Annotated in this window: 53 protein-coding genes (2 of these 53 running past the window's edge); 13 read left to right on the forward strand and 40 right to left on the reverse strand. The window is 38.4% G+C overall.

Going from position 1 to position 57,671, the window contains the following annotated elements; all coding sequences use genetic code 11:
• Nucleotides 1–523, reverse strand: the 5' portion of a protein-coding gene (locus NSS70_RS18555; RefSeq protein WP_339197754.1) for a V4R domain-containing protein. 20 nt of this gene lie to the left of the window's left edge; 523 of the gene's 543 nt are visible here — the first part of the coding sequence; it begins with the start codon at nt 521–523; its stop codon lies beyond the left edge, outside the window.
• 222 nt (nt 524–745) lie between these two features.
• On the opposite strand from NSS70_RS18555, the gene NSS70_RS18560 reads away from it, so the two are divergent.
• The gene (locus NSS70_RS18560) at nt 746–1,381 is read left to right on the forward strand and encodes a hypothetical protein (protein ID WP_340882232.1); all 636 of its coding nucleotides are present in this window, start codon (nt 746–748) and stop codon (nt 1,379–1,381) included.
• A 380-nt stretch (nt 1,382–1,761) separates the two neighbouring features.
• Here NSS70_RS18560 and NSS70_RS18565 read toward each other — a convergent pair whose 3' ends face one another.
• The 18 genes from NSS70_RS18565 to hpaB form a co-directional block, all read right to left on the reverse strand.
• Entirely contained in the window at nt 1,762–2,262 is a 501-nt protein-coding gene (locus NSS70_RS18565) for a 3-phenylpropionate/cinnamic acid dioxygenase subunit beta (protein WP_063388839.1), read from the reverse strand.
• Nucleotides 2,255–3,589, reverse strand: coding sequence for an aromatic ring-hydroxylating oxygenase subunit alpha (locus NSS70_RS18570; protein ID WP_094244350.1), 1,335 nt, complete (start codon nt 3,587–3,589; stop codon nt 2,255–2,257). Before NSS70_RS18570 ends, NSS70_RS18565 begins: the two co-directional genes overlap by 8 nt.
• 102 nt (nt 3,590–3,691) lie before the next feature.
• On the reverse strand, nt 3,692–4,429 hold the full coding sequence (locus tag NSS70_RS18575; protein ID WP_066252126.1) for an ABC transporter ATP-binding protein: 738 nt from the start codon (nt 4,427–4,429) through the stop codon (nt 3,692–3,694).
• Nucleotides 4,429–5,205 carry an ABC transporter ATP-binding protein gene (locus NSS70_RS18580; protein WP_094244349.1) on the reverse strand — a complete coding sequence of 259 codons (777 nt, stop codon included), beginning with the start codon at nt 5,203–5,205 and terminating at the stop codon, nt 4,429–4,431. The genes NSS70_RS18575 and NSS70_RS18580 overlap by 1 nt, the downstream gene beginning before the upstream one ends.
• Nucleotides 5,198–6,250 (reverse strand): branched-chain amino acid ABC transporter permease, encoded by a 1,053-nt coding sequence (locus tag NSS70_RS18585; RefSeq protein ID WP_066252130.1) that lies wholly within the window; start codon nt 6,248–6,250, stop codon nt 5,198–5,200. The genes NSS70_RS18580 and NSS70_RS18585 overlap by 8 nt, the downstream gene beginning before the upstream one ends.
• A 13-nt stretch (nt 6,251–6,263) precedes the next feature.
• A complete protein-coding gene (locus NSS70_RS18590) occupies nt 6,264–7,145 on the reverse strand; it encodes a branched-chain amino acid ABC transporter permease (protein ID WP_063388844.1) in 882 nt (293 codons plus the stop codon).
• A 76-nt stretch (nt 7,146–7,221) separates the two neighbouring features.
• Nucleotides 7,222–8,409, reverse strand: a complete 1,188-nt coding sequence (locus tag NSS70_RS18595) for an ABC transporter substrate-binding protein (protein WP_340882234.1) — start codon at nt 8,407–8,409, stop codon at nt 7,222–7,224.
• Nucleotides 8,410–8,788: 379 nt separating this feature from the next.
• Nucleotides 8,789–9,445 carry a GntR family transcriptional regulator gene (locus NSS70_RS18600; protein ID WP_063388846.1) on the reverse strand — a complete coding sequence of 219 codons (657 nt, stop codon included), beginning with the start codon at nt 9,443–9,445 and terminating at the stop codon, nt 8,789–8,791.
• 56 nt (nt 9,446–9,501) lie between these two features.
• Entirely contained in the window at nt 9,502–11,016 is a 1,515-nt protein-coding gene (gene hpaE, locus NSS70_RS18605; RefSeq protein ID WP_339197764.1) for a 5-carboxymethyl-2-hydroxymuconate semialdehyde dehydrogenase, read from the reverse strand.
• 22 nt (nt 11,017–11,038) lie between these two features.
• Entirely contained in the window at nt 11,039–11,425 is a 387-nt protein-coding gene (locus NSS70_RS18610; protein WP_339210506.1) for a 5-carboxymethyl-2-hydroxymuconate Delta-isomerase, read from the reverse strand.
• A 56-nt stretch (nt 11,426–11,481) separates the two neighbouring features.
• On the reverse strand, nt 11,482–12,216 hold the full coding sequence (locus tag NSS70_RS18615) for a fumarylacetoacetate hydrolase family protein (RefSeq protein WP_340882237.1): 735 nt from the start codon (nt 12,214–12,216) through the stop codon (nt 11,482–11,484).
• Nucleotides 12,213–13,004 carry a fumarylacetoacetate hydrolase family protein gene (locus NSS70_RS18620; RefSeq protein WP_339193468.1) on the reverse strand — a complete coding sequence of 264 codons (792 nt, stop codon included), beginning with the start codon at nt 13,002–13,004 and terminating at the stop codon, nt 12,213–12,215. Before NSS70_RS18620 ends, NSS70_RS18615 begins: the two co-directional genes overlap by 4 nt.
• 49 nt (nt 13,005–13,053) lie before the next feature.
• Nucleotides 13,054–13,971, reverse strand: coding sequence for a 2,4-dihydroxyhept-2-ene-1,7-dioic acid aldolase (gene hpaI, locus NSS70_RS18625; RefSeq protein ID WP_130156668.1), 918 nt, complete (start codon nt 13,969–13,971; stop codon nt 13,054–13,056).
• A 105-nt stretch (nt 13,972–14,076) separates the two neighbouring features.
• Nucleotides 14,077–14,961, reverse strand: a complete 885-nt coding sequence (locus tag NSS70_RS18630) for an FAD synthetase family protein (RefSeq protein ID WP_340882241.1) — start codon at nt 14,959–14,961, stop codon at nt 14,077–14,079.
• A 4-nt stretch (nt 14,962–14,965) separates the two neighbouring features.
• The gene (locus tag NSS70_RS18635) at nt 14,966–15,442 is read right to left on the reverse strand and encodes a flavin reductase family protein (RefSeq protein ID WP_327862877.1); all 477 of its coding nucleotides are present in this window, start codon (nt 15,440–15,442) and stop codon (nt 14,966–14,968) included.
• A 25-nt stretch (nt 15,443–15,467) separates the two neighbouring features.
• On the reverse strand, nt 15,468–16,892 hold the full coding sequence (locus NSS70_RS18640; protein ID WP_340882243.1) for an aldehyde dehydrogenase family protein: 1,425 nt from the start codon (nt 16,890–16,892) through the stop codon (nt 15,468–15,470).
• A gap of 26 nt (nt 16,893–16,918) precedes the next feature.
• Nucleotides 16,919–17,899, reverse strand: coding sequence for a 3,4-dihydroxyphenylacetate 2,3-dioxygenase (gene hpaD, locus NSS70_RS18645; RefSeq protein WP_063388855.1), 981 nt, complete (start codon nt 17,897–17,899; stop codon nt 16,919–16,921).
• Between the two features lie 153 nt (nt 17,900–18,052).
• Nucleotides 18,053–19,513 carry a 4-hydroxyphenylacetate 3-monooxygenase, oxygenase component gene (gene hpaB / locus NSS70_RS18650; protein WP_130156676.1) on the reverse strand — a complete coding sequence of 487 codons (1,461 nt, stop codon included), beginning with the start codon at nt 19,511–19,513 and terminating at the stop codon, nt 18,053–18,055.
• A gap of 156 nt (nt 19,514–19,669) precedes the next feature.
• Here hpaB and NSS70_RS18655 point away from each other — a divergent pair, with 156 nt between their 5' ends.
• Together NSS70_RS18655 and NSS70_RS18660 are read left to right on the forward strand one after the other, a co-directional pair.
• Nucleotides 19,670–20,590, forward strand: a complete 921-nt coding sequence (locus NSS70_RS18655; protein WP_063388857.1) for a LysR family transcriptional regulator — start codon at nt 19,670–19,672, stop codon at nt 20,588–20,590.
• A gap of 119 nt (nt 20,591–20,709) precedes the next feature.
• Nucleotides 20,710–21,891: an IS701 family transposase gene (locus NSS70_RS18660; RefSeq protein WP_063388773.1), complete on the forward strand. Its 1,182-nt coding sequence runs from the start codon at nt 20,710–20,712 to the stop codon at nt 21,889–21,891.
• 277 nt (nt 21,892–22,168) lie between these two features.
• Here NSS70_RS18660 and NSS70_RS18665 read toward each other — a convergent pair whose 3' ends face one another.
• A complete protein-coding gene (locus tag NSS70_RS18665) occupies nt 22,169–22,609 on the reverse strand; it encodes a hypothetical protein (protein WP_340882246.1) in 441 nt (146 codons plus the stop codon).
• Between the two features lie 691 nt (nt 22,610–23,300).
• Here NSS70_RS18665 and NSS70_RS18670 point away from each other — a divergent pair.
• Both NSS70_RS18670 and NSS70_RS18675 read left to right on the forward strand, forming a co-directional pair.
• Nucleotides 23,301–24,272: a 2-hydroxyacid dehydrogenase gene (locus NSS70_RS18670; RefSeq protein WP_340882248.1), complete on the forward strand. Its 972-nt coding sequence runs from the start codon at nt 23,301–23,303 to the stop codon at nt 24,270–24,272.
• Between the two features lie 1,250 nt (nt 24,273–25,522).
• Nucleotides 25,523–26,815 (forward strand): MFS transporter, encoded by a 1,293-nt coding sequence (locus NSS70_RS18675; protein ID WP_063388860.1) that lies wholly within the window; start codon nt 25,523–25,525, stop codon nt 26,813–26,815.
• Between the two features lie 422 nt (nt 26,816–27,237).
• On the opposite strand, the gene NSS70_RS18680 is transcribed toward NSS70_RS18675, so the two are convergent.
• From NSS70_RS18680 to NSS70_RS18720, 9 genes are all read right to left on the reverse strand, one after another.
• Nucleotides 27,238–28,179, reverse strand: a complete 942-nt coding sequence (locus NSS70_RS18680) for an MTP-1 family protein (RefSeq protein WP_063388861.1) — start codon at nt 28,177–28,179, stop codon at nt 27,238–27,240.
• Nucleotides 28,180–28,435: 256 nt separating this feature from the next.
• On the reverse strand, nt 28,436–29,494 hold the full coding sequence (locus NSS70_RS18685; RefSeq protein ID WP_327848109.1) for a BtaManbiosPhlase: 1,059 nt from the start codon (nt 29,492–29,494) through the stop codon (nt 28,436–28,438).
• Between the two features lie 1,114 nt (nt 29,495–30,608).
• Nucleotides 30,609–31,664, reverse strand: a complete 1,056-nt coding sequence (locus tag NSS70_RS18690) for a galactitol-1-phosphate 5-dehydrogenase (RefSeq protein WP_066251196.1) — start codon at nt 31,662–31,664, stop codon at nt 30,609–30,611.
• A 24-nt stretch (nt 31,665–31,688) separates the two neighbouring features.
• Nucleotides 31,689–31,871 (reverse strand): hypothetical protein, encoded by a 183-nt coding sequence (locus tag NSS70_RS18695; RefSeq protein ID WP_066251194.1) that lies wholly within the window; start codon nt 31,869–31,871, stop codon nt 31,689–31,691.
• Between the two features lie 105 nt (nt 31,872–31,976).
• A complete protein-coding gene (locus NSS70_RS18700) occupies nt 31,977–33,011 on the reverse strand; it encodes a zinc-binding dehydrogenase (RefSeq protein ID WP_063388865.1) in 1,035 nt (344 codons plus the stop codon).
• A 38-nt stretch (nt 33,012–33,049) separates the two neighbouring features.
• Nucleotides 33,050–34,312 (reverse strand): PTS galactitol transporter subunit IIC, encoded by a 1,263-nt coding sequence (locus tag NSS70_RS18705; RefSeq protein ID WP_063388866.1) that lies wholly within the window; start codon nt 34,310–34,312, stop codon nt 33,050–33,052.
• 45 nt (nt 34,313–34,357) lie between these two features.
• Nucleotides 34,358–34,642, reverse strand: coding sequence for a PTS sugar transporter subunit IIB (locus NSS70_RS18710; RefSeq protein ID WP_063388867.1), 285 nt, complete (start codon nt 34,640–34,642; stop codon nt 34,358–34,360).
• 1 nt (nt 34,643) lies between these two features.
• The gene (locus NSS70_RS18715) at nt 34,644–35,123 is read right to left on the reverse strand and encodes a PTS sugar transporter subunit IIA (protein WP_082829602.1); all 480 of its coding nucleotides are present in this window, start codon (nt 35,121–35,123) and stop codon (nt 34,644–34,646) included.
• 34 nt (nt 35,124–35,157) lie between these two features.
• Complete coding sequence (locus tag NSS70_RS18720) at nt 35,158–37,209, reverse strand: BglG family transcription antiterminator (RefSeq protein ID WP_339197781.1); 2,052 nt, start codon at nt 37,207–37,209, stop codon at nt 35,158–35,160.
• A 715-nt stretch (nt 37,210–37,924) separates the two neighbouring features.
• Between NSS70_RS18720 and NSS70_RS18725 the strand changes: the two genes are divergently transcribed.
• Nucleotides 37,925–39,061 carry a carbon-nitrogen hydrolase family protein gene (locus NSS70_RS18725; RefSeq protein ID WP_094244334.1) on the forward strand — a complete coding sequence of 379 codons (1,137 nt, stop codon included), beginning with the start codon at nt 37,925–37,927 and terminating at the stop codon, nt 39,059–39,061.
• A gap of 2 nt (nt 39,062–39,063) precedes the next feature.
• Nucleotides 39,064–39,231, forward strand: a complete 168-nt coding sequence (locus tag NSS70_RS18730) for a hypothetical protein (RefSeq protein ID WP_157727840.1) — start codon at nt 39,064–39,066, stop codon at nt 39,229–39,231.
• A gap of 356 nt (nt 39,232–39,587) precedes the next feature.
• On the opposite strand, the gene NSS70_RS18735 is transcribed toward NSS70_RS18730, so the two are convergent.
• The 9 genes from NSS70_RS18735 to NSS70_RS18775 all read right to left on the reverse strand — a co-directional run bounded on the left by NSS70_RS18735 (nt 39,588) and on the right by NSS70_RS18775 (nt 49,074).
• On the reverse strand, nt 39,588–40,571 hold the full coding sequence (locus NSS70_RS18735) for an endonuclease I family protein (protein WP_327856623.1): 984 nt from the start codon (nt 40,569–40,571) through the stop codon (nt 39,588–39,590).
• Nucleotides 40,572–40,687: 116 nt separating this feature from the next.
• Entirely contained in the window at nt 40,688–41,659 is a 972-nt protein-coding gene (locus NSS70_RS18740; RefSeq protein WP_063388871.1) for an MBL fold metallo-hydrolase, read from the reverse strand.
• A 574-nt stretch (nt 41,660–42,233) separates the two neighbouring features.
• Nucleotides 42,234–42,785 (reverse strand): glutathione peroxidase, encoded by a 552-nt coding sequence (locus NSS70_RS18745; RefSeq protein WP_339197787.1) that lies wholly within the window; start codon nt 42,783–42,785, stop codon nt 42,234–42,236.
• A 916-nt stretch (nt 42,786–43,701) separates the two neighbouring features.
• A complete protein-coding gene (locus NSS70_RS18750; RefSeq protein ID WP_117017161.1) occupies nt 43,702–44,067 on the reverse strand; it encodes a PTS glucitol/sorbitol transporter subunit IIA in 366 nt (121 codons plus the stop codon).
• Nucleotides 44,068–44,151: 84 nt separating this feature from the next.
• On the reverse strand, nt 44,152–45,171 hold the full coding sequence (srlE, locus tag NSS70_RS18755; RefSeq protein WP_339197790.1) for a PTS glucitol/sorbitol transporter subunit IIB: 1,020 nt from the start codon (nt 45,169–45,171) through the stop codon (nt 44,152–44,154).
• A gap of 20 nt (nt 45,172–45,191) precedes the next feature.
• The gene (gene srlA, locus NSS70_RS18760; protein WP_339197793.1) at nt 45,192–45,746 is read right to left on the reverse strand and encodes a PTS glucitol/sorbitol transporter subunit IIC; all 555 of its coding nucleotides are present in this window, start codon (nt 45,744–45,746) and stop codon (nt 45,192–45,194) included.
• A gap of 13 nt (nt 45,747–45,759) precedes the next feature.
• Nucleotides 45,760–46,212: a transcriptional regulator GutM gene (locus NSS70_RS18765; RefSeq protein ID WP_186439333.1), complete on the reverse strand. Its 453-nt coding sequence runs from the start codon at nt 46,210–46,212 to the stop codon at nt 45,760–45,762.
• Nucleotides 46,213–46,216: 4 nt separating this feature from the next.
• Nucleotides 46,217–48,157: a BglG family transcription antiterminator gene (locus NSS70_RS18770; RefSeq protein ID WP_311066598.1), complete on the reverse strand. Its 1,941-nt coding sequence runs from the start codon at nt 48,155–48,157 to the stop codon at nt 46,217–46,219.
• 116 nt (nt 48,158–48,273) lie between these two features.
• The gene (locus NSS70_RS18775; protein WP_063388884.1) at nt 48,274–49,074 is read right to left on the reverse strand and encodes an SDR family oxidoreductase; all 801 of its coding nucleotides are present in this window, start codon (nt 49,072–49,074) and stop codon (nt 48,274–48,276) included.
• 906 nt (nt 49,075–49,980) lie between these two features.
• On the opposite strand from NSS70_RS18775, the gene NSS70_RS18780 reads away from it, so the two are divergent.
• Entirely contained in the window at nt 49,981–50,184 is a 204-nt protein-coding gene (locus NSS70_RS18780) for a hypothetical protein (protein WP_339197797.1), read from the forward strand.
• 835 nt (nt 50,185–51,019) lie between these two features.
• On the opposite strand, the gene NSS70_RS18785 is transcribed toward NSS70_RS18780, so the two are convergent.
• Both NSS70_RS18785 and NSS70_RS18790 read right to left on the reverse strand, forming a co-directional pair.
• Nucleotides 51,020–52,423, reverse strand: a complete 1,404-nt coding sequence (locus NSS70_RS18785; RefSeq protein WP_066251154.1) for a sensor histidine kinase — start codon at nt 52,421–52,423, stop codon at nt 51,020–51,022.
• Nucleotides 52,420–53,103, reverse strand: a complete 684-nt coding sequence (locus tag NSS70_RS18790; protein WP_339197801.1) for a response regulator transcription factor — start codon at nt 53,101–53,103, stop codon at nt 52,420–52,422. Before NSS70_RS18790 ends, NSS70_RS18785 begins: the two co-directional genes overlap by 4 nt.
• A gap of 334 nt (nt 53,104–53,437) precedes the next feature.
• On the opposite strand from NSS70_RS18790, the gene NSS70_RS18795 reads away from it, so the two are divergent.
• The 5 genes in view from NSS70_RS18795 to NSS70_RS18815 are tightly spaced (at most 43 nt apart) and all read left to right on the forward strand, a layout consistent with a single transcriptional unit that may run on beyond the window.
• Nucleotides 53,438–54,715 carry a right-handed parallel beta-helix repeat-containing protein gene (locus NSS70_RS18795; RefSeq protein WP_340882256.1) on the forward strand — a complete coding sequence of 426 codons (1,278 nt, stop codon included), beginning with the start codon at nt 53,438–53,440 and terminating at the stop codon, nt 54,713–54,715.
• Complete coding sequence (locus NSS70_RS18800; protein ID WP_340882257.1) at nt 54,708–55,253, forward strand: nitrous oxide reductase accessory protein NosL; 546 nt, start codon at nt 54,708–54,710, stop codon at nt 55,251–55,253. The genes NSS70_RS18795 and NSS70_RS18800 overlap by 8 nt, the downstream gene beginning before the upstream one ends.
• A 43-nt stretch (nt 55,254–55,296) precedes the next feature.
• Nucleotides 55,297–56,109 carry an ABC transporter permease gene (locus NSS70_RS18805; protein WP_063388922.1) on the forward strand — a complete coding sequence of 271 codons (813 nt, stop codon included), beginning with the start codon at nt 55,297–55,299 and terminating at the stop codon, nt 56,107–56,109.
• On the forward strand, nt 56,106–56,807 hold the full coding sequence (locus NSS70_RS18810) for an ABC transporter ATP-binding protein (RefSeq protein ID WP_340882259.1): 702 nt from the start codon (nt 56,106–56,108) through the stop codon (nt 56,805–56,807). Before NSS70_RS18805 ends, NSS70_RS18810 begins: the two co-directional genes overlap by 4 nt.
• A 35-nt stretch (nt 56,808–56,842) precedes the next feature.
• Nucleotides 56,843–57,671 carry the 5' portion of a PepSY-associated TM helix domain-containing protein gene (locus NSS70_RS18815; RefSeq protein ID WP_340882261.1) on the forward strand. It continues 584 nt past the right edge of the window, so only the first 829 of its 1,413 coding nucleotides appear in the window; it begins with the start codon at nt 56,843–56,845; its stop codon lies beyond the right edge, outside the window.

Here is a 57,671-nt window from a genome sequence, read left to right on the forward strand (position 1 = left end):
TTCTATCCTTATAAAAGCTTTGTCTAGCTCTTGTCCTAAATTTTCCTAATAAGGCAGCTCTTTTTCGATTTCTTCTCCCCAATCCTAAAACCGGTTTGGCAATCCAATGACAATGCGGATCACCCTTTCCTTCACACTCAACTTCTTTAAAAATTACTTTTCTACCCAAATGATTGCTCACATATCCGCCTGCAAATCCTATTAGTGTAAAACATACTGGATCAGAAGATAATCCAAAGGTGGCAATATGGTGTTCAGCTTCTTGTGAATGCTTCCAATAGCCTTCTGAATAATAATCTTTTGTTACAGGGTCGATATACAGCTCTTTAACTGAAATGCCTAAATCAGCCGTTATGCCGTGCATATGCGAACAAGCGATAAACAGTTCTTTCAATGTCAGCGTATGATAAGCATCTTTCCTTCTTAAATGATTTGAAAAATTATTGCCACAATCCCAGCCATACCGTAATAAAAAACCTTTAGCTCTGTCGAGACCTAAAGCTGAAATTAAATGATTTCGCAAAGTATTTAAGATTGCCCAGATTCAGGCAAAAATTTCATCATTTCGTTGGAGTCTAAAACTTCCCCCATTTCCGTCCCCCCTCACCACAAACTATTAGCATTTTTTATCAAAATTATCATAATATTTAATAAATTTTCAGGAAATTTTATATAAGATATCAGTAATGAACAGAATTGATTCTGTTAAAAATGTAAGCGTTAACAAAAAGAGGGGGAGAATAATATGAATAAATTTGAAGAACAAATTTATAATTGCATGAAACCCGTTGAAGAATTGCTGGCTAAAACAACCAATCCACTGCATATTGCGATTCTTGAAAACTTCCGCCGACACGTGCATCTGGAAGGCGCCGGCATGTTCAATGAAATTGTTTCTTCCGATATGATGGTCTATCACCCCGTTTATCGTGTTACTTGGGGAAGCGAGCCTGCTGTTATTGAAGGAAAGGAAGGAGTCCTCAACTTCTATCATATTGCATCAAAATCAGTACTTTGGCATTCTGATGACTTGCTGGCTGTGGCTGATTGGGGAATTGCAGATGAACTGACTTTCCACCAATTAATTAAAGGCCAAGGATTGCTTGATTTAGGATTTGAAGTAGATGATCCGGACAAAATTTATCATTACTCAAGCCGTCAAGTATTTTTATGGCCGTATGATGAAACGGGGAGACTTAAGGGAGAGCATCTTTACGAAGATAAAAGTACAGTAAAAATTATAGAAGTGGATCCTGCTGACGTCATCACACCAGAACGAGTTGCCGAAATCCACCGGGAATGCTTGACAAAATTAGAAGCAGAAAAACCGCCGAAATATTGGACGCTGGAAGTTATAAAACAACAGCTGGAAGGCAAATGATAAAATGAGCTTTCATGAAGACGAACACACGATCATTCATTTTTTAAGTCTAGTACATCATGAATGAATGCCCGACGCGAGGGAGCTAATATAACTCTCTCGCGTTTTATGCATCTAAACATGGCAAGCTGGCAAATTTATGCCCAATTGTAATCAAAGCAAAAAAAGCCGTTAAACATTTCGAATCATAAACTAAACGATTGGAATATCAGCAAATCTATCATTTCCTTTAAGCTATTTCCGCCTTTACAGAAAATATAGAAGCTTCATAAATCCTTTCCAATCATTTTCTTCTGCACAGAAATCAAGCAGCAAACAGCCTAAATATGTTGATAATTCGGGAAATGGGCAAAAAAAATATATTGGCACATACACGTTTTTTATAAAAACATACTGACATTCATGACAGATAATACGGACTGATCTGGATACACAGTTCGTTTTGCTATTTTCCATTTTCCATTCACTTTCCGAATAATATCTTCTCTTTCTCCGAACAATTCCTCGGTTTTTGCTTCTGAACTTCGGCTGCGCTTAAATAGAAAATAACTTCTAACCTTATATTCATTAGAGCTAAAGCCAGGCTCAACGACCACATTGCTTATAAAATGCCTCTGCCTTGTAGGCGGGTTTTCAACCCAGGCTGATTTCGTATAAAGTCTTTCGACCTTTATCTCTATGTCCTTTTTCGAATCTGCAAAATAAGTCATTTCAGTATTCAAATTGCTTCCCATTTTGTTATCAACAGTTACCCGCAGGGGCATCGTGTATTGAATATCATCATCAAGCAATTCAAGCCATTCCCGATATTTTCGGTGGTCAAGCAAATAGGCCTCATAATATAAAAATTGAGAAATTTCATATTGAATATCACTATTCATGAGATTTCACCTCTGGCTCTTTCGTAATCAGCTCCAGCCAGTATTTATGCATACTTCTTGCAATATGATCTGTATAGCAAGTTGGGTACGCTTTTCCCGGTCCCGGAAAATTCTCATCCGGATCTAAGTGATCTAATCCCATTAAGTAGTTGAGCATATTGTTGTAGCTGAGATTTCGATCTCTTGCCATTAACCCTTGGCTGGCCTCAACAATGCGAGCCCAATTTTCCGTATCATCCTGTTCAAGAGTACCTGCCGCGCCAAACGTTGCAATAAAGCCTTTGTACGATTTTTCCTTATAATCTTCCGGCAGCGCCTTATCAATCATATACCAAATCCAAATTTCAACTTGATCGGGCCCTAACGGCCGCCATACTCTAAATTGAAGATGATTATACTTTGTTCCTTCTGTTCCGCTGCAAGAGCTTAAGAATGATAGATTTGGAAAAACTCCGCCAACAAAATTTTGAACTCTAGAAAAAATGTCCAATTGTTCTTTATTTAAATTTTTCTCAAACATCGACCACATCGATTCAGGCATACCTTGGTATATGTTATTCGATCTTCCAGTAGCAGATGTAATTACATTAATTCCATGTCCGTTTGACAAAACAACTTGATGTCCATATGATGCATACAAAGGATCGCTCGGTGTAAGCTTCAATTCCACGGCGGATCTATGAGTCGTTTGAACATGGTAAGGATCTGCCGCGAAATTTTCACTTGTCATTTTCCAATTTGCTTTTGCCACCCATCGTTGAGGGACTCCCCTCACTTCCATCCCTCCGTCGCTCCGGCCAAGCATTATATCAAAATACCATTTCATTTCGCCTAAATAATCTTCTAAAGACATAGCGTCAGGATCAAGATTTCCAAAAATCATTCCTTGATAGCTTTCAACACGAGGAACTGGGCGCAGTCCCCACTCGCTTTTATCCATCGATTCCCCAAATACTTTATTCCCTGCAACAACCCCGATCAGTTCACCGTTTAAATTATAAGTCCAGCCATGATAAGGGCATGAAAATGCTTTTTTATTTCCATAATCTTCTGTACACAAACGAACACCCCTATGAGAACAAGAGTTCAAAAATGCGTTGATTTCTCCATTTTTATTTTTCACTAAAATAATCGGGTCATCGACCATCATCCTCGTAACAAAGCTTCCTGGTTCTTTTAATTCCGATTCGTGCGCCAGAAACTGCCATGTTCTGCCGAAAATTCTTTCTTTTTCTAGTTCGTATATTTCCGGATCTGTAACTAACCATTGAGGAAATCGGCCGTTTTCTATATTTTTCTCAACTTCCTTCCAATCTATCGTTCTCATATCCGTTCCCTTCCTCCTTTGGTTATTGGAATATTCGGAATTCTATGCCGCCAAACTCCCGGCTTTTGGGCAAGTTAGGTTAGTACAGACCTGTTGTTTATACTAAAGCTTTAGTCTTTCTTTTTTGCTTATACCTAAATACGTATCTTTTATTTTTTCATCTTCCAGCAAATCGCTCGCTTTTCCTTGAATGACAATTTCTCCGCGATCCAATACACAAGCGTGATCTGCAATTTGCAAAGCTGCTTTGACGTTTTGTTCAATTAACAAAATGGTCGTTCCAAATGTTTTTTTCATTTGCTTTAAAATATTCATAATGTCTTTGACAATAAGCGGAGCCAATCCTAAAGACGGTTCATCCAGCATCATTAGTTTTGGCTTCGCCATCAGCCCGCGGCCTATGGCAACCATTTGCTGCTCGCCGCCGCTCAACAATCCGCCCGGTCGATCCAACATTGTTTTTAATTTAGGGAAAAAGTCTAGAACTTGCTCGAAATCCTCCATAACACTTTTTTTGTCATTTTTATATCGGTGATAAGATCCTAACAGCAAATTATCCTTAACAGAAAGATCATCAAAAATTTGTCTTCTTTCCGGGACAAGACAAATGCCTTTTTCAACGATCTTTTCTACTTTACCATAAGAAATTTCTTCATTTTCAAATACAATGGTTCCTGATCTCGGTTTATAAATGCCTGCTATTGTTCCAAGAAGGGTGCTTTTCCCGGCGCCATTTGACCCTACCATCGCAAAGATTTCGCCTTGTTTTATTTCAAAGTGAATCCCTTTCAAAACGTGCAAATATCCGTGGTACGTATGAAGGTTGTCTACTACTAACATTAGATTGCTTCCTCCTCTCCCAAATAGGCTGCAATAACTTTAGGATTGCTGGCAATTTCTTCAGGCGTTCCTTCTGCAATTTTTTTCCCATAGTCAAGAACTACAATTTTATCTGCAATCGACATCACCGTTTCCATATCATGTTCAACAAATAAAAATGTCATCCCTTGTTTTCTCATATTTTTCAGTACATTCACTAGATTGCGGGATTCCTGCGGATTCAGCCCGGCCATCGGTTCATCTAGTAAAATAAATGAAGGCTCTGCAGCTACTGCCCTGGCAATCTCTAATAATCTTTGATTTCCATAAGGCAATGTTTCAGCTCGTTCAAAAGCTAAATCAGCAATACCGACCTGTTCAAGGCATTGCAATGCTTTTTGCATTACCTCTTTTTCTTCTTTATAAACGTTCGGCAATCGCAGGCCTGAGCTTAAAATTCCAGTTTTTAATCTTATATGGCTTCCTGTCATCACATTTTCGATGACGGTCATATTATTAAATACTTGCAAATTTTGAAATGTTCTTGTCATCCCTAGACTTGCAATTTGATAAGGTCTTTTCCCGATGATGGAAACGCCTTTAAAGGTTATTTTTCCACTTGTTGCAGGGATGACACCTGTCACTAAATTAAAAAGGGTTGTTTTGCCGGCGCCATTTGGACCTATTACAGCAACAATTTCCCCTTTTTTCACTTCAAACGAAACATTTTCAACGGCATTTACACCGCCGAATGATTTTGAAAGATTTTCGACTTTTAATAATGTTTCCTCAGTCATGAATATCACTTCCCGTTGACTTCTTTGAAAATGCTGAAACTGGTTTATTTTTAAAGCTTGAAGTGATTCTTTTGATAAAATGAAAGATCGCTTTTGAAATTCCATTTGGCATGTATATTAAAATAACTACAAGCAGCACGCCGAAAAATACAATTTCGAATTCCCCGCTAGCATTGGGAATAATTTTCGGTACAATATCTTTCAACAATTCTCCTAAAAATACATATATCGCTGCTCCGATCAATCCGCCCCAAATATTCCCTATCCCACCGATGACAACCATTATTAAAAAGTAGATAGATGTCATCATTTCAAACAATTGAGGATTTATAAAGGTGACATAGTGTGCGTATAAGCTTCCAGCAATTGAAGCATAAACGGCGCTTAATACAAAAATTTGCAATTTATATTTATTAATATTTATACCAATTGCTTCCGAAGCAATTTCGCTGCCATGGATAGACATTAAAGCTCTTCCGACTCTTGATTGAACAATATTGCGCGCAAAGAAAATTCCTAAAAAGACAAAGATCCAAATTAAGAAGTAAAATTGAAAATCTGTTGAAAATGAAATGCCGAATAAGCTTAAAGGAGGTATGCCAAAAAACCCGTTTAATCCTCCAGTTATTGTTTTCCACTCTTTAAAAAATGTAAATATGATCACTCCAAATCCAAGAGTGGCTAAGGCTAAATAATGCCCTTTTAGTTTAAATACTGGAATACCAATGATTAAAGAAACGAGTGATGCAATAATCGCCCCAACTAAAATTCCTATCCAGGAAGGCATCTGCAATGTAGCCGTAAAATATGCAGAGGTATAGGCACCAATACCGTAAAAAGCTGCATGCCCGAGGGAAATTTGCCCTGCATATCCGATTAATAGCGTCAGTCCAGTCGTAACCAATGAGTAAAAACCGATCATAATGAAAGTACTTAAAATATAATTATTTGATTGAAAAATAAAAGGAAGAAGCATAATAACGACAAAAAAGATAAGAGGACCTTTCAAACTCCTGTTGTATATTTTCGTTAAATTGTTATCCATTTTTTCCTCTCCTCTAAACACGTTTTCCTGATACTTTCGAGAACAATCCATTTGGCATGAAGAATAATACGATTAAAAGAAGAGTGAAGCTAATGGCATCTTTATATCCTGAAGATAAATATCCTTCCGTAAAAGATTCTAATATTCCGATTAAAAATGCTCCGGCAATAGCAGCAGGTGCATTTGACAACCCTCCAATTACTGCAGCAATAAATGCTTTTAAGCCAATCATGATTCCCATATCATACGAAGCACCCGAAATGGGGGCAATCACTATTCCTGCGAGCGCTCCAAGACCAGCACTAATGGATACTGCCCAAAACGACATTTTTTGGGGGCTGATTCCCATTAGCCTTGCTGCAAAACGATTGACAACACAAGCTGTTACCGCTTTTCCTAAGTAGGTTTTATTAAAAAAGTAGTAAAGGACAGCTAAACTTAATAAGGAAATGCCGATAGCCCATAAGCTTTGCGGCTGAATGGTAGCATCCAAAAAATTGATATTCTGATTTCCAGAGAAAGGACGCAGCGCCAAAGGCTGAGTTCCCCAAATTAAAATGCTAATTCCCCGAAATACAAAAGCTGCACCTATCGTAATAATAAGAAGTGTTGCGGTTGATGAATTTCTTGCAGGATAAATTGCCAACCTTTCGAACAAACCACCGATAATCGTGACTATGACAACACTTACTGCTATTGCAATAATTAATGGAAAGCCCATATTGACAAACGAAATACAAGTAAGTGCACCCAGCATGGCAAAATCGCCTTGTGCTAAATTTAAAAGGCCGGTTATGTTGTAAATAATGACAAATCCAATAGCAATCAGTGCATAGATGCTTCCAATGGTCAGTCCAGAAAAAATTAACTGAATAAATTGGCTGGTCAGTTCCATTCCCACACTTCCCTTCTATTTTTGGTCTTTAGGGATCTTCCCCGTACTTTTAATCGTTGAAGATCCCTTTACAGCATTATTCTGCAATGACAAATTTGCCGTCTTTGATTTGAACCATAACTAAGCTGCTTTCATCAAGGCCAGTATGATTATCTTTCGAAAAATTGAATATTCCGGAAATTCCAACAAAATTTTTCGTATTTTCGAGCTGTTCTCTAATTTTTTCTTTGTCAGTTCCGGCTTTTTCAATTGCATTCACTAATAAATAGAATGCGTCCCAAGTATGGCCTCCAAACGTATTTGCGTCGTAGTTGAATTTTGCTTTAAAATCCTCTTTATACTTAATAAGTGTTTCTTTTTGCGGATCATTATCCGGCAATTGTTCAGCGACAATTAAACGCCCTGCAGGAAAAATAACTCCTTCCGCTGCTTCTCCGGTTAACTCAATAAACTCTTTAGTACCAATTCCCTGACTTTCAATAATGGGAAGTTTCATTCCTAATTGATGGAGATCTTTCGTAATAACTGAAGACTCCTGAGCAGTTCCCCAAACGATAATTGCCTGTGGATTTGATTTCTTTACGCGAGTCAGCATCGCTTTCGCATCATCAACAGTTGCTTCAAATTCCTCTTCAATAACAGCTTCAATGCCGTATTCACCTTTCAGGCGATTAAATTCTTCATGAGCACTTGTGCCGTATTGGTTGGCAACATTCAGCCAGGCAATTTTCGTTAAATTTTTTTCTTTCAAATAGGCTAAAATTTTAGGAATTACTACATCATCACTTTGTGTCGTTTTGAAGATCCAGTCCCGTGAAGAATTATCATCAGGTTTTACAATTTGTTTACTTGTAGCTGATGCAATGAATGGAGTTTTTGACTTTTCCGCAAGCGGCACCATTGCTAAAGCATTTCCGCTTAGCGTACCCCCAACAACAGCCAATACTTTATCCTGCTCAATTAATTTTTTCATAGACAGCACGGCTTCATTTTGATCGGACTTATCATCATAGGCAATCAGCTCTATTTTCTTTCCATCTATTCCATCGTTTTCATTTACTTGCTCCACCAGCATTTTTACCGTTTCCATCTGTGATTTTCCTAAAGGAGCACCGCCGCCCGAAGCTGAATAAATAGCACCAATTTTAATGACATCGGAACCACCGGAATCATTATTTTTTCCACCGGCGCTTTCAGAATTTCCGCATGCTGCCAGCATAGAGAGAAATAACATCAAAATGATCAACGAAACAAATTTTTTCAACGTAACCCCCTCCTTTATTTTTGGCAAAATTCCTTAAAAGCTTTATCTTTCTTAGTGACAACGCTTTCACATTAGTGAAATCAGAGGACCACCCCTTTCCTTTGACCAACAAATCATCAATAATATTATATATGATTTAAGATATGGTTTCAAATATTTAAAAAATTCTATCTTTTCTTCCTCCTAGCATTTTCTACTCATTCAAAATCCACTTGTAGAGAAAGAAGCTTCATCTATTGATTTTCTTCACAACAAGGGTTTAGAATTTGATCTTGTTATCTATTAATATATATAAAATAATATATGATATTAGCCAAAAAAATTTCCTTGAACAAATCCAACTGAGTTTGATCAGTTGAATTTGTTCGAAATTGTTTTATTATGAAAATTTTTGCCGATTTCTGAATGCTTCTGCTGTATTTAATTTGTGTTGGCGGACAAATTCCTCAATTTGGTTGGGCGGAGCCTTTTCTCGAAGCAATCGAATAATTTCTTCGTGCTCTTTAATGGACTCTTTAGAGCGCTTCGGAACGAGTGTGAAACCATAAGTCCGTATCCGCTTCATCCTCTGCCAAATTTGCTTAATCTGCTCCTCTAAAAAGTTATTGCCGCAGTTTTCATATATTAAGGTGTGGAACTGATAATTTAATTCACTGAATTGCTCTAATTCAAAATCTTGCAGCGACTGTTTCATCTTTTCGTTTAATTCTTCTAATTTTTTGATCGTCTCCTCCTTTATAATATTAGAACTTAAAACAGTCGCGTAGCCTTCTAGCACCGCCAAAACCGAAATGGTTTGCAAATACTCTTTTTCGTTGATATTGCTTACAACTGCTCCGCTATACGGCTTATATTGAATTAAGCCTTCTGCTTCCAATTGGCGGATCGCTTCTCTGACAGGGATGCTGCTTAAATTCAGCTCTTTTGCAATTTGATCGATTACTATTCGATATCCAGGCCCGTAAGCACCATTTTCAATTCGTGAAAGAATATAATCATATGCAATTTGTGTTTTATTTTTTACCTTCTGTTCCATACTTATATCATATATTAAAGAATATATACTAACAAGCAAAACGAGTTAGCTTTCTATTATTGCTGAGCCGAAATCGTTTCGGCTTTTTTTGATTTACCAAACTGAGGAATGTGATGATCTCCAATCGCCACATGAATTACTTGAACCTCTGTATAAAAATCAAAACTATAATGTCCGCCCTCTCGGCCAATACCGCTATATTTCGTTCCGCCAAACGGGATTCTTAAATCCCTGACGTTTTGCGAGTTTACCCAAGCCATTCCGCTTTCAATCGATTGGACAATTCGGTGTCCGCGCTTCAAATTGTTCGTCCATACATAAGCAGCCAGCCCATATTTTACATCATTAGCCATTTTTATGACTTCTTCTTCAGTCTCAAATGGTATGACTGCCATGACAGGTCCGAATATTTCCTCTTGAGCCACTTTCATACCGTTATGGCAATTCAGAAGAAGTGTCGGTGGAACAAAGTTGCCGTTTTTCAATGATTGCGGAACGTTTCCTGAAAACACTTCTGCCCCTTCTTTTTTGGCTATTTCAATGTAATGTAAAACGGTTTCCCAATGTTTTTTGTGAATTAGCGGCCCTAGTTCTGTCGAAGAATCCAATGGATCCCCTACCGAGATATTTTGCACACGCTCTTTCAGCCGTTCAACAAAGGAATCATAAATCGATTTTTCCAAAAACAACCGCGAATTGGCTGTACAGCGCTCCCCGTTAAGAGAAAATACTCCCCAAACGACAGCATCCAAGGCTTTTTCCAAATCAGCATCGGCAAAGATAATTGCAGGAGATTTTCCTCCTAGCTCCATAGAGGTTTTTTTCAACGTATCTGCGCTATTTTTTATTATTTCGGCACCTGTTGTCGTCTCGCCCGTAAAGGAAATAAGCCGGACATCAGAATGTCTCACGAGGGACGCGCCAGCTGTTTCCCCAAAGCCGTGAACGATATTAAAAACTCCCTCTGGCAGTCCCGCTTCATGAATAATTTCAGCCAGCTTGTTAGCAGTCAGCGGCGACCATTCAGCAGGTTTTAAGACAACCGTATTACCTGTTGCCAACGCCGGAGCCACTTTCCATGTTTCCAGCATGAACGGAGTGTTCCATGGAGTAATTAAACCTGCCACCCCAATTGGCTTGTAAATAGTATAATTAATAAAATCTCCGTCTACTTTATACGCTTCTCCTACCATGCGGCTTTTAACCATTTGTGCATAAAATCGAAAGTTTTCAGCTGCACGGGATGCTTGCTTTTTCGTTTGACTGATTGGCAATCCTGTATCTAGAGATTCCAAATAAGCAATTTCTTCCGCATTTTCTTCAATTAATGCAGCAATTCGTAAAATATACTTCATTCTTTCATCTACCGACATTGTTCCCCAAGGGCCGTCAGCAAAAGCTTTTTTGGCAGCTTTTACTGCTAAGTCAATATCTTCTGCAAATCCTTCCGCTACCTCATTGATTACTTCATTATTAAAGGGATTAATATTCTCAAAGCTTTTCCCTGCAACTCCCTCTACAAACTTGCCATTGATATAATGAAGAACTTTCCCAACTTTATATGTGGTCATTTCGATTCCTCCAAGTATGCAATTAATTTTTGTAGCGCTGATGAATGTTATTATATTTGTACGTTCCAAATTCACTAAATTCATATAGTTCTAAAGACAAGGCAAGATATCTCCTTTTGAAAAGGATCGAAAAATGATCTTTCATCACGGCAAAGATCTCATCACAAACTGCTTTTTTATCCTCTTCAGTACGCCCAGCGCCAATCTTTAGCGTACCGTGGACAAAGGCATCATCCTCAAAGCCGTCAGCAACACAATAATCTTTCAATTCAATGGCTCTAGATCTCACGCCTCCAATTGGAAATATATCGCTTTTGGAAATTAGCACATCATTAACTTTTTTCAGCAGCTCTGGAATTTTTGCCTCTTTTTTGATATTGTCGGTATATTCTAAAATAAAATGCGGCATAACGTCAGCTCTCCTTTAAAGTGTTGGTGACGGAGAAAAGATTCTGAATGACAGCTTCATATAATTCGATTAATTAAACGTCCAATCCCTTCTATTTCTGTAATCACTTCATCGCCAACATTAACATTGACCGCTCCTTTAGGTGTTCCTGTGAGAATTATGTCCCCGTAATTTAAGGTCATAAAGCTAGTTAAATACTCGATTAACATAGGGATTGTAAAAATCATATCTTTTGTATTTCCTTCCTGCACTAACGCTCCATTAACGTAAGTCCGAAGGACCAAGTTCATCGGATCTGGTATATCTTCTTTATCGACAAGCCAAGGGCCTATCGGGGTAAATGCATCGCGATTTTTCACGCGCAAATTCGGCCGGTAATAGTTCTCTAAATAATCCCTGACAGCGTAGTCATTTGCAACCGTATATCCTAAGACGTATTCATACGCTTCACTAGCCTTGACATTACGCGCCATTTTTCCGATTACCACTGCCAGTTCACATTCATAGTGCATAAAATCTACATCAGGAGGACGTTTCGTTTCAGATCGATGCCCAACAATCGTATTCGGTCCCTTTAGAAACACAAGCGGTTCAGTTGGTGTATGAAATGACAGCTCTTTAGCATGATCTGCATAATTCAAACCTAATGCAAAAACAGTCCGCGGGCTTACAGGCGGAAGCCAGACTACGTCCTTTTCTGTCACTTTACGATGATCATTCAGTTGAAGGAAGCCGTTATCTTCAATTGCTTCATAAATGGTGCCGTTCATAGCAACTCTAGCTCGTTTCATCGCACAGCCCCCTTCACATAATCCGCTTCATGAACAATTGTATTTTCTAGACTGCCTACACCTTCAATTTCTATGCGAACATGGTCTCCTGCCTTTACTAAAGGCGCTTGCTCAGGAACACCTGTCAGCAGCACATCTCCTGGATAAAGCGTCATAAATTCTGTTATATCAGCCAGCAGCCGAGCAACTGGCCGGATGAAATTTTTCGTGTTATTTTTTTGCGCAAGCTTTCCATTGATAAAAACGCGAATGTCCAATGAATCAGGATCATCTATCGATTCCTTTTTGATGATCCACGGACCAACCGGATTAAATCCATCTCTTGCCCGCTCCCTTATCGCCGGACGATAAATGTTTTCGTGTGGAATTGCTACATCATTCACAACTGTATATCCAGCAACATATTGAAAGGCTTCTTCTTCCTTTACTTTAGTGGCAGTACGCCCAATGACCACGCCGAGTGCTGCCCCTACTTCTAATTCGTCTGCATCCTCAGGCAATGGTATGGGGCTCCTGTAGCCACTTAATGTGTTAATCGGTTTTATATATAAAATTGGCGCTTTCGGTGGTTCGTTATATGGTGAATGTGCCATTTGCTCACGATATCGATGAAAGGCGCCTTGATAATTCAAAAGGACACCGTAAATCGTACCTGAAACCGGAGGCTCCCAAGAAAGCTGATTGACGTGATATTGAGTTCCATTTAAAAAAATTGAATTGTTTTCTGGATCCACTTCGGCTTCCGTTATATTTGGCATTCCAAAAATTTTCACTACTGCATTGCCCATCCAATTCACTCCTTAGCAGGCGCAATACATCAGCCCTTTTTAGCTTGCCTTAATTTTTTACTTTCTCTAAAAGACCATATTTTTGCAGCGTTTGCCGAATTCTTTCTTGAAGCTCCTCCGCAGGCAAATCAAGAGGCAATCTTAATTTCGGCGTGATTTTTCCCATCATTCCAAGCGCCGCCTTTACAGGTCCCGGATTTGTCTCGGCAAATAAAATATCGTTTAATTCCATTAACTCGAAATGGAGGTCCTGAGCTCTCTTTATATCGCCTTCAAACCAAGCATCATGCAATTCCGCAACTTTTGCCGGTTCCACATTAGCCGTTGCACTAATAGAACCTGCTCCCCCGATTGCTAGCATTGGATAGCATAAAAGCTCGATTCCTGAAAATAGTAAAAAATCTCTTCCGCAATGAAGCAGCACCCGATTCACATGCTCAAAATCTTTATTGGATTCTTTTGCACCGATAATGTTCGGGCAATCCTCCACTAAACGAGCCATTGTTTTGACCTCTAAATTTACAGCTGTTCTCCCTGGGATGTTGTAGATAATGATCGGAATATCTACAGAATCAGCTACTGCTTTAAAATGCTTATACAACGCATGCTGGGACGGCCTATTATAATACGGAACAATGACCATCGCAGCATCTGCGCCAATTTCTTGTGCAAATTTCGTTAGTTCAAGTGTTTCATCATGATTAGTCGATCCTGTTGCCGGAACAAACGGGACTCGGCCATTCACTGTTTTTTTCGCCAGCTCCATTACCTGCTTGCGTTCCTCCGTTGTTAATGAACTGGGTTCGCCAGAAGTTCCTGTCACTGAAATCCCATGGCTGCCGCTTTCAATTTGCCAGTTGATTAAATTTTTCATCGTTTCAAAATCAATATTGCCTTCCGCATCAAATGGAGTAACAACAGGAGCAATCGATCCTCTTAATCTTTGCTTTATTTCGTTATAAGACATATATAAGCAACCTCCTGAACAAAATGATTATTATCTGAATATTTCAAATCTCATTAATTTATTTTTATTATATATATAATCATATATGATTTCAACTATAAATTATTATATGACTGTTCGGCTAAAAAGATCATAAGCAGCAGCAACTGGTCGATCAAGCAATTGTTCTATGAACCTCAATTGGACATTATTTTTTTCTGCTATTCTATCCAATCCGTCAATAACACCCTCAAATAAGTAAGGTTTTAATGTTTTGTTCGTTATATGGCATAAACCGTTGTAAAATGTCTCATTGAATTCTATTTGGATTTTATAAATTCCCGGTTTAGGCAGGAAATAATCATGATCGATTTGCGCTTTAAAAATAAAATTGTTGTCAGCATCCCCTCGTTCCATCGATTTCACTAAACATGAAACACGATAATAATCTCCAAGATAATGAGGTATTTCACTTACAAGGCCTGACTCTAGCAGCTTCCGAATTATGGAGGAGCTTATTTTTTCTTGTTTATATTGGATTTTCGGTATGGTCGTCACATCAAAAAATCCCGTTCCAACGTTTTTCAGCTTCTCCATATTCCCTTTTCCTTTAAAACCATACGTAAAGTCGAAGCCGGCAACGACATGTTTGCACATCAAGCCTTTTAAGTATTGATTCACAAAGTCTTGATCGGATAATTCAGAAAAATTTTTGTCAAATTTCACAATATACAGTTTCTCTACCCCTAATTGTGAAAAGATTTCCATTTTGGAAGGAAGCGGCGACAGATAGGAGATAACTTTTCTATCCGTTTCAATGACTTGACTTGGATGCGGAAAAAATGTCATCACGGCAAATGTTAGTTTTTTTACTTGCGCAATTTCTTTCGCTTTTTCAATGATTTTCTTATGTCCTAAATGCACTCCATCAAAGAAGCCGACTGCCATGACACACGGCTCGGGTTTGCATTCCGCTAATACTTTGGAATTGTTAATATAAACGACTTCCATCCATTCACCCCGCGTTGGCATGACTAGCCAAATTTCTATATTTTCCTTCAAAAAATAACAATGGGGCACCTTCCTTCATATAAATGTCAGTCACTTTTCCAATGTATAAAGTGTGGTCGCCGGCAACATGTGTATTGTATACGTCACATAAAATATTTGCTAACGAATTGGGCAGCACTGGTTGATCACCGACCCAATCAAAAGTAACATTTTGTTTCTCTTTTAATTGACCGGCAAAAAGCATTGATAAATCTTGTTGTTCTTCAGACAAAATATTTACTGTAAATTTTCCTGTCTGCTTAATGATTTCATTCATTTTTGCTTTTTCTCCAATTGAAATGAGAATTAGTTTAGGATCTAAAGAGACAGACATAAATGCATTTGCCGTCATTCCGCGTACTTCCCCATTTAGGGCAGTCGTAATGACAGTGACTCCTGTCGCAAACTTCCCCATCGCATTTCGAAACGTGCGATCATCCATGTTACACACCTCTTCCTACGTTTATTTATACTTGCCGATTTATCACGATTAATTTTAGCTCCGTCATTTCTTCAATCGCATATTTAATTCCTTCTCTCCCCATTCCGCTCTCTTTAACTCCACCGTATGGCATATGATCGACTCGGAACGTCGGGATATCATTAATCATTACACCGCCTACTTTTAGCTCTTCAGCCGCATATAAAGCATGGTGGATATTTTTTGTATAAATCCCTGCCTGCAGTCCATACCGGGAATCATTTACATACTCAACAGCCTGTTCAATCGATGAAACCTTTTCGATTAACACTACAGGGCCGAAAATTTCTTGACAGGAAACTTTCATATCAGGTTTTGTGTTGAGTAAAACCGTCGGTTCGACAATATTTCCTTTCGCATTTCCCCCTGTTGCAACTATTGCACCTGTTTTTTTAGCTTCTTCGATCCAGCTGATGACACGGATTACATCATGTTCGGAAATCAGCGCTGAAACATCTGTTTGAAAATCCAGCGGATCTCCTGTTGTCAGCTTTTCCGTTTCTTTCACAAATGCATTGACAAACTCATCATATACATGTTCATGTACGTAAATTCTTTGCAGCGAGATGCATACTTGCCCTTGGTTAGAAAAAGCCCCTTTAACACATCTTGGAATGATGCTTTTAACATCAATTCCTTCATCTACGATCAAAGCCGAGTTGGAACCTAACTCAAGCGTGACACGTTTCAAGCCTGCTTTATTTCTGATCTCTTTTCCGACTTGCGGGCTTCCTGTAAACGTAATCATTTTAACCCGCTCATCTTCTACGATTTTTTTGCCAACGATGCTGCCGCTTCCTGTTACAACATTTAATGCACCATCAGGCAGTCCTGCTTCCTGCAATAATTCAGCTATAAAGAAAGCAGATAACGGTGTTTGGGAGGCCGGCTTTAAGACAATCGTATTTCCGGAGGCAATGGCCGGTCCTACTTTATGCGCAACTAGATTCATTGGAAAATTAAACGGAGTGATAGCTCCTATTACACCGATCGGTTCACGAACCGTATAAGCAGTCCGATTTTCCCCGCCGGGCGCCGCATCTAATGATAGTGCCTCACCATGAATTCTTTTTGCTTCTTCAGCCGAAAATTTATATGTTTGAATGGTTCTTTGCACTTCCTCTAATGCTGTTTTGATTGGCTTCGCCGCCTCTTTTGCAATAATTTCTGCCGCTTCCTCTTTCCTCTTATCTAAAAGCATCACCAGTTTTTCCAAAATGTGTCCGCGTTCATGTTTTGGCATTTTCGCCATTTTCAGAAAGGCGTTATGTGCGGCTTCGATCGCTTTTTCAACGTCAGCTTCTGAAGCAATTGGAATTTCTGCAATTACTTTTTTATTATATGGAGAGGAAAGAGGAGCATAATGTTCTGCTCCTACCCAACTTCCACTAATAAACAATTTTCTTTTCATCGCTACCTCTCTTTTCTTACTTAAAATTAAATGACAAAATCAGGTTTTAGCTTTTGCACACTTGGTTCTTTTAGTTCAACTAACTCTCCGCTATGAATATCAAATACTTGTGATGCTTCATTAAACCAGCAGTCCGGTGCTTCATGCCCCCAAAATGTTTGGCGTCTTGGATCATTTATATCCCAGCGAATCGGCAGAAAATCCGGATCGCTTGTCAAGTAATCTCCATTGTATAATTCAATTCGATGTCCATCTGGATCACGCAAATAGAGGAAAAATGCGTTTGAAAGACCATGGCGTCCAGGGCCTCTTTCTATATTTTTCGCATATCCCATAGCCGCTAACACATCACAGGCATGAATGAGACTAAGTTGATCCGACAGCCAAAAGCCGATATGGTGAAGACGAGGGCCGTTTCCATTCATAAATGCCAAATCATGCACATTAGGTTTTCGATGCAGCCATGCAGCCCATAATTCATTATTTTCTGTTTCGGTATACTCAGAACACGCAAACCCCAGCTCTTTTACGTAAAAGTCATATGCTTTTTGTACATCCGGAACCATGCAATTAAAGTGGTCAATTCGCTGTATTCTTGCTCCTTTATATAAGTCATATCTTTGCAGCAGCCTTTCGACCGTGTCCATTCTGGCAAAAAACTCAACTGGAAGACCTGAAATATCCTGCACACGGAAAGCCCTTTCAACTGCATGCTGATTTTCTATCCATTTTGGATTCATATTTTTTTGTTGAAAATAGTCATATAATTTGTTTAAATCCTCATCGGAATAAACCTTGTAACTGATCGCTTCCACACCAGGCTGCTCTGCTTTTTTCAACACCAGGCTGTGATGATTATGTTCCTCATACCCTCTGAGATATAAATGGTTTTCATCAGCCTCTGTCACAACGAATCCTAAAGCGTTTTCATAAAAATCGCGTGAAGCCTCCAAATTTGTCACCAACAGTACCGCCCTTGCACAACGAATAATATTAAAATCTACCATCTTGAAGTCCCTCCCTATTAAATTCCCCCGAGAATACAGAAAAATATAGTTTGCTAGAATCATATATGATATTATATATTAAGTCAAGTTCAACTCGCTATGCTGTCATGATCGCTTTCACAATTAACGTTTGGCACCTTCATTTATTGTTTGTTAAACAGTTGTTACTTTTGTAGTTCCTAAAAATTCACGAACCAAGTCTTTGAAATAATCTTTTTCGTACCCGTCAAAATAGACCATACCCATGCGGACCGGATCTCCAAAGAAATAATATTCATAATGAGTTTGACGGCTTCCAAATGCGCTCATTGTAATATCCCAAGCTAAACGGAACAACTGAACGCGCTCATATCCATCAATATTTGCTCCTTGCATCGCTCTTCTGACAATATCGCCGATTTCTTCATTATTAAAATCAGCTTCTGTCGGAATGGCCATTAATCCAGAAGCGCCAAGAATCCTTAAGATTTCCACTAAACGAGGGTAAATTCTTGGGTACCAATTTCGAGCAGCATCAAGCGCAGCAAAATCCGGCGTCATTGTTCCCCATTTATCAAGCTTTGCATTATGTTCTGCACGATATAAATGACTGCGCATTGTCTCAAGAGTCAGCATAATTTCTGTTCCTTTATCTTTTACATGCTGAAACTGTTCAATTCCAATAGCCTCCATAATTAAAAGGACAACTCCAAGTATAAATTCAGTTTTCACTACATTTTTGGCAACTACTTGATGCGACATGTGGACAACGGCATTCGTCTCACGGAAGGTTCGGTTGCAAATGGAAGAATTGCCGCAGACAAATACCCGTTCCCAAGGAACGAAAACGTTTTCAAACGAAACAATAGCATCTCCTTCTTCAAATCGCGACCCGAGCGGATGATCCCAATGACTTTTTCCATAGTCAAAGGCTTCGCGGCAAATAAATTTTACGCCTGGAGTATTATTTGGAATTGCAAAAGCTAATGAATACGGGTCATCCCCTTCACTTGATTTTTTAACTGTTGAAGGAAAAACTAATATTTCATCCGTTATGCCGCCTTGCGTAGCCAACAAACGAATCCCATCAACAATAATTCCATCTTTATTTTTCTCGACTAAATGCAAGGAAACATTTGCATCCTTTTGCTCATGCTGAGCTTTAGAGCGATTAATCTGCGGATGTATAAGGGTATGTGTTAAAGAAATATCGTTTTCTCTCGCATATTCATAATATTTTCTTGCGTTCTCCGCATACATTGGATCATCTTCTGCGAACAGATCATTCGCTATTCCCATTGCCATCACTTCAGCATTTAAATAATCTGGAGACCGCCCCATCATTCCGGCGGAAGTTCGAGCCCATTCCTGTATTGCTTCGCGTCTTGCAATCAGTTCTTCTTTTGTGGTAGGCTGCATAAATGTTATACCGACTTTTTCTCCTGTTGTTGGTGAAGTATACAGCATCTTATCAGCTTTTTCATATTGAAGATCGTAAAGCTTTGCCATTGATTGAATCACATTTTTCAATGCAGGATGCTCCGTGACGTCATCAACTTTCTCCCCATGAATGTAAACGCTGCTTTTCGCTTTCTTCAAACGCTCAATATACTCTTTTCCAGTTTTTGCAGGCATCTTCATTCCCCCTTAAATAGATTTTTTCATCCACAATTCGATTTACTTTTTTGAATCTTCAAAAATAATATAACATATGATATCATATATGAAAAATATGAAAAAAATTGGTTTTGTATATAAAAAAAATATGCACCTTCACATGAGGTGATCAGATTGATTGACATTAAACAGCTGAAATATTTTGCAGCGATTGTCGAGGAAGGACAAATTACACGCGCGGCGAAAAAGCTGCATATGGCGCAGCCGCCTTTAAGTCATCAGTTGAAGCAATTGGAGGAAACGCTTGGAGTCATTTTATTAGAACGGAACGGAAAAAAACTTGAATTAACGGAATCCGGGAAAATTTTCTACAAAAAAACGAAACAGCTCCTTCATCAATTGAATGATATGATTTTGGAAGTCCAAGAAATAAACGATGGAACGAAAGGCACATTATCAATAGGATGTGTGAAATCATGCTTTTCCTATTTACCCAAAACAATGCGGAAGCTTCTTGAGAAATTCCCCAATGTCAAATTCCATTTAAGAGAAGGAGATACATTCTTAATCAGTGAATTTTTAAAAAGCAGAGAAATAGAGGTAGGGATTATACGATTGCCCATTGATACCGATGAATATCAAACAATAAAACTGCCAAGCGATCCATATGTGGCCGTCATCCCGCAGCATTGGAATTATAAACATCATTCTATTCAAATGAAAGATATAAAAGAAATGCCTTTGCTTCTATTACACCGAATCAGCGGGAAAGGCCAGTATGAAATGGTTGTGAATGAATGCGCGCGGCATGGATTTGAACCAAAAATTTTATGCGAGTGTCCTGATGTAACGATTCTTTTATCATTAGTTGCAGAAGGTGTAGGTGCAACGATTGTCCCAAAATCTGCCGTTTCCAATTTTCAAATTCCAAACATTCAAATGCTGGAAATTGAGGATTCATCCATTACAGCTGAAGCATCGATAATTTTCGAAAAAAATCGGTACCTGTCTAAAAGTGCAGCGAATTTTATTAAGATACTAAAAACTGAATATCCGATTGATGATCAGCTTGGCAGACCGCAGCCAAATAAATAACTGTAGATGAGCAAATTCACTAACATAAATTTACATCCGAACAAAAAAGGAGACATGAACCCGATTCCTTGATTAGAATAGATGTGTCACCAAACCATTCTCAAGGAGGTTCATGTCTCATGAATAGACTACCACATCACCAAGGAATCGACAAGTTTTTCGCAATGTTGGGGCTGGCCCTTTATTTCTCTAAGCCGGTCATGAAGCATCTCGTTCATATTATCGATGCGCTGACAACGAAAGGATTTGTGGGAACCTTGACCGATCTGCATCATGAGAGCTTTCATCCCAACCATCGAACGACACTGAGCCATTTTTTCACGAAAAGCCCTTGGGATGAAGAAATCTTGCTTCGCAAACTCCAGCAGTGGATGCTTCGTCATGTGGAACGAACGGCCAAGCGAAAGAATCACCCCATTTTTGTTTCGATCGATGATACGATCTGCCGAAAAACGAAGCCTTCGTCACAGGCGAAACACGCTATTGAAGGGTGTAATTGGCATTATTCTCACGCGGACAAAAAGTCGATTTGGGGACACTCTCTCGTCTGGCTCATGGTTCATACGATGACGCAAGCCTTTCCCTTTGCGTTTCGCCTCTACGACAAGGCGGATGGGAAAAGCAAGGGTCAATGGGCCATCGAGATGCTTTCTTCTTTGGATGTGCACGGTTCTGTTTATGTGCTGATGGATTCTTGGTACCCATCGAAAACACTCGTGGAAGCCTGCCTGAAAAAAGGATTCCACGTCATTGCGATGCTCAAGACGAATCGGGTTCTTTATCCAAAAGGCATCGCCATCCAAGCCAAACAGTTTGCCCGCTATATCGAACCGAACGACACCCATCTCGTCACGGTGGGAGAAGAGCGTTATCGCGTGTATCGCTACGAGGGAGCGCTGAAAGGTCTCGATGATGCCGTTGTGTTGTTGGCTTGGAAAGCCGATCAGCCGATGACACCTGAACATCTTCACTGCGTCTTGAGCACCGACCGGGAGCTAAGCGATGAAGAGATCTTGCGCTACTATGCCCAGCGTTGGTCGATCGAATGCTTTTTTCGACAAGCGAAAGACCAGCTGAAGCTCGATGGGTACCGCGTTCGTCAACGTCGGGCGGTGAAACGGTATTGGATCTTGGTGCAACTCGCTTATGTGTACAGTATGGTCGAATCCAACAGCGATTTCTCTACCGGGCTTGACTTCCTTCGAAAGAAGAAAGGACATAGCCTCGTGGAGTTTATTTACGATGCAGCGAAACAAGATATTCCCATTGATGTCGTTAAAAAACAGCTTCATGTGGCATAAGGGGTACTCCGTTTGTCTCTTTTTACATGGTAATTATTGTAATGAAAATTGCTCAACTACAGTAAATAAATAAATGCACACCGAAGAGAATCTTTGTTTGGAATTCATGTCTATTATAGTGGCACAAGGACTTAAAATTGAAATCGAGAGAAGACCTCGACTTAACTAGATTAAAAGGCTGGCTTCTTTTCTCAATATTCTACGGTTGTGTTCGCAAAATATTGGGCGGTGGATAGTTTTCATCAACTAAAAAGTGATGAAGAAATATATTTCCTCATCACTTCTTAGATCCTGTTGTTGCCCATGTCAATTTATACGTAACTTTCTTTTTGGTTCCTTCGTTAACGAGCTTGAATCTGTAACGATCTTTTGGTGAAAATTTCGGTGAATCGAAACGGGTTGTGCCGTTTTTGTTAGCATTGATCGTTTTGATCGTTTTCCAGCTTCCTTTATTATTTTGTTTAATTTGTATATACAGCTTAAATGTTCCTTTTGCTGCACTTGAAGCTTCAATGCTTCCGTATGAGATGGAGACATTTTTTGTGCTGCTCGTCCACTTTTCTTGATAGCTTGGCGTTTCGACATAATTGGTAAAATAGCCGCTTTTGTATTGAAAAAGAGAAAGACCTGCTGCTTTTTTCGGAGCTGCTCCAAAACTAGCAAAACCAAAAAGTATTAAGACAACAGCTATTGCACCTATTATGAAGTTCTTTTTCATTATGAATATTCCTCCTATCCCATCATTATCCAGATTGATTATAATATGGGTGGATCATAAATGCATCCTCCGAATGAACTAACATAATTTAGTAGAAAGAACCGATTTTTGAAAAATAGTATCTTTCAATCTATGAATGACAAATTGCTGCTTCTCAATCAGCACACAGAGGAAAAATTGAAGGTCATGAAATTGCCGAAAACGTATTGAAAAAAACGCATGAAATAATGCTAAATGTCCAGAAGTCCTGATTACGGAGAAGAGCGCTTTTAGGTTTTAAGTTGTTTTCAGCTGACAGGGACACTACCTAGTGAGAAAATCATCCTTTCAGCAAACAGACAAACTCGTCCAAGACGTTTGAATCGCTGCGCCCATTTATAACTGTGCTCCGACAAACTTGTATTAGATGTTATGAAACTGATCCAAAAGCGGGAAAGCTCGCAGCCTGTATTATTAACGCGCCGTTAAGAGGTAAATTGCAAAATCAACAGAGGTTTTGTGGACAAGCAGCCTTGATAACCTTCTTTGTTTTACTAGATAAATTGGGAAAATCTCCATGCTCAACTTTAGATCGGTCAATCGCTTACTTCCATTTTTCTCACATAAAAGACACCTTTAGAATACGTGCAGCACAATTTCTTCCATAATAGATTCCGCCTTGATGTAAAATATATGTTTGGAGGATAAAAACATGAAACCAAAGGTGATAGTATATAAAAAATTGCCTGAAGATATTTTAAACAGCTTGAAACAAGTATGTGAGATCAAATATTACCCCGACAGTGAAGACTATTCTATATTTCTGCATGACTTACATGACGCTGAAGGGATTATTGGCGCAGGAATGCGAATCGATCAGCATTTTTTAAAGCAAGCTCCAAAATTGCGAATTGTCAGCAATGTTTCGGTTGGATATGACAATTTAGACATTCAGGAATTAACGAAACGAAACATTATGGCAACCAATACACCTGATGTTTTAAATGAAACAACGGCTGATGCAATTTTTGGGCTGCTCCTTATAACAGCTAGAAGAATGGCGGAGTTAGATCGTTACGTAAAAGAAGGCAAATGGGAAGCCCCGATTGGAGAAAATTTATTTGGTGTTGACGTTCACCATAAAACACTTGGGATTATCGGCATGGGGAAAATCGGCACCGCCATTGCCAAACGAGCACATTTCGGTTTTGGCATGAACATTTTATATCATAACCGATCCCGCAATCAAAAGGCAGAGGAACAATTTCATGCCACCTATTGCGAGCTTGAGGACTTACTAAAACAATCAGACTTTGTCTGCCTTATGACGCCGTTAACATCAGAAACAAAGCATTTAATCGGGCTAAAACAATTTCAATTGATGAAACGAAGCGCCATTTTCATCAACGGTTCAAGGGGCCAGACCGTCAACGAAAAAGACCTTATTTACGCGCTCCAAAACAAACTCATTTTAGGTGCCGGGCTTGATGTATTTGAACAAGAACCTGTCCCGAAAGATCACCCTCTGTTAAAAATGAATAATGTCGTCACATTACCGCATATCGGCTCAGCAACTTATGAAACGCGGTATGCAATGGCAAAACTGGCGACGGAAAATTTAATAAAGGGGCTGAAAGGATTATGTCCGCCCAATTTAATAAATCAAGAAGTGATGCGAAAGTGAATTGCTAATTTCAAACATTGACCATCGGAAACACTCCTTTCCAAAAAATCTTTTCAATCGAGTAGGAGGGAGCGATTAACTCCCGTCCTCTCACACCACCGTACGTACGGTTCCGTATACGGCGGTTCAATTAAGATAATTGACGCAAGTCTTTATAACTTCCGTGAATAGCTGTTCTCTTTATGCCAGTGGTCACTCCACCCTCCAAGAGATCTCCCACGGGATTCACCGCTTCCTCCCTCAAGTGAGGTACTACGTTTTCTGTGTTCATCATGACTCACTGAATGCCAAGGGCTATTCTCTCTTAATTGTTCGGTCCTTCTTAGTTGTTCTAGACCAACTAATACTATGACCTCTGCTGACTTCTGACTGTTCAGCTATCTATCACTAGATAGGTTACCAAGGTTACTTGGCGTGCCAGCCAGACCTCCCCGGGTAAGAGTGTAATCTTTCCTTCCATCCATCTGCTTCATTTACTCTGTATCACCTTCGGCAGAAAGGGCTTTGTTTTGTCTTGCAAACTCACCCAGTGATACCTAGCCTCATATGAAGTTCGTGTTCCTCAGACCGGAAGTTTGCCGCTCGCTTCCTTCAGATTCCGCGTCACCACGGACACCCTTGCGTTAAGCTAACTGCTACTTCTGCCTTCGCAGCTCGGGACTTTCACCCTATAGATTACACCCATGCCGGGCGCACAAGAAAAAAGCGTTCTCCACGGAGGCGCTTTTTTTCTTTGAAAACATAAAATGTGAGTCCTTAAACTGCTGCTTGCTGAAACCTAGATAAATAATGATTCATTCAAGCCGTTCTAAGGTCAGCCTTTAGCTCCAGGCTGAGGAGGCTCACACTCTTTTTCAATGGGCTGCTTTTTCTGTTATATTTCATTCGCTGCTGATGATTGTGCTGAAATAATCAAATCGTTTTCTTAAAGCATTCAGCAGTCATGGATGCTAGTTTTTATTTGCAGATCGGACGTTGGATGATCTGCTTTTTTTTACGTATTTAGTTAAATAATTCGTGAAATGGAATTTTTTTAAAAAGATACTTTTTACAAAAATGTCATTTATGTTAATATAAAAAAAGATATTTCTATTTTCCGGTCATCAGATGACCTGTTTATCTGTTGTCAGAAAATTTAATAAAATGAAAGGAGGCGGACAAAGCTCTAAATGAACTGAAAGCTTCGTGAAAATGAAAGCGTTTAAACAATTCGATTTTATAACGAAAAATTTGAAGAAGGGGAGAAAGCCATGGTCAAGGGTAAATGGAAAATATTGATTGCCAGTTTAGTAGGAAGTGCGATTGAATGGTTTGACTACTTTCTTTATGGAACAGTTGCATCATTAGTTTTTAACCAATTGTTTTTTGTTAATGAAGACCCTACAGTCGGATTATTAATTGCCTATACTTCTTTTGCTTTAGCGTTTTTCCTCAGACCTGTTGGCGGAATTATTTTCAGCCATATTGGCGACAGGTTAGGAAGAAAGAAAACATTGGTTTTAACCCTTAGCTTAATGGGAATTGCCACATTTGGCATGGGGGTAATGCCTACGTATCAAGTGATCGGAATTTGGGCTCCTATCTTTTTGACTCTGTTGCGTTTCATACAAGGTTTAGCTCTTGGCGGAGAATGGGGAGGCTCTGTTTTACTAGCTGTTGAATATGCTTCAAAAAATAATAGAGGTTTTTTTGGAAGTGTACCTCAAATGGGAATTTCTTTAGGATTGATTTTAGGCACCCTTGCCCTTTCAATTATGTCACTTTTGCCGCATGATCAATTTATGTCATGGGGCTGGCGTGTTCCATTTCTGTTAAGTGCATTGCTTGTAATTTTCGGGCTGTGGATTAGAAAAGGAATTGATGAGACGCCTGCCTTTAAAAAAGCTCAACAAGAAGGAGAGGTTGCTAAAATTCCATTGGTAGACACTCTTCGCTACCATTGGAAAGAGGTTTTAATTGCGATGGGTGCAAAAGTCGTGGAAACTGCACCGTTTTATATATTTGGTACGTTTATTGTATCGTATGCCACTTCAACTTTGAATTTTGATAATACAGATGCATTAAATGCTGTACTGATAGGCTCTATCGTAGCTACAATCGTCATTCCGCTCGTCGGAAGCTTATCAGATCGAATCGGACGAAAAACGATTTATATTAGCGGAATTATACTCACTATTTTATATGCGTTCCCATATTTTTGGATGCTTCAACAAAATTCGGTGTTTTTATTAATTTTAGCAACGGTGATCGGCCTAGGCGTTATTTGGGGATCTGTGAATGCAGTTCTCGGCACAATGATTTCAGAAATTTTTTCGGCCAAAGTTCGATATACGGGAATATCTCTAGGCTATCAGCTTGGGGCTGCAGTTGCCGGAGGGACCGCACCGTTAATTGCAACCGCTTTATTAGTGGAATTTAACAATTCCTACATTCCTGTTGCCATTTATATTATTTTCGCTGCATTGATCAGCTTCATAGCTATTTGGTCTGTAAAAGATGGAGCGAATAGAGAGCTGAATGATAAAGTACAAATAAAGGCTTAAGAAAATTACAAAGCCCAGATTATTCCATTCCATGTGGATAATCTGGGCTTTATTTCTCACCATACTTGGGGTTGTTAATATAAAAATGAATAATTTTTCCATTAATAGGTATAAAAAAGCGAAAACTCTGGTATCGTAATTGTTGACTAGACAAACTAATTTATCAAATCTATGCTGCCATTACCATCTTTTTTATGGTTTCTATGCCTTCTGATGAAGTGCCTGCTGTTTTTCCAACCCAAGCAGCACCTCCATGCATTCTTTGTCCCATTTGCTTTTGGAAAAAATAAAATAAAACTCATCAAAAAGGGGGGATGGATACCGAAACAACGCACATCTTTTCTTTCGTATCCGCCTAGAAACGGGAAGGAAATTTGTCACCCCCGCCTTTTGATAATGAACCTTTTATTTTGCAATCTTCCTTATTTTTCATACTTCACAAACGGATCAGCAATGGTAATTTTTTGCGCTTCTGCATCGCTGGTGCCTACATATAGATCAGCTGTTCCATCCCCTTTTCTGATTAAACCGCCGCTGAAAACTACATTGACAAGGTCAGGCCGCTTGGCAGCGCCTTTCAAAAAATGGGATCTCGTTGCAATGAGTTCCATATCAGAAAATTTCATTGTATCAGGATCTAATACAAACACCATCGGATAATAATGGCGGTTCCCTTGTTCATCTTTGCTTGCTATATGTCCGAGCACACCAATCAGACCGTTAGAAAGCAAATGCAGTTCGTTTGCTCCTCCCCATTCTTCATCCGTAAATTGGCCCTCTAAAAGCGTGGCTTTTTCGAGATTTTCGGGATTAAGATCATCAAGAGTCGGTATTCGGATAAACCCAATTTTGCCGAGACCGCCTTTCTCGCCTTGAGGCCTTGTCAACACTCCAATTGATCCGTCTTTTAATTCAATCACTCTGATATCCTTCATGCCTTCAGGACCTTTAGCGAATTTTTCTAAATCTGCAATATTTTTCCCTTTATAAAAAAGCGTTCTCCACCAAAGTGAGCTTTTAAAAGTGGGATGCGGAAAAATTTCAACTCCGCCAAAAACTAAATCTCCGCCAATTCTCGTCACGAACGGATCCTGCAGCTGAAATTTCGGCGCTCCTTCTTTCGGAATCCACTTTCCATCCCGATTTACAAAGAAATATACTTCTGAATGCTCGCTGTTTCGAGGCTCTACTCTACCAGCTATGACAAGTTCCCCATCATCTAAAAACGGCGCCGAGATATTATATACGTCCCTATTTCCTACACCTTTGAAAATTAACTTTTGTGGATTGATCGGCTGAGGAGCATTTTCAAATTCTTTTAGCAGCTTAGCGCTTGACTTAATGCCCGTTTTCTCCAACCGCACAAAAGCTCCCTCCACACTTTTGCATTTCTGTTTCTAGCAAAGATTTTCTGATGTTTTATCATATTCAATTCCAATGATGCTTGACAATGATGTGTAACGGGGGAAAAATATTTTACAAATGGATTCATCATATTATTTACCTTTTCAAAAGAATTCTTTTAATTATTTTACATAACAAAAGTATTTCGTCAATTATATCATTTACAAAGATCAGCAAATTATTTATATGCCCTGCCCTATTTCAAATAAAACATTTTCAAAGTTTTTCCATTATTTCTTCAAGAGAAATTTCCGCACCTGCAACCGATTGATCCGATGCACCATAATAAATCCGAACTGTACCATTTTCCGTCAAAGCTCCGCATGTAAATACAACTTGACCGAAGAATCCGTTCATTTCATAATCCGCTTCAGGCTTTAAAATGGGTTCCTCCGTCTTAGCTAACATTTTCCCAGGATCATTCAAGTCTAGAAGCAAAGCACCTAAAGAATAGCAGTCGTTTTGATCAGCGCCATGATAAATAGCCAACCAGCCTCTATCGGTTTTAAACGGAACTGCTCCCCCGCCAATGCGGCAGCTGTCCCATCCTTTTTCGCTAAGACTAAGCAAATGCCGATGATTTCCCCAATATAAAAGATTGTCCGATTCAGCAATCCATATTTCCGGTCTGCCGATTCCTTTCGGTACAGGTCGATGCAGCGCATAGTACTTGCCATTAATTTTTTCAGGAAAAATGGCCACATCTTTGTTTTCAGGATGAAAAATTAACCCTAGCCGCCTGCATGTTTTAAAATCAGTTGTTGAGGCAAGCCCCACTCCAATGCCTTCAGGCGACACTGCGCTGTACTGAATGTAAAAAGATGCACCAATCTTAGTAATTCTTGGGTCTTCAATTCCCCATGCTTCACGTTCAGTTTCCGGATACATGAAAGGTTTATCATCAATGGTGAAATTCCGTCCGTCTTTGCTGCGGGCAAGTCGAAAATAAGATAAAGATGTGACATAGGCAGCTCTATGCATGGAATCACTGTAAAAAATCATTCTTGGGTCAGAAAAATCATATCTTTTGTCATTTTTTTGCAATTCCATCTCTTTCAGCTTTCCTTTTCCTGAAGAAAAATCGATATAAGAAATTTTCACGACATTTGGATCAGTACAGACAGGACGTTCAGCAACGCGCAGCAATAAAAGCACTTCGCCGTTCAACTGGGCAACACCAGCATTAAAAACTCCTATTACTTCATGTCCACGGTGAAAAGGTTTTACATCGTCCGGAGCAATCAGTGGATTTTCTGGAAAACGAAAAACTTTCACAACCAATGCCTCCTGTTTTAAAAAAATCTAGGAAGTTTTTTGAATTGCCATGTTATTTTTCTTCAATGTCCCCTTTTCAATTCCTGTTACCAATTGTGATCGAATGTTAAACAATCCATGATCAACGTTTGAATTATCTATCCAAAGAACATCTCATTCATGCCGCATCGCTAATATAAATATTCAGAATAAAAATCAAGGTTGATATGGCAATTTTCAATCAAAGGTAAGAGTTAAAGCATGAAATCCAGCTGTCCAAAAATCCACAAACACCTCTTGAATGGATTGGCAAGGCAAAACGCAGCACTTATGTATTGAAAGATGAGCCATTATTTTTATGGTGACAAAACAAACGAAAGATTGACATACTGCATAATGACAGGGATGGTTATCAAGGAGTGTACAGAGCAAATTCAAACAAAATTCTCTATATAAAAATGACAGTCCGATGGGTTCCTAAAATGAAGGATTGGGGAGGAATACTACTGTGAAGGACAAAAATAATCGAATAAAATTTGTAAATGTCCTTCATAGAGGCAATGAAGTCCAACAAGAAGCAATTGTATGTGCTGAATGTCCATCATAAAACTTTTGAAGAACGTAATTCAGAAAGAGAACATCAGAAAAATCCTTCATAAGACTTCTGAAGGATTAAACAAGATAGGAAAAAATGGTTTGTCCGATAAATCCCTAAAATGAAGTGGCGCCAAAAAGTCAGTTAACTTGGGCACCTCTCCAACGGAATATTTTGACTGTACCAAATGAATGGCTCCAAAAAGTCAGTTAACCCTGACTTTTTGGACAGCCCTACCATCTAAGCGTCTATTCATTTCGATTTTTTCCACCTTAGTCTGTCTTAAAAACGCTTGGCAGACAAGGAACTGATCTTTAGGGAAGATGCGAATCGAACCAAAAAAGTTCATGAGCGGACGAGGCCAGTGACGCTGGATGAAAGCATTCGCCGACAGTCTGAATGCCTCCCAAATAAGGAAGGCTAGACTTTGTTCAGCTGTTTTTATTCATTTGTATATTTTGCAAATGAAGCTCCAAGCAGGTAACAATAGTTCAAATGGCAAGAATAAGCTTTCCGCATAGCTCAAACAGCGGCTGAAAATTAAAGCCTAATTTCCGGATAAAACAATACTTTGCCGATGAACTCTTTTTTTTCTAAAATTTTTTCAAACATTTTCGGTCCTTCCTCTAACGTGATGCGATGTGTGATCAGCGCCTCAGCGTTTATTTTTCCGGTTCTCATACAATCGATGGTCGTTTTCCATTCTTTTCCCGGAAACGGAGACGATATGGCATTCCAAGATCCTAATACGGTTAATTCGTTTCGGACGATTTTTTCAAAGTAAAATCTTTCGACTAGGACGTCTCCGTATGGAATTCCCATAAATACAACCTGCCCTCTCTTTTTCGCTAATGAAAAAACTTGGGCGGAAGTTACAGGGGATCCCGCTGATTCTACAGCAATGTCTACTCCTTTTCCATTCGTCAGCTCCATGATTTGATCATATGCCGATTTTTCAAGAGGATTAATCGTAAAATCCGCTCCCATTTCTTTGGCAATATTTAATTTCTGATCATCGATATCAATCGCAAAGATTTCACTTGCTCCAAAAATTTTTGCCCATTGGACTGCGAGAAGCCCGATAGTTCCGCATCCCATGACAGCAACGCTGTCACCCGGCTGCAACGATGTCCGGTAAAGCCCGTGTACGACAACGGATGACGGCTCAATCAAAGCAGCGGAGTCATAGCTTATCTCGTCCGGTATTAAAAGCACATTTTCACTAGGCAATTTCACATATTCGGCAAAGGATCCCGGCTGTAAGGCTCCAATAACATGCAAGCTTTCACATTGGGACAAAATCCCTTTTTTGCAGCTTTCACATTTACCGCAATATAAAGCAGGACAGCCGACAACCCTGTCTCCTGCTTTTACATGAGAGACAGAAGGACCAACTTCTACCACTTCACCGGAAAATTCATGTCCCCAAATCATCCCTTGTACGTAAGGTCCCAGTTTTGCATATCTTGAAATGTCTGAACCGCATATGCCTGTTGCTTTTACTTTAATGATCACGTCGTTCTCATTTTCTATCCTTGGTTCACTAGCATCCTCGAACCGCAGATCTCGTTTTCCGTAAAGTTTTAGTGCTTTCATTTCCTATTCCCTTTCCCGCATGGTTTAATTTTCGTTATGAACCTTCATATCTTGCTCCGAACGAACACCTTTAGATTTATTTTTGAAAAGCTTGTAAAATGCAACTGCCAACACGATTGAATTTATGATAAATTGATGTTCAATATAAAAATCGCTGACCATTCTCCCATACGGTCCAAGAATAAAATCTATGATGCTCTCAATCATTTTTTCACCTTCTTATTGACATGTTTGTCAATACTTTACTTCTTCCCCTTTGCCAAGACTTACATGAGACATATCCCCACCTGCTATGCGGTGGGGAACAACTGATTATTCATGAACAGGAGTTAAAATAACTTTAATTGCATCGCCGCTTTTAATTGCTTCGTATGCTTTATCCCATTCAGAAATGTTGAATTGATGTGTTACAAGTGTTTTAGTATTTACTCTATTTTCATTCATCAAGGCTAAAGACGGCTCCCAATCGCTTGGTTTTTGACTGCGAGATCCGGTAAATACAATTTCTTTTTGAATAATTTTTTCCATATCAATAGGGATTTCAGATTTTGCATAAATGCCAACCTGTACAAATTGGCCTTTCTTTTTCAATAAATCGAGCCCCATGTTCAAAGCAGGTACAGCACCGGTACATTCAAATACTGCGTCTACACCGTAGCCATCCGTCAATTCATTGACTAATTGTTTGACGTCTTCTTCTTGAATGTTTACGGCATAATCCAGTCCAAGCTCTTTTGCCTTTTCCAGCCGCAGCTTGTCATTGCTTAATCCGGTTATGATAACTTTAGCTCCTAAATCTTTTACGACTTGAGCGACTAATAAACCAATCGGACCGGGGCCGAGTACTAAAACGACATCACCTTGATGAATCGTAGCTTTCTTAACTGCATGATGTGCACATGCAAGCGGCTCCGTCATCGCTGCAGATAGAAAATCTACATTTTCAGGAAGCTTATGAACACTTTCTTTACGTGCAATCAAATAGGTTGCAAAGCTTCCATCTTGCTGCGTGCCCAGCCCTTTTCTGTTGCTGCATAAATTGTAATCACCGGACTGACAGTATTTACATGTTCCGCATATATAATAAGTAGTTTCAGAGGTTACCCGATCTCCTACCTGAAATTCAGTTACATTCTCCCCGACTTCTGCTACTACACCGGAAAATTCATGGCCTAACGTAACGGGGGCTTTCACTTTGTAATGTCCTTCATACGTATGAATGTCCGTACCGCATATTCCGCTGTATTTCACTAAAATTTTGACTTGATCCGGTCCGACTTTCGGTTCTTCCACATCTACTATTTCCAAGTTCCCAAATCCTAGTTCTTTTTTTACTAAAGCTTTCATTTCTTTATCCCTCCAGCAAGCTGCAATATTGGAGACTATTAATTGAATAGCGCAAAAATTCTATAGATGACGTAATTGATCAGATTTCCACCTTGGTCGATACTAGAGATTTTGCTCGCTCCTTCAGGCATGTTAAATTTAGATTCTACAGCCATCTCAGTATGGAGCGCCGCCAAATCTGTCGCCATGTACAGTGACAGGGCGATTAACAACGTACCAACGATTACCGAATGAACAATGTTTCCTCTTGCAGCACCGACAATAAATGCAACAATGAAAGGAATGGTAGCTAAGTCCCCAAACGGAAGAACGTTATTTCCAGGTAAAATAATGGCGATTGCTACTGTGATCGGTACTAAAATAAGAGCTGTTGAAATTACGGACGGGTGACCAATTGCAACGGCAGCATCTAGCCCGATATAAATATTTTGTGCGCCGAATTTCTTTTGAAGCAGTTCTCTAGCTGATTCAGAAATCGGCATTAAACCTTCCATTAAAATTTTCACCATTCTCGGCATTAACACCATAACTGCTGCCATAGACATCCCGATTTCGATCGTATCTCCGACAGAATATCCAGCCAATAATCCTAATGCGACACCTAAAATTAGCCCCATAAAGATCGGTTCACCAAAGATCCCAAATCTTTTTTGAATCGTTTCCGGATCAGCATTTAAATTTTTAAGACCTGGTATTTTTTGAATCAATTGGATCAATGGGATACCAAGAACTGCGTATGAAACCGTGCTTCCCGTTGCAACAGAAATTCCCGGAAGCCCGAAATATTTATCAAGCATCGGAGCTGTCCAATCTGCAATTTTCAAGCAAGCAATTTGGAATAATACCGCGGCAATTAAGCCTTGAATAATACTGCCTGATAACGTATATACAATTGCACCGGTAAAAGTGTAATGCCAAAAATTCCAAATATCTACATTCATTGTTTTTGTCGTTTTTGTCACAAGCATCAAAACATTTACTAACAATCCGAGAGGAATGATAAAGGCTGCAATTGGGGAGGCCCAAGAAATCGATGCAGCAGCCGGCCAACCTACATCAATAACATTCAGTTCGATTCCAAATCGATCAACCATTCCTTGAGCTGCCGGCCCTAGATTATTGACTAAAAGATCAACTACTAAGAAAATCCCTACGAATGCAACACCAATCGTCAAACCGGCCCGAAAGGCTTTTCCGGGTTTTTGTCCGAAAATTAACCCTAGTATAAAAATCGCCACGGGCAAAATAACTGTTGCACCTAAATCTAAAAATGCTCGTATCGCATCAACAAAACCTTGCATATTTTTCCCCTCCTTAAACCCCTACCAAAATAATCAAACGTTTGTTTAATTTTTCAGCGCTTCCAAAATTTCTTTTTTCACTTCATCCAGTCCAATGCCTGTTAAGAAAGCGCGTGCATTAATAACCGGGAACGGGTACTCCTGCTGTACAATTGTTGTACTAATTAATAAGTCAGCCGTGTCCACATAAGAACCAACTTCTGTAATTTTTATTTGAATAATTTCACATTCAATGTTATGTTCTTTGCAAAGCTGTTGCACCGCATCATTAACAATAGTTGAAGTAGCAATTCCAGCACCACATGCGACTAATACTTGTTTTTTCTTCATTTCAATTCATCTCCTTTAAATCTAAACATTCTATAATTTTTGTTTTGATTAATGTTTTATTTTTTTCTGTTGTTAAAAACTTGATGACATCCTCGTTTTGAAAGATGCTTATCAGTTTTTGCAAAATTTTCAAATGAGAATTTTGCTTGTCGATCGCTAATAAAAACACAATTTTTACCGGAGTTTTTGCCTCCTGCTCCCCCATGATTCCAAACTCAACAGCGTCTTTTAGTATCGCCAAGCTGATCGCCTTTTTATTGACATGAACGGAATCCGTATGGGGAATGGCGACAGATATATTACTGGAAGTTGGGAGACCGGTCGGAAAGGTTTTTTCCCTCTCAATAATTGCATCTATAAAACTCTCTTTTACAAAGTTTTTTTCGTAAAGATGGTTTCCCATTACTTTCAAAACTTCTTCCTGATCCTTCGCTTTTAAGTCGCAAAAAATCAAAGATTCATCAAAATGCAAATCAATCACTGGTATATCACCTACTCCATTAATAAAAGAGCTTTTATTCTTGTGCATATAATTTCAGAACTTCATGTAAGTCTTTCATGCTTTGTGCGTTCAATACTTTATTCAAATCCTGTTCATTTCTCACTAAATTCATTAATTGCATGAATGCTTTTAAATGTTGATCTTTATCTAAAGCTGCAATCACAATGATTAACTTAATGGACTGATAGTTTTCAAAGGCTACTCCTTTTCGCAATTTCAATAAGCTCATCGATAAACGATTTACTCCTTCATCAGGTGAAGCATGTGGAATAGCTACATGTTCACTGATGACAAAATAAGGATCTGATTGGCAATGTTTGATCATTGCTTCAACATATTGTTCTTTAATGCTTTTATCCTTCAGCAAAGGCTGGGCCGCCAGTTTAATCGCTTCTTCCCAACTACGAACCGAATGGCGGAATATTATCGTTGAAGGAGTAATTAAATCGCATAAATTCGGATTTTTAATAGAATGATTTTCTAACTTGTTGTTAGAGCCTTGGTGAATATAGCTTTGAATCGCATTGTAAAGCTCTTTTTTATTTTTAATGACAGCATGCTTTTCAATAATTCCCATTAATTCTTCAACATTTATTACTTCAGGTACAAACCCATATAAGTCAGACATCACTTCTTTTCGCAATCGTCTTTTTTCTTCAGCACCAATAAAATGATCTACAAGGAAGAACTTTTTATTTGTTTTCAAATAAACTGGAGAAAAGACAATGTCATAATCCATTTCATATTGTTGGAATTCGCGCACAGACAATGAATCAAGAAAAATAAATTCAGGAAACAGTTCTCTTAGCGTCCCATACATCAATCTGGAAACTGATATTCCTTTTGGGCAGACAACTATGGCTTTCATTCTTTGGCTAATATTGTCGCCCTGCCTGGAAAGCCACCCGCCGATTAAAATTGTTAAATAAGCAATCTCACTTTCCGGAATAGCTGAACCGATTAAATCTTCCAGCGGTTTAACCGATTTTTTAACAAGATGATGCAATTCCTTGAAATTTTTATTGATATCATCAAGAACATCATTTGTATCAGTTAAATTGTATTTAATTCGAAAATAGGCGGGCTTCATATGAAGGACGAGCTTTTGAAGAAGCTGCTCTTTATCCTTCAAAAAAATGAACGTATTTTTTTCAAAGTTGTCGATCACTTGACTTAGCGCGCTTTTTAATTCAGGAATTTCTTTATCAATCTCCTCTTTAGACCAATAAACATTCGTTGTCAGCAAATTCAGAGTAATAAAGAGCCGTTCTTCCTCTGAAACATTTGGAAAATCATGCAAAAGTTCTTCCGTTGCCAAGTATTCTTTTGTGCCGGAAATCTCATTATAATTAAGGTTAAAAGAACCGATATGATGGCCTTTCCGTATTCTTCTTAAAATAAAAATTAAAATATAAGGCATTAACTCAAGTTTTTCGTCTGTAAATTTCAGATTTAACGATGCCTCCACTTTTTCGAGGCGATTTTTAAATTCCTCTAACTCATCTACAGATAATTGCGAAATCTGAATGATCTTTTCTTTTCCTTGATCTGCTGTCCAGATGCTGTTCGTGATAGAGATTAACAGTTTCCGGCATTGAAATTCGTCTCCCTCAATGACGTATCCATATTTTCTTGAATACTTGTATTCAAGGCCGTGTTGTTCGACAATATCCTTTACTTTTTTCAAATCGTCAATAACGGTATTCTTGCTCACTTTTAGTTCAGATGTGAAATGAGCCAACGATAAGGCATCCATTCTCGTTAAAATCATCAATATAATGAAATGGACGCGCTGCAGTTTCGATAAATCATAAAAATCGACTGATTGAGTATTTTCCTTTTCACTCAATACTTTTAGTAAACTCGGATCTACAACAAAATAGCCGTGATTTGTCCTTTCAATCTGAGGGAAATTTTGTTCATAAAGCCAATCATTGATCTTGGAAAAACTATAATTGATCTGTCTCTTGCTCAAGTTGAATTTTTGAGCAAGTTCATTGCTACTAATGTTTGGATTTTTGATTACTTCTTTCAAAAGACAATTGCTTCGAATGTCTAGTAGCATTTGTACCTCCTTTCTAAGCACAATTTTAGGCCACTTTTCCTAAAATTGATTACGCTTTCATTCCTTTTTTTGAATTTTCGCTTTACAATTTTGGGATGAACTGATCTGTTCTCGTTATTATCAAATATTAAGGACACCTTCTGAACGAATGACATCCTCCTTCTGATAAGTCTCATTTTCAGGCATTAAGGCAGTCCGAAATGGATGCTGCATCAAGTAAATGGATTTAAATCCAATTACTTATTTAATTTATCTATAGACTTCCCAACAAGGATTTAGAATATAAAGAAGTACAAGGTCAAAGATCTTACCCAGTCGCTTGTAATCAACAGCGACGAAAAAACTGTCCATCCGGAAAAGATAAGACGGGATTCGTTTGACACTTACTGTAAAATCGAATGTCCTTGGATGTACGAGCTCTTCTTAACCGTCTTGTTAGGAATCAGCTAATATACTAACACAATTACATAATGTTATTTATAATTTCATAAAAGAAACATAATGAAAAATATTTAAAATTTTATCTAAATTTTAAAATATAATTATAAAAAATCCATATTTTATCATAAATTAAGGAAAGATGTATGAAATCATAATACAAATTCTTATTATTCATTCGTATAAAAAACGTCATTTTTTTATTGAACTCAAATGAAATTTACTGTATATTCTAATTATTCTTATAATTAAAAATTCTATGGGGTGGGATTAGCTGATGAGCGATTTTTCAAATGAGAAATTCACGGTTGCTGCCGTACAAGCCTCTTCGATTTTATATGACAGGGAAAAATGCTTGGAAAAAGCTATTTCGTTAATTGAAGAATCCGCGAAACAAGGGGCTCAATTAGTTGTATTGCCTGAGTCTTATATTCCTGGCTATCCGTATCACATCTGGTTAGGAACACCAATGTGGTATCATGAACTATTTAAGGAATGGTTTCTCAATTCTGTAGAAGTACCTAGTAAAACAACTGATGCTTTATGTGAAGCTGCACGAAAACATAATATACATGTCGTTATTGGTATTTCAGAGCGAGATGGCAAAACATGCTATAACACAATTTTATTTATTGATAATAAAGGGAAAATTTTTGGCAAACACAGGAAATTGATGCCGACTCATGTTGAGCGTGTTCATTGGGGCATGGGAGATGGAAGTTATCTAAATGTTTATGACACAGAGCTGGGACGAATGAGCGGGCTGGTCTGCTGGGAGCATACTATGGATTTGGTACGTCATTCCCTTATCGCACAACGCTCCCAGCTGCATTGTGCCGTATGGGTAGGATTTTCAAGTATAACGGGTTGGGATACATTATTTGATATGTCTACTGAACTATCTGCGCGTTATCATGCTCAAGTAGGCGGATGTTTTGTTATCAATTGTCAAAGTACAGTCGACAAGGACAATGTGGAAAAGTTAACACAGACTGAATATCAAAAAGAGTGGATAAAGCCTGGAGGGGGCTGGACGGCGATTATCGCACCCGGTGGTTCCATATTATCCGGTCCTTTAAAAGGAAAGGAAGGTATTTTGTACGCTGAAGTTGATATGAAATTAATTGCTGATATGGCACATTGGCACGATGCCATCGGACATTATTCACGACCTGATGTGACTAGTCTTCTGTTAAACCGCGAGCCTTATAAAGTGCTCCGAGATATGAACAATGCCAATAACATTAGTAATCCGAAGAATGGAAGTGGTCATGATCAACAATCTGTTGATCAAATAATGAACTTGTTAAAGCAATTAGAACAAAATCTTCGAAGCAGTGAATCAGATGAGCTCAGCAGAAGATTATCAGAAATTCAGCGCGAAGCCGTTCATGCATTTACAAGGGGGAATTAACCATGTGTCTTTGTTCTTTCGGTCCGAATTCTGGTGTTCACACTTATGATGTGACAAAATCAAAAGTAACGTATTTCAAATATAATATCAATGATCGTACTTTAGTTACGAACAAACAAGAGCAAGCAGATAGTGAAGCGTTGCCTAAGGGAAAAAGTCAATCATTATAAGCATATGCAACAAAAACTCCCTTGTTTTTCTCGAAACTAGGGAGTTCTGAATGACAGAAATATAGCCAATTTTTCAAACGAACGAACATTCGTCTGTTCTTCATTATAAATCGCCGACCAGCAACCATTACGGATCAGCAGGTTGCAAATAAACAGAGACAAACAAAATCCGAAATGCTTCTGACCGCAAGCTGCCATTGACCGTCATCTTGTATGGAAAGAGCATCTTGAAATTTTAGCTCAGAGTTAAGCAGGAAAAATCAGGAGCTTTACAATCGGTATTTCGAAAGAACGGCTCTTCTTGTGATTATTTTGCAAAACGAGGTGCTCTAAGTATGCTCCTATAGTCTATGATTTCACGATTCCTTGACGCCACATGATCCAATATGAAACGGAAACTTTATTTTATACGCTAACTCTTGAAAGTCTATAAAAGGATTGCGGTTTCCCTGTATATAATAAATCGATTGGTTCCGATGCTTTTCATAGATGGAAACGGGAAACGATTCATGCCAGTGAATCAGTAAAGAAAGATTAATTTGTTTAAGGCTGCTTTTTTTTATTTCATTCGGGTATCGCAATAAAAAATACATCATTGCTCTCGCAACAGTACCTTTGCCATGTTCCGGTTCGAATCGGCCGTCTTTAACAACTCCGCAGCGATTGCGGATTTTTTCTTTTGGCGATTCCGGCTGATAAAAAGAAAAATCATGAAAAGGATAATTGGATCGTTTGACATTGCACTCCGGATGACAAACAAATAAATGATGCAAATCGCTTTTCATCGGTTCCCGTGCATGAAACCAAGACTGCGGAACAATATGTTCTGTATTATATTTTAAACGCAAGTCAATGCTTTTCATCTTTTTCAATAAAGAAATGTCCTTTTTGCTGACTATTTCTAAAAGAGCTTGAAATTGCTCATATCTTTTTTGAATTATTTCGAAATCTTCTTGTATGATTCGGCTAGGATCGCTTTTTTCGCCAGAATAGATGCTTTTCACTGTTCCATCCGGCTGCAAATCGACCCACGTATACAAATAATGATCTTTGCATATAAAATACGGCAGCTGATTTTTATGTGTTTTTTTCACTAGATTATGATAATGGTAAAATAGGTTCAGCCCCTTGATTTCTTTTCCGATGACATTTTTGTAATAATGCTCTATATCTTTTTTATCTTTTTCTGGATCATAATAAAACTTCGTGTTTTGGCGGATTTTTTCCTGATTCTGCAAAAGAGTAAGAGATGTCCGAGTACGATCTTTTTTCTGCCACTCCTTGTGCTCTGCAATATTTTTAATTAAAGGTGCATCTTTTCTCCTTTTTCTTCCCATCATTCCTCATACCTCAATAATTAGTATCATGCTTGCAAACAATGAAACTTTGTTACTTTTGCAGCTTGCGAAATACAAGAAAAAATTTTCATCGTCAACAGCCAATCAAAAACCTTCTATTATTCTTTATTAATGGAATAATGCCAAACTCCTTTTTCCATCTCCTTTCTAATTTTTCCGTTGAATTCTAAATAATCTAGATGTCCTATAATTTCAGACATCACAAGCGAAAACTGCTCCGAATACTTATTTCCATAATAGGCTTGGGCTAGACCGCTCGCGGTTGTTACCCCGTTTAAAATGAGATTCATAATTTTTTCCGCTTTTTTCTCAATCCCTTTTAATCTTTTATTTATTAAATCTTTCGGGTCTTGAATGAATACACCGTGTCCCGGAAATACGAGATCAAGAGGCAAATCCGAAACTTTCTCTAAAGAATGTTTATGCTGGAGTAAAGTCGGCATCCGCCGTCCAAAAGAATCGGGTTCGACAAGTGCGTTGCTGGATATATGCTGAATCAGCAAATCACCTGAAATCATCCAACGATGCTTTGGATCATACAGCGCAATTTGATCCGGAGCATGTCCGGGCACCTCGACAATTTGAAAATCCAAATGGCTGCTCTCGACTGGAATGATCTCCGCTTGGATAGCAAGTTTTCTGTTTTTCACAATCGATTCTTTTAAATAATCGACCTGCTTTCTCCCTGCTTCATGACATCCCATTTCCTCATATAATTTAGAAAAAAACTCCACCCTCATCTCAAGAAATTGGCGGTCTCTCTTTAAGCGCGGGATCGCATTTTTGTGGGCATAAACTTGAATGGGGTGATCCGCAATGATTCGATTCACTAATCCGACATGATCTATATGGTTGTGAGTTAAAATGATTTCGGTTAAGTCATGCAAAGCCAACCCGTTTTTTTGCAGCGTTTCCAACAATGCATTCCAACAAGCCTCATGATCCAAACCAGCATCTATTAAAGCAAGGGATTCTTTTGCTTTCACTAAAAAAAAGTTGATCGTTCTTAAATTAGACGGAACATCGACGATAATCGGGATGATTTCATAATTTTGCTTGCGAAGCTCCATATTTTTACTCCCCCTTTGTTTTGACGAACCAAATAAACCGCTTAAAACCCCCGACTTTAAAATTTGATACAAAGCGAAAAAAAGAGTTATGTGATTTGTTTCAGTCCTTGCAGTGCAGACGCTTACTTTAACCAAATCCCCATTTTTGCCATACCCTTTGGAAAATTTAGAACTGTATAAACATATTATATGTTTTTTTAAAAAGGTTTGTAAAAGAGAGGCTGCCAATTTATTTTCCATTTGTAACATGTAAGGCAATAACAAATATAGATCCGGTAGTACGGCCGCTGATTTCACGCTAATTTTACATCAAAAATCCCCATCGCCAACCGGCCGATAAGGTACTGTAAATTGACGCGCTTCATATTAAATACCAAAGCTCTTTACTGAGAAATAAATAACCCTCTTCCTTATTTTCAATGGAAAAGGGAAATCTGCTTGAACATTAAAATTCATAAATTCTTTTTTACATGTTGATCTAGGTCCGAAACAGGCAAAAGAACTAGCAGCTTCTTGCTAGCATTCTTATACATAAAATAAATCCGGTCGAATGAAAAAACGATTCAACCGGAAGTTAGTTTTTCAATAATTTCTGAATATCTTGCTCAAAATCAATCGGTTCGTCCCATGGTTCATATCTATTCACGACTTGACCGTTTTCATCAATTAAATATTTTGTAAAATTCCATTTAATATCGTTGCCAACCAGCCATTCAGGGTATTCATTTGTTAGTTTGATTTTTAATAGCTTTTCTGCCGTATTCGATTCATCAAATCCGCGGAACGGCGCCTCATTTTTCAAATATTCGAATAATGGATGAGCGTTTTTTCCGTTCACGTCGATTTTTGCAAACATCGGGAATGTGACGCCATAATTTAATTGGCAAAAAGAAGCTGCTTCATCGCTTGTTCCCGGCTCCTGTTGATCAAACTGGTTGCATGGAAATCCTAGTATTTCAAAACCTTGATCATGAAATTTTTTATATAGCTTTTGCAATTCTTCAAACTGGTATGTAAATCGACATTTACTAGCGGTGTTCACCACTAAGAGCACTTTTCCTTTAAATTCTGCTAAAGAAACTTTTTCGCCGTTTGCTTTTTCTACTTCAAATTGATAAATAGACATGGGAAACACCTCTTTATCTATTATTAAGTTATAATTATTATAATATAAAAATATTATCACGCAAAAAAATTGCTCTCAGTTACAAATTTGGAAACTTTTTTCCTGAATCAAAAAGAAGGTGAATGCCCGCCTATTTTTTCAATTTGAAGCATTGATTTTTTAGAATGGCTGCCTTAGTCCTCCTTTACTATAAAAATTTGGGAGCTCTCGGCGGAATCCATTAATTTTTGAAAATATAAATTTCCTAAATAACTCGAGCCTTCACAAGTATTGATTATTTTCCGGCGCTCGCAATTAAGTTGTAATTAGATACACTCACTAATTCCTTCATCCATTTCTTGTGTTAAAGTGATAAAGTAAGCAGGCAAAAGTTCTCCTTCAACCGTTCCATACTTATAAGTATTCAACCACTAGTGCCAGCTGGACTTTTTGTCCAATCTTTCCTTTATCTTAAGCTCCCGCCTGCAGATCATCATAATCTTTGAGTTGGCTTGAATGGACAGTGAACAAATCCCATCTAACCAAAGAAGATTTGGAATTTTTCTTACTAATTCTGCCAATTTAATTGTACCTCAAATCTTCCATATAGAAAATGATTCCGGACAACTTGCGTGACTTTTTCTTATTTTCAATGTTGTCAAGGCGTAGTGATCATAAATTATTGCCGGCAAGCAAACTGCTGTTAAGAGAAAGGATTAAAAAGCAAAAAAAACCGGGCGAAAAAATGGGTGCCCGGTTTGCTGTCTTATTTACTTGTTTCACTTAAATCTTTCACAGTTTATCCATTTATCCATTGAAGCTGCAAAAAATCTTTTATGTATATGATTCATTCACTGAATCTATTCAGCCTCATTTTTCCCTTCTATTGAAAAAAGTCGGATGAATAGCCAAAGATGAATGGAAAATATCCAAATTTTTATTCACTCGCAATCTTTATTTCGGTATTCAATCCAATTTCAGGGATATCTTTATTTTCCAAGTACAAAGTGCCCGGCAGTTCCGGTGTTGTCGATCCGTCAAAGCGCAAAGTAATATGCCCCAATGTTGTTAAGTTTCTTTGCACAGCATCGCCGACAGCCGTGATTTCAAATTTTTCATTATTAATATAAAGCTTCTGTCCAGCTTGAATGACTCCTTCCGCCTTTACGACATCAATGACATAACAAAAATCTTTCAGATCCTGCGGAGCTTCATTACCAAATAAAATAATCATTTTCTCTTTCAAAAAATGATCGGCCATTGTTCCGATTCCTTTTATTTTATTCTTATAAATGATTGTCATAAAGTCGGCACAAACCTGTTACGGTTGTGCCTTCCCTCCCATATGTCAGATTTTTGCAAAACTCATGATGTTATAATTACAAATTTACGAATCATAAAGTCCGAAGCTTGCCAGCCAAGCGACAAACACCCTTGGAACCCCGATTAAGAATCTTGAATAAAGGACGGACGGTACACCGACCTCTACTGTTTCAGGTTCTGCTTCTGCAAGTCCTAAACCTACAGGTATAAAGTCACAGGCGTTTTGCGTATTGATGGCAAACAATGCTGGCAGCGCCAAGTTTGGCGGGATATTCCCTTTGCCAATTTCCACTCCAATCAGCGTCCCGATAATCTGAGCGATTACTGCTCCAGGTCCAAGCAAAGGGGATAAAAATGGCAATGAACAGATAAACCCGATTAAGAGCAATCCCCATATATCGCCAGCCAGCGGCGACATGATCTTGGCAAATACGTTTCCGATTCCTGAACCTTGAATAATTCCAATCAGCAATGATACAAAAGCCATGAACGGAATAATCGTGTTAATCATTGTTTGCACTGCTTCACGTCCTGCTTGATAGAACGTGCTAATGACTTTTCCTGCGCCAAGTCCAATTTTCGTTAGTAAGTTTTTATTGGAGCTTGCTGCCATTGTTTCAGAAATCTTTTTATCACTGCTATATTTAAACTCTCTTTCAGGTTTTTCTTCCGGGATTTTTTCTTCAGCCGGAGCCGCCTGTCTAGCACTCTCTTCAACGGGCTGAATTTGATCCAACCCCACATCTGAAACGTAAATATCTTCCGTAATATATTGGGCCAACGGTCCGCTTTTTCCTGTTGGCATAATATTGACAGTTGGAATGCGTTTTTGCGGATAGATGCCGCAGCGTAATGTACCGCCGCAATCAATAATTGCAAGCGCAATCTCTTCATCCGGTACTGATGTTTTAAAACCGTTGACCGGCTCGGCACCTGTCAGTTCAGCAATTTTGTCTACAATTTCAGGCTTTGCTCCTCCGGTAATATAAACAATTTTATTTCTTTTTTCCGTCGGTGTAATGATGAGCGGTCCGCCAAAACCGCCGCTGCCCTTCACAATTTTTATCGACCGATATTTAGCCATTTCCCATTCCTCCTCCTTTTCTAACGATGATGTAACGTTACTTCTGTTTTCAATTTAATATTTTGCTGTTTTTCTACTATTCTTGTTGTAAAATCTGTAATCCAGCCTGCGAAGAAGTTCATCACGAGACCGACAAGGAAATAACGGACAGCCAATTCTGCAGTGCTCAAACCTAGTTTCTCAATTCCAGAGGCAATACCGAGCCAAATAAATAATTCCCCTGGGTTTATATGTGGAAATAAACCGTTGCTGGTATGGCAAAAATATGCACCTGAAGCGAAATAGCTCGGTTTATATCTTTCCGGCAAAAAACGTCCTAATGACAACGCCATTGGATTCCCTAGCATAAATGAACCGACAAGCGGCAAGACTAAATATCTTAACAACGGGTTTTTAGAAGATGCCATCGCAAGTTTATTGACCCGCTTTTCTCCAATAAGCTGAATGAATGTATTCATACAAACCATCAATAGCAACACAAGCGGAACAATGCTTTGCATCCACGAAATAAATGTTTCTGCGCCAGTTTTAAACAAATTCATAAAACCTTCAGCAATCGTAACAATAATATCCACGTTCCTCACCTCTTCATGATTTTTTTACCGAAACAATGTTTTCTGCCTGCATCATGATTCGTTTAAAGATACTCGGCTTTTCGGGAATTTCCCCGCCGCTCATAATAATCTTATAATTGCTGACCGCATCCAAAATAGCTGATTTCAATAGCTTGTTGCAATGAGCCATATCGGCTTCTCCAAGCGTTTTTATATTTTTGCCCGTAAAGCCTTTCAATTCCCGAACTTTCGCTAAAACTGTAACCCCTTGTATTTTCATTGCTTTCAGAATCTTCCCGCTGTCGGAAACGGCAAATAATACAATGGTGCCCGCCCGAATTCTGCCGGGGCGCTTTCCGATTGCCACTTTTCCAATCTTTCGCAGCTCTATATACGCTTTGGCAAAATGTTTAATTTGAAAATAACCTAATGCCAATTGCACGATAAATGCTCCTGCTATAAAAAGCATAATGATGATCAATTGCATCCTATCACATCCCTAAGATTGATGATGAACTGCTTGCTTGTTCGAGGCATTTTGTAAAATCTTCGTAGCTGGCTGCATCGGCCAATTCCTCTACCTGTTTCTGATCAGAGGCGATTTTGATGATTTCATCGTAAATTTTAATCAGGAGGCTTGCATCATTATCGGCTTTTTCCGGTATTCCCAACAGAAAGACAAGCTTGATTTCCTTCCCGTCAACCACTGCTTTTTCAGGAAAAACACCGATCGCCATTTCAATCTGATTGGACTTGTAGTTAACTGTATGCGGCAAGGATATATACCGGTCAAAAACCATTGATCCTTTCTCTTCCCTTTCTCTCAGCCTCTCTTTAAACCCTTCGTCCAAATAGCCTTTCTTGACTAAAACGTCGATCATATCATTCACATTTTCGTGGTAGCCTTTATTTGTATCTAAGACGAAGAATTTATCTTTGTTGAGTAAAAGTTTTAAAATTGAACGGTGATTGCCAAAATCTTTCATTTTAAATTTTTTCCGATAGGTCATCTTTTCTATTTGCCTAGAAACACTCGCTTCGTCAAAGATTTCGTTAATTATGATGACAGGTGGATCAATTGCAAAATGAAGCTTTACTGTTGAAAAGACCATATCGTATTGATTCAAAAGCTCTTTTGAAATTTCAATTTCAGAGTAAATATCAATTTGAGTATTTGGATTTAATATGCGCTGCAGTTGAATAGAGACTAATTTGGCAGATCCCCGCCCGGTTCCGCAAATGACTGCAACTTTTTTTAATGCTCTCGTTATTTCATCATGTTGGGCAATGAATACTCCGAAATACAAGGATAGGTAGCCAAGCTCATCTTCAGGAACCTTCAGTCCATACTCTTTCTCAATTACTTGCCCGGCAATTTCGGCCAATTTAAAGGCGACAGGATACTTCTCCTTCACATCAGCCAGCTGCGGATTTTTCAAACGCACATCAAACATCAAGCGGTTCAGCATAAAGGTTAAATGATACAGAATATCTTTGAAAAATGTTTCATTTTCGAAAATAATGCTTTTATCAAACCCTACTTGTTCGATTATTAAGTCCAAGAGACGTTTAATATCGTCGGAAATTGTAATGTCTGCAATTGTTCGAATGTTTGTCGGCGTTCTTCTTCCCGCGATCGGCAATGTTATAAACAGTATTTCAGGTTGTGAAATTTCAACCGGCAAATGCCGTTCGATTACGGAAACGATTTCTGAAGCAATCGAATAGTCCTGTGTATTTAATAGTTTGTTATATTTTTCATCCAATTCCGTAAGAGGATGATTTTTTATAAAACGATCCAACATGACAATAATAAATTGCATTAACTTTTTTTGGGTGGTAGACTCTAAATTGTAGTGATTGGCAATCTTCATTATTTCTTCTTTAATATCTTCATCCAGCGGGTAATCCCCGTATAAATAGTCATAGACGTTATCTAATATAAAAAAACGGATATCCAGTTCATTTCCTTTTAGGCTCATCCCGCTGTTCGGTTTTCCATGAATGGCTAAATTGTAAGATTCCAACGCTACGGCAGCTTTTTTTATTTCATTTACAAGAGTTGTTCTCCCCAGATTCATGTCAAAAGCGAGCTCATCCAGCGTATTCCTTCCTTTGCTGTTGATTAATCGATCAATGATAAAAGCGATACGCCTTTGTGATGAATCCAGCATGTTTTTCTTCTTAGAAACGGTTTCAATGAAATCATCAAACCTATGCCCATCTTCAATAAACAAATGGTAGCCTTTTCCCTTTTCGTTTTTGATGGCTGCAATCCCATTCAGTTCACTGTTAAGTAGCTTAATATAATTGCGGATTGTTCTCGTGCTGACCCCCAATGAGTTGGCAAGATAATCCAAAGAACAATAGGATTTTTTTTGAAACGTTTCTAGCATTTGAACAACACGGCCATCAATTGTAAAATCCAACAATATTCACCACCTTTTACGTAAAAATAAAGTGACATAGTTTCGTCTATCAGTCAAAGGTAGTGATTGGAATTTTGTGATATTTCGTTATAGGACCATTTTTTTAGGCTGCTGTGATCTTAACCGCGGGATTTGCCTCCAGAAATATTAACTGTCGTACCAGTAATATAACTTGCACGGTCTGAAGCCAAGTAAGAAACTAAATCGGCTATTTCTTTTAGTTTACCCGGACGCCCAAGAGGAATGGAATTGCTGTAATCCGTTGACAATTGATCAACTGTGACTCCTCGAGTATAGGCAAGCGCTTCATTATAAGCATCTGACGTCAAGCCTGTCGGTTCGTTGATGCCAGGCGCCACCGCAACAACCCGGATATTGTATTTGCCGAGTTCTTTTGCCCACGAACGAGTGAAAGCTATTAATGCTCCCTTTGTCGCGGCATAGCAGCTTTGTCCAGATGATCCTTCCTGTCCGGCTTCGGAAGCAATATTGATAATAACTCCTTTATTTTGCTTAATCATTTCTCTGGCAGACGCCTGTGCACAAAGGTAAGGACCTTTTTGATTGACAGCTACCATAAAGTCAAAATCTTTCTCATTCAACTCGTATTCAGGTTTTTCACCTTTGACATCGACTAACAGTCTTGGCAGGTTGACTCCGGCATTATTTACTAAAATATCGACTGAGCCGAATAATTTCACGGTTTCGGCCACCATTTTGTCAACGCTTTCTTTTTTTGTAACGTCACATTTTAGAAAATAAGAACCATTATCTTGCGGTCCTTCTTCTCCATTTAAATCGGCTACAACAACTTTTGCCCCATTTCGGATCAGTTCGTTTGTGATATGTAATCCGATCCCGGAAACGCCGCCTGTTACAATCGCCACCTTTCCTTCTAATTCAAGCCATGAGTCACTCATTACGATCTCCTCCTTTTGATCTAGTCTCTGCTCATTAGATGCTTTTAGTGTAAAATGTTTTAACCTTTTATTTAATACACAGTTTTTCACTTAAAATTGAAAAGTGGTGCATGAGCGGACAAAACGGTGGAAACAGATTGGAGCTGTAGAAATGAAAGAAAGTCTTACCTGCTTTCAAGGGTGGCTATAAGCCAAAAGACATATAAAAGTACGGAGTAACGAGAAAAAGACGTTCAACGTTCCAGAAGAAATACCGTAATGAACGCAAGCGCACGACGTAACGAAGCGATATTCGTTCATGAAAGCAAAATGGTGTAAACCGCACGCTTTCAGCAGCTGATAAATATATGAATGAATCGTATTGTTTTATTTTTATTGCATGAATTTTAGACTACAGGAAATCTATGATTTATTAACGAAAAAATAATCTTTCTTATCAAATGAAGGATTAGACTATAAATCCCTAATTTTTAGTCAAAAAACGATGCAAAACTTATCATTTCAAAGGCAATGGGTGTTGAACCACGATTGTATTCCTCCTTGTATTCACTAACGGGAAGCAGTCTTCATGTTTTCATTTTTACACTATCAAATGTGTGGACTGAATTTGCAAGATTTAATGCTTTTGAATTACTCTAAATTGCTGATTTTCATTTACATAATATTACAAAAAAGTTTATTACGGCATCATACTTAAGGGAATAAGACAAGCTTAATTACTTGTGAGCGGCAAAATAGACTTATAGGAATATTAAGTGAGGTCATCATTTATATACCTACTAATGCCCAATTAGAAATTAGACTAGTTTTAAATGAATATAGATTCAGGAGTGAAAAGATTGCGCAACATTCATTTTATTATTCATTATGGTTTTTTTGGTTGGCTGCAATAATGTAAATGAATTAATGAAAGATGAGAAAACTGCAAGTTACGGAATTTTTGAGCTGAAATTAAAAGCCCCCAAAGCGGTTAAAAACAAACAAGAATTTGATATCATTGCAGCTTTTAAAAATAACGGAACTGAAACAACTTTATTTCATAGTAAACCAATAATAGAATCGTTCATTATAAAGGATAAACGAGGTGAAGTAATTTATTCAAAAGATTAAACATCAAACAGAGTTTTATATAAAGACGAAATCAAGCCTAATCAAAAATTTGAGGAGAAATTTCATATAGCTATAGATAAAACGGGAACATATTATGTAGCAGTCAACACTTCCAAATTATCTGAGAGCGAGGATGTTGAAGGCAAAAGATTTTCCATGAAGAACATAAAAATAAATGTTGAACAACAACATATAAGCAATCTTACAAATTAAACCCGGCTTTTATTATGATCCCTCTTGTGCAGACAGTTAGGAAAAAGTTTAACCTTCGTTTTCTGCAAGAAAAAAATACAGAGTGTTGCAGTATATCTTTATCAAAATTTTGAATAAATGTATATGTGATCTATCCATCAAGGGCTTGGCGTGAATCCTCTGTAGCCATGATTCTTTAGTCAAGCGCCAGCTTCAACAGTTTTGGCAAAACCAAAAAAGGTTATCATGCAAGCTCCGACAAGAAATGAAATTGCAAGAGGAGCAAGTTTTGGCAAAACCAAAAAAGGTTATCATGGCTCCTCTTCCATGTAAAGCCCCATTGCATATCACTGCATAAGGATTTTGCAATTCTCTGCACTTTTATTTTGCAAAAAACACCTAACCTGTCTCACAGAGGGATTTTTCACGGAAATAAAAGGATAAATATACTGATGAGTTTCAATGATGGTTGTTTAGGAATCTTAAACAGGAACGACGTTTAGATAAAAAATTTCTTGAAATATTCGTCAGTAGGTTAAAAAATGCGAAACCTCAAAAAAGATTGATCAAAAGCATTTGCAGACCAGAGGAAACTTTTATCGTACTGCCTGAAGGCCACATTTCGTATAGCCTTTTTAAACATCTACTCTACTATCGGAAATGACAAAATAACCGATGTTCCTTGCCCTTCTTCACTTTCAATTTTCATCGTCCCGTTATGTAAAGCAACAATTTGTTTGACGATTGAAAGCCCGAGGCCTGTTCCCCCTGTTTCTCTTGAACGCGATTTATCTGTCCGGTAAAAACGTTCCCCTATACGATCCAATTCTTTTTTCGGTATGCCTATTCCATTATCCCGAACGATAACAACAGCCCGCTTCTCTTTCTGATACAATGCAATGTTGATCATCCCGTTTTCGAAGGAATACTTAATGGCATTGTCAATCACATTACAAAAAACTTGATGCAGCCGGTTCATATCTCCCATAATGATGATTTCATCATCTAAATCTGTTTTGATGGATATATTCCTTTTCTTCAGCGCAGGCGCAAACAGTTCTAATGAATCAAGAATCAATTGGGAAAAGGCGATCGGCTCTGCTTCAAGAGTCATATCTTTGTTTTCCAGCTCATTTAATTGTAATAAGTCGTTTATGAGCTTCTGCATTCGCGTTGTTTCTTTATTGATGAGCAGAAGATGATTTTTCGCCTCTTCTTTTGATGAATAAGCTTCATCCAGCAAGATTTGCGTGTATCCTCCAATATATGTGAGAGGGGTTCTTAATTCATGAGCCACGTTGGATAAAAATTCTTTCTTGCGCTCGTCTTGTTTTTCAAGAGATTCCGTCATTTTGTTGAAGGCGCTCGCCAATTCTCCTATATCATCTGACGTTTGGATAGGAACTCTTTTAGAAAAATTTCCGCGGCTGATCTCTTTTGCAATCGTTTGAATAGTTCGCAGCGAACGAAAGATCGAATGAATTGAGTACGTGATAACAAAATAGATCAATACGAAAAAGATTAAACCGAACAAGATTAAAATCGGAATGCCTTTACTAAAAACCTCTGGTATTTCGGCTAAAGGAATATAAATATATATAAAACCTATTAAGTTCTGTTCGTGGGTTAGCGGGAATATTGCTCCGACAATCTTTCGATCCAATTCATGAACATAGCCCTCTTTAACTACGTATTGCCCGGATGAGAGCTTTTTCTCATCTTCTTGACTGATCAGATGTTTGTAATCAATTTGATACGGAAAATGTTGATGAAGCTCATCTAATTGATCAACAGCTATTACTTCATAAGGTGAAATGAGATTATACCATTCAATTTTTTCTTTAATATCTTCACTAAGCGAGCCGTAATGAAAGTGAGCAGCTGTCTGCTTTCCTTCAAAAATAAGCCGCTCTTTCACACTGCGAATGTAAAGCTCTTTATATAGGAAGTGAATGAACAGAAAAGAAAACAAGATGGAAAAAATGATGCTGATGAAAAAGAGCAGCAATACTTTCTGACTAACTGAAAAATGTTTTATTTTTTTCAAGACGGCACCTCAAACTTGTAACCGATTCCCCAAACGGTTTGAATTAGATGGCTGTGCTCCTTTAATTTTAGACGAATCGTTTTAATATGAGTATCAACGGTTCGTTCACTTCCTGCATAATCGGAATCCCATATTTGGTCAAGCAATTGACCACGTGTAAATACTTTTCCTTTATTTTTGGCTAAAAGGAATAATAGATCAAATTCTTTTTGTGTGAGCGCAAGCCTGCGGCCTTCAACAGTGACAATCCGGCCTTGAAGATCAAATTGCAACGGTCCAATAGCTGCTATTTTTACATCGCTTGCAATTCGATGTGTTCTGCGAAAAATCACTTCCATACGCGCCAAAAGCTCTGAAGGATGAAAAGGTTTTACTATATAGTCATCTCCCCCAATCTTTAAACCTTTCACCTTATCTTCCTCATTCCCTTTTGCCGTTAAAAAAATGACTGGAGAATCAATTTGAAGATATTGCCGCATTTCCTCGACTAAAGTAAAACCATCAATGTAAGGCATCATGACATCAACGATCAGCATATCCGGGTTTTCCTTTTTTAATCTTTCAAGTGCTTCAAACCCGTCTTTTGCTTCCAAACATATATATCCTTCTCTTGTCAAATACGTTCTAATCAGCTTTCGCATCTTTTCTTCATCATCAACGATTAACACCTTTAAAGACATCAGCCACTTGACACCTTCTCTCAACTTATTAAATGAATTTTCTAATTTATTAATTATAACCAGAAATTATGAAATTTGTTTGAAGTTTTTCATAAATTTGTCCTAGTAAGCTCCGAGCGATAGAAAGGCAAGCAAATGCTTCACATGACTGTCCATCATGTTTAGACCTCCTGCGATTGGATTTGACAAATTGCCAATTTTAAAAGCAAAGGCCAGTAAATGAATGTAAGAAAGGAAACAAATGTAAAAAAATATCCAAATAGGCTTCATAGTTTTCACACAATTATACGCTAACCTTCAATTAGAACAATGACACTGAAAAAAGGATTCCGTCATGAAAAAATTATGGTATTTAATCGTTTTCTTGATGCTTTTTTGGACACATCCATCCAGCATCCATGCCGAAAGCACATTGCAATATCTGATTGATCAAGCTCCAGAGCACTCAATCGTGAGAATACCGAGGGGCGTTTATCATGAATCGATTGTGCTCTCAAAACCTGTTACGTTACAAGGAAATGGACAAGTAACCATTCAATCCTGCCGTAAAGAACCCGTCATCTCCATCAAAGGTCAACGCGTTTCAGTAAAAAACGTAACGGTCATTCAATGCAGCCAAGAGAAAAACGCTGCCGCCATACAAGTATCAGGAACTCATCACCGAATTGAACACGTTCATATTCGTACAAAGGGGATCGGGTTAAAGCTTGAACACGCCTATCACACCGTCATCACACAAAGCTCGATAAAAGGTGAAAAACAACATAACGGGATTGATTTATGGAAGTCAGAACAAAATGTCATTGAAAAAGTCAGAATCGAAAAAGTGAGAGATGGGATTTATATAGAGCAAAGCGATTATACAACGGCCGTCCAAAACCTCATCCAGCAATCAAATTACGGCATACACATTATGTATTCTGACCACATAACAATTCAAAAAAACATTTCCAAAAATAACGTGGCAGGAGCGATGGTCATGGAAACAAAGGGTGGAAAAATCGAAAAAAATGAATTCATTTTTAACAACCGCAATGTTCATGCTCAGGGGATTCTTTTATTTGATGCGACAGAGACAAAGGTGGTCCGCAATAATATTTCTTATAATCGAGTTGGTATTTTTGCCGAAAGCGCCTCCAATAACCTTATTTTATCCAATGAAATGCGTGGGAATTTTATTGGCATTCAATTCAAAGAGGCGAACGGAAACATCGTTTCAAACAATACGTTTATTAGCAATGTAAATGAAGCTCAAGCTTTGAGCAGCTCGGACAATGAAGTGAAAAGGAATTATTGGGACGCCTCTCTAAAGCTTGATGCCGATGGATCCGGTTATAGTGACATACCTTATAAAACGAATCCGTTCTTTTTAAGTTTGACGCAGGATATTCCAGAATACCAGCTGTTTTTCCATTCACCAGGCATGGTTGTATTGCAAAAATTATGGAAAAGTCCAGACAATGAAGCGATGACGGATGACTCGCCGCTTATGACAGCTCCAATACAAGATGAATCAAAGTCATCTTCTGGAGTGATCATTGTTTTCAGTCTTCTCTTGTTTTTAGGAAGCATTACTTTATGGAGGATAGGGAGGAAAAAAGAGGATGTGTAAAATGTATTTCATTTTCATGTTATGCGCTCTACTGATTATCACTGCTGCGTGCGGAAAAAAGGAAGTGTCGCCAAGAGCCATTGATGAAAAAAACGATAAATGCGCTCAATGTAACATGGCTGTAATGGATAATCAGTTTGCAACACAGCTTATTTTAAAAAATGGCAAAACATTCGTTTTTGATGATATCGGATGTATGTATAAATGGAAAAGCGAAAATAAAAATGAAAACATCGAAGCGGAATTCGTCAGAGATTATCATTCGAAAGAATGGGTTGAATCTGATAAAGCAACCTACGTGTATGATCAATCGATACGGACGCCAATGGCCTACAACGTCATTTCTTTCCAAGATAAAAAAGATGCTGAAGCCTTCATTTCAAAAAATAGCGGAAAAATATTAAACTTCGATCAATTGCAAGATCATAGATGGAAAATGAATAAAGAAATGATGGAAAAGAATATGCAGGATGGTCATACGGATATGAATGGCGACCACAGCCACATGGATGAGGGCAATGATCATTCACATGAATGAAGGGCAAATTTATAAGTGCCCTTTTTTTACAGCGGGAGGAGTTATGCGGGACATATGGAAAGCCGAATGGCGTTTGACAATCAGGCAGCGTTCTTCTTACACGTTTGTGTTTCTATGGATTTTCGTTTTATCATTACTATTTTTGTTAGAGCGGAATAACCCTGCTCTCACAGGCTATACAAACATGACAGGCACAATCGCCAACATTGTGCTGTACATCGTACCACTGTTTATGCTGGTGGCTGGATCGTTTTCCATCGCGAATGAAATGGAAAATGGCCAGTGGAGTCTTTTATGCACGTATCCGTTGCCGACTATTGCCTATTGGGTTGGGAAGCTTTGCGGGCAATTGACCGCACAATCTGCCATCTTCAGCTTAAGCTTCAGTTTGAGCCTTTTGGTCGGCACTTTATTGGGAAGTTCATTATCTTTGAAATGGGTGCTCATTTTATATATTTTTTCTATCTCGCTAATATGGTTTTTTCTCGTCATCGGCTTGACCATTGGCTCGTTTTCAGAAACGAGATGGCAAGCTCTCATACTTTCGGTCGGCGTGTGGTTCTTTCTTATCATGATATGGCCGACTGCAGTCATTTCCGTTTTGAGCTTTGTCCCTTATCCGATGATAGCTCCGCTTTTAAAGGCATCTTTATTCTGTAATCCGGCGGAATTGCTCCGTATAGTATTTGTTGTTCAGCTTGACGGCGGAGCTGTTTTTGGACAATCATACGACGAGCTCATCTCTTTTATGCAAACAAAAGCGTTATGGGTGCTGTTCGTCGGTTATATGTTCATCTTTTCAAGCATCATGCTTGCATTTTCCGTCTGGAAGCTTGAAAGGAAGAAAAGACAATGACAACATTACAAGTCTCCGACGTTTCAAAAAAATATAAAACAAAAGTTGTGCTTTCTTCCATGTCACTGGAAGCGAAAAAAGGGGAATGCATCGTATTATGCGGCGGAAACGGAGCCGGAAAAAGCACGCTTCTTCGCATTTTGGCGGGTATTTCAAATCCGTCCTCCGGGGACATTGTTTTAAACAATGTCAGTCTAATTAAAAACAGAAAAAACTATATCGAGCAGATCGGCTACATGCCCGATGATTTTCATGCTCAGCAATTCATGACGCTTCAAGAATTTTTATCATTTTATGCCAAACTGCGGAAAAAAGATCAATCATCTGTACAAGACATTTTAAAAAAAATAGGTTTGGAAGAATTTAATAGAGAACTAGTGAAAAATGTATCAAAAGGAATGAGGCAAAGACTATTGTTAGGACAAGCATTGTTAGGAAATCCAAAACTGCTCTTGTTAGATGAACCAACAAATGGTTTAGACCCATTTTGGATTGATCAGTTTGTCAATTTGATAAAAGAACAAAAGATGAAAGGCACAATCATCATTTTTTCCACTCATATGATGGATGTTGCCGCAGAAGCAGGCGATCAAATTCTGTTTATAAAGGAAGGCTCTATTATTGACCATATGAAAAATACGATTCACAAGGAAAAAACCGCATTGCAATTGTTGAGGTTATATCGACATGATCTATAAAAGTTTTGTCATTGCTTAAAAAAAGGGTGAAAAAAATGGAATTTGAAAGAATAGATACAGTAGCAAAGGATTCAAAAGCATTCACTGATAAACAAACGAAAGCTTCTTTATATAAAACAGTCTGGAGATGGCATTTTTACGCAGGGATTTTTTTCGCACCGTTGATTATTTTTTTGTCTATTACCGGAGGAATTTACCTGTTTAAACCGCAAATTGAAAATTACATGTACCATGATCTTTATTACGTCCAACAAGGTCAGCAAAAAATTCCATCTACAGAACAGATTCATGAAGTGAAAAAGAATTATCCACATGCAAAAATTACAGGTTTTACACCTTCCTTTGCGCCGGACAGATCATCTGAGGTTGAAATAATGGTGAACGGAGAAAGTATATCTGTGTTTGTCAATCCATACAACGGCGACATTATTGGAAAGTTAAATGAGAATGCACGCTTCATGGCATGGGTGAAAGATTTGCATAACGGTGAATTATGGGGCGGCACCATTGGAAACTGGTTAGTAGAGCTCTCCGCTTGCTGGTTCATTATCCTAATTATTACTGGTGTTTACTTATGGTGGCCGCGAAATAGAAAATCTCTTTTTGGGACATTGATTCCGCGAATAAACCTGAGTAAAAGAAACCGCACGTTTTGGCGCGATATGCATGCCGTTACAGCAATCTGGCTTTCTCTTTTTATCGTCGTACAATTGTTTTCTGGACTCATGTGGTCCGGTGTTTGGGGAAGCATGGCACATCGTATCGTTGATCCCATTTCCGGAAACCCGGAAGGAGATCAACCATGGGAAAAATATGCATTTCCTAAATCAACAATTCCAACAAAAGAAATAGCAGATGTTCCTT

The sequence above is a fragment of the Aeribacillus sp. FSL K6-2848 genome (assembly GCF_038004325.1).
GTDB classification, from domain to species: Bacteria; Bacillota; Bacilli; order Bacillales; family Aeribacillaceae; genus Aeribacillus; species Aeribacillus composti.

Excerpts from the sequence above, each read along its gene's own strand:
- hpaD (WP_063388855.1), bottom strand. The coding sequence starts at position 17,899 with ATGGTAGATTTTAATATTATTCGTTGTGCAAGGGCGGTACTGTTGGTG.
- hpaE (WP_339197764.1), bottom strand. The coding sequence starts at position 11,016 with ATGACCACATATAAAGTTGGGAAAGTTCTTCATTATATCAATGGCAAG.
- NSS70_RS18700 (WP_063388865.1), bottom strand. The coding sequence starts at position 33,011 with ATGAAAGCTTTAGTAAAAAAAGAACTAGGATTTGGGAACTTGGAAATA.
- NSS70_RS18725 (WP_094244334.1), top strand. The coding sequence starts at position 37,925 with ATGAGCGATTTTTCAAATGAGAAATTCACGGTTGCTGCCGTACAAGCC.
- NSS70_RS18665 (WP_340882246.1), bottom strand. The coding sequence starts at position 22,609 with ATGAAAAAGAACTTCATAATAGGTGCAATAGCTGTTGTCTTAATACTT.
- NSS70_RS18745 (WP_339197787.1), bottom strand. The coding sequence starts at position 42,785 with ATGTCTATTTATCAATTTGAAGTAGAAAAAGCAAACGGCGAAAAAGTT.
- NSS70_RS18630 (WP_340882241.1), bottom strand. The coding sequence starts at position 14,961 with ATGGAAGTCGTTTATATTAACAATTCCAAAGTATTAGCGGAATGCAAA.
- NSS70_RS18675 (WP_063388860.1), top strand. The coding sequence starts at position 25,523 with ATGGTCAAGGGTAAATGGAAAATATTGATTGCCAGTTTAGTAGGAAGT.
- NSS70_RS18795 (WP_340882256.1), top strand. The coding sequence starts at position 53,438 with ATGAAAAAATTATGGTATTTAATCGTTTTCTTGATGCTTTTTTGGACA.
- NSS70_RS18560 (WP_340882232.1), top strand. The coding sequence starts at position 746 with ATGAATAAATTTGAAGAACAAATTTATAATTGCATGAAACCCGTTGAA.
- NSS70_RS18710 (WP_063388867.1), bottom strand. The coding sequence starts at position 34,642 with ATGAAGAAAAAACAAGTATTAGTCGCATGTGGTGCTGGAATTGCTACT.
- NSS70_RS18730 (WP_157727840.1), top strand. The coding sequence starts at position 39,064 with ATGTGTCTTTGTTCTTTCGGTCCGAATTCTGGTGTTCACACTTATGAT.
- NSS70_RS18585 (WP_066252130.1), bottom strand. The coding sequence starts at position 6,250 with ATGGATAACAATTTAACGAAAATATACAACAGGAGTTTGAAAGGTCCT.
- NSS70_RS18670 (WP_340882248.1), top strand. The coding sequence starts at position 23,301 with ATGAAACCAAAGGTGATAGTATATAAAAAATTGCCTGAAGATATTTTA.
- NSS70_RS18735 (WP_327856623.1), bottom strand. The coding sequence starts at position 40,571 with ATGATGGGAAGAAAAAGGAGAAAAGATGCACCTTTAATTAAAAATATT.
- NSS70_RS18615 (WP_340882237.1), bottom strand. The coding sequence starts at position 12,216 with ATGAAACGAGCTAGAGTTGCTATGAACGGCACCATTTATGAAGCAATT.
- hpaB (WP_130156676.1), bottom strand. The coding sequence starts at position 19,513 with ATGCCTGCAAAAACTGGAAAAGAGTATATTGAGCGTTTGAAGAAAGCG.
- NSS70_RS18570 (WP_094244350.1), bottom strand. The coding sequence starts at position 3,589 with ATGAGAACGATAGATTGGAAGGAAGTTGAGAAAAATATAGAAAACGGC.
- NSS70_RS18720 (WP_339197781.1), bottom strand. The coding sequence starts at position 37,209 with ATGCTACTAGACATTCGAAGCAATTGTCTTTTGAAAGAAGTAATCAAA.
- NSS70_RS18695 (WP_066251194.1), bottom strand. The coding sequence starts at position 31,871 with ATGATTGAGAGCATCATAGATTTTATTCTTGGACCGTATGGGAGAATG.
- hpaI (WP_130156668.1), bottom strand. The coding sequence starts at position 13,971 with ATGTCTTATAACGAAATAAAGCAAAGATTAAGAGGATCGATTGCTCCT.
- NSS70_RS18610 (WP_339210506.1), bottom strand. The coding sequence starts at position 11,425 with ATGCCGCATTTTATTTTAGAATATACCGACAATATCAAAAAAGAGGCA.
- NSS70_RS18765 (WP_186439333.1), bottom strand. The coding sequence starts at position 46,212 with ATGCAATTGATCATCATTATGCTTTTTATAGCAGGAGCATTTATCGTG.
- NSS70_RS18810 (WP_340882259.1), top strand. The coding sequence starts at position 56,106 with ATGACAACATTACAAGTCTCCGACGTTTCAAAAAAATATAAAACAAAA.
- NSS70_RS18790 (WP_339197801.1), bottom strand. The coding sequence starts at position 53,103 with ATGTCTTTAAAGGTGTTAATCGTTGATGATGAAGAAAAGATGCGAAAG.
- NSS70_RS18690 (WP_066251196.1), bottom strand. The coding sequence starts at position 31,664 with ATGAAAGCACTAAAACTTTACGGAAAACGAGATCTGCGGTTCGAGGAT.
- NSS70_RS18600 (WP_063388846.1), bottom strand. The coding sequence starts at position 9,445 with ATGGAACAGAAGGTAAAAAATAAAACACAAATTGCATATGATTATATT.
- NSS70_RS18590 (WP_063388844.1), bottom strand. The coding sequence starts at position 7,145 with ATGGAACTGACCAGCCAATTTATTCAGTTAATTTTTTCTGGACTGACC.
- NSS70_RS18575 (WP_066252126.1), bottom strand. The coding sequence starts at position 4,429 with ATGTTAGTAGTAGACAACCTTCATACGTACCACGGATATTTGCACGTT.
- NSS70_RS18800 (WP_340882257.1), top strand. The coding sequence starts at position 54,708 with ATGTGTAAAATGTATTTCATTTTCATGTTATGCGCTCTACTGATTATC.
- NSS70_RS18740 (WP_063388871.1), bottom strand. The coding sequence starts at position 41,659 with ATGGAGCTTCGCAAGCAAAATTATGAAATCATCCCGATTATCGTCGAT.
- NSS70_RS18750 (WP_117017161.1), bottom strand. The coding sequence starts at position 44,067 with ATGACAATCATTTATAAGAATAAAATAAAAGGAATCGGAACAATGGCC.
- NSS70_RS18565 (WP_063388839.1), bottom strand. The coding sequence starts at position 2,262 with ATGAATAGTGATATTCAATATGAAATTTCTCAATTTTTATATTATGAG.
- NSS70_RS18660 (WP_063388773.1), top strand. The coding sequence starts at position 20,710 with ATGAATAGACTACCACATCACCAAGGAATCGACAAGTTTTTCGCAATG.
- NSS70_RS18705 (WP_063388866.1), bottom strand. The coding sequence starts at position 34,312 with ATGCAAGGTTTTGTTGATGCGATACGAGCATTTTTAGATTTAGGTGCA.
- NSS70_RS18780 (WP_339197797.1), top strand. The coding sequence starts at position 49,981 with ATGAAAGATGAGAAAACTGCAAGTTACGGAATTTTTGAGCTGAAATTA.
- NSS70_RS18620 (WP_339193468.1), bottom strand. The coding sequence starts at position 13,004 with ATGGGCAATGCAGTAGTGAAAATTTTTGGAATGCCAAATATAACGGAA.
- NSS70_RS18640 (WP_340882243.1), bottom strand. The coding sequence starts at position 16,892 with ATGAAAAGAAAATTGTTTATTAGTGGAAGTTGGGTAGGAGCAGAACAT.
- srlE (WP_339197790.1), bottom strand. The coding sequence starts at position 45,171 with ATGGCTAAATATCGGTCGATAAAAATTGTGAAGGGCAGCGGCGGTTTT.
- NSS70_RS18805 (WP_063388922.1), top strand. The coding sequence starts at position 55,297 with ATGCGGGACATATGGAAAGCCGAATGGCGTTTGACAATCAGGCAGCGT.
- NSS70_RS18635 (WP_327862877.1), bottom strand. The coding sequence starts at position 15,442 with ATGGATGATCGCACGTTTCGAAATGCGATGGGGAAGTTTGCGACAGGA.
- NSS70_RS18580 (WP_094244349.1), bottom strand. The coding sequence starts at position 5,205 with ATGACTGAGGAAACATTATTAAAAGTCGAAAATCTTTCAAAATCATTC.
- NSS70_RS18775 (WP_063388884.1), bottom strand. The coding sequence starts at position 49,074 with ATGAGTGACTCATGGCTTGAATTAGAAGGAAAGGTGGCGATTGTAACA.